Source organism: Prosthecobacter sp. Pr1 (assembly GCF_057652315.1).
In genome coordinates this window covers 173,015-229,810 of sequence record NZ_JBYFBS010000009.1, presented here as the reverse complement: position 1 = coordinate 229,810, position 56,796 = coordinate 173,015, and the positions used below count along the sequence as shown (strand labels likewise).

The 56,796-nt window shown below is 59.1% G+C and carries 54 protein-coding genes and 2 pseudogenes (2 of these 56 only partly in view); 21 read left to right on the top strand and 35 right to left on the bottom strand.

Annotation, left to right across the window (positions count from 1 at the left end):
* From AC24GY_RS16535 to AC24GY_RS16495, 9 genes are all read right to left on the bottom strand, one after another.
* Nucleotides 1-416: the 5' portion of a response regulator gene (locus tag AC24GY_RS16535; RefSeq protein ID WP_422316047.1), read on the bottom strand. Its footprint begins 31 nt before the window's first position; the window shows 416 of its 447 coding nt (coding positions 1-416); its start codon is at nt 414-416; its stop codon lies off the left edge, out of view.
* A gap of 328 nt (nt 417-744) precedes the next feature.
* Entirely contained in the window at nt 745-1,821 is a 1,077-nt protein-coding gene (locus AC24GY_RS16530; protein ID WP_487685260.1) for a fatty acid desaturase, read from the bottom strand.
* A gap of 33 nt (nt 1,822-1,854) precedes the next feature.
* Nucleotides 1,855-2,940, bottom strand: coding sequence for a sensor histidine kinase (locus AC24GY_RS16525; protein WP_487685257.1), 1,086 nt, complete (start codon nt 2,938-2,940; stop codon nt 1,855-1,857).
* Nucleotides 2,941-2,947: 7 nt separating this feature from the next.
* Nucleotides 2,948-3,394 (bottom strand): response regulator, encoded by a 447-nt coding sequence (locus AC24GY_RS16520; protein WP_422316053.1) that lies wholly within the window; start codon nt 3,392-3,394, stop codon nt 2,948-2,950.
* Between the two features lie 2 nt (nt 3,395-3,396).
* Nucleotides 3,397-4,656, bottom strand: a complete 1,260-nt coding sequence (locus AC24GY_RS16515) for an ATP-binding protein (RefSeq protein WP_487685253.1) — start codon at nt 4,654-4,656, stop codon at nt 3,397-3,399.
* Between the two features lie 67 nt (nt 4,657-4,723).
* Nucleotides 4,724-5,260 (bottom strand): flavin reductase family protein, encoded by a 537-nt coding sequence (locus AC24GY_RS16510; RefSeq protein WP_487685250.1) that lies wholly within the window; start codon nt 5,258-5,260, stop codon nt 4,724-4,726.
* Between the two features lie 7 nt (nt 5,261-5,267).
* Entirely contained in the window at nt 5,268-5,684 is a 417-nt protein-coding gene (locus AC24GY_RS16505) for a c-type cytochrome domain-containing protein (protein ID WP_422316058.1), read from the bottom strand.
* A 22-nt stretch (nt 5,685-5,706) separates the two neighbouring features.
* A complete protein-coding gene (locus AC24GY_RS16500) occupies nt 5,707-5,991 on the bottom strand; it encodes a hypothetical protein (RefSeq protein ID WP_422316060.1) in 285 nt (94 codons plus the stop codon).
* Nucleotides 5,992-6,104: 113 nt separating this feature from the next.
* Nucleotides 6,105-7,028, bottom strand: coding sequence for a universal stress protein (locus AC24GY_RS16495; RefSeq protein ID WP_487685246.1), 924 nt, complete (start codon nt 7,026-7,028; stop codon nt 6,105-6,107).
* Nucleotides 7,029-7,251: 223 nt separating this feature from the next.
* Here AC24GY_RS16495 and AC24GY_RS16490 point away from each other — a divergent pair, with 223 nt between their 5' ends.
* The 6 genes and pseudogenes from AC24GY_RS16490 to thrS all read left to right on the top strand — a co-directional run bounded on the left by AC24GY_RS16490 (nt 7,252) and on the right by thrS (nt 12,146).
* Entirely contained in the window at nt 7,252-7,878 is a 627-nt protein-coding gene (locus AC24GY_RS16490) for a hypothetical protein (protein WP_487685243.1), read from the top strand.
* A 68-nt stretch (nt 7,879-7,946) separates the two neighbouring features.
* The gene (locus AC24GY_RS16485) at nt 7,947-8,156 is read left to right on the top strand and encodes a hypothetical protein (protein ID WP_487685240.1); all 210 of its coding nucleotides are present in this window, start codon (nt 7,947-7,949) and stop codon (nt 8,154-8,156) included.
* A 22-nt stretch (nt 8,157-8,178) separates the two neighbouring features.
* Nucleotides 8,179-8,286, top strand: a pseudogene (locus tag AC24GY_RS16480) (alcohol dehydrogenase); the annotation flags it as partial.
* Nucleotides 8,287-8,359: 73 nt separating this feature from the next.
* Complete coding sequence (locus tag AC24GY_RS16475) at nt 8,360-9,202, top strand: transglutaminase-like domain-containing protein (protein WP_487685237.1); 843 nt, start codon at nt 8,360-8,362, stop codon at nt 9,200-9,202.
* Nucleotides 9,199-10,071 carry a transglutaminase family protein gene (locus tag AC24GY_RS16470; protein ID WP_487685234.1) on the top strand — a complete coding sequence of 291 codons (873 nt, stop codon included), beginning with the start codon at nt 9,199-9,201 and terminating at the stop codon, nt 10,069-10,071. The genes AC24GY_RS16475 and AC24GY_RS16470 overlap by 4 nt, the downstream gene beginning before the upstream one ends.
* A gap of 113 nt (nt 10,072-10,184) precedes the next feature.
* Entirely contained in the window at nt 10,185-12,146 is a 1,962-nt protein-coding gene (thrS, locus tag AC24GY_RS16465; protein ID WP_294401065.1) for a threonine--tRNA ligase, read from the top strand.
* A 93-nt stretch (nt 12,147-12,239) separates the two neighbouring features.
* On the opposite strand, the gene AC24GY_RS16460 is transcribed toward thrS, so the two are convergent.
* The 8 genes and pseudogenes from AC24GY_RS16460 to AC24GY_RS16425 all read right to left on the bottom strand — a co-directional run bounded on the left by AC24GY_RS16460 (nt 12,240) and on the right by AC24GY_RS16425 (nt 19,102).
* Nucleotides 12,240-12,845: a DUF4276 family protein gene (locus tag AC24GY_RS16460; protein WP_487685231.1), complete on the bottom strand. Its 606-nt coding sequence runs from the start codon at nt 12,843-12,845 to the stop codon at nt 12,240-12,242.
* Nucleotides 12,842-13,756: an AAA family ATPase gene (locus AC24GY_RS16455; RefSeq protein ID WP_487685293.1), complete on the bottom strand. Its 915-nt coding sequence runs from the start codon at nt 13,754-13,756 to the stop codon at nt 12,842-12,844. Before AC24GY_RS16455 ends, AC24GY_RS16460 begins: the two co-directional genes overlap by 4 nt.
* A 96-nt stretch (nt 13,757-13,852) precedes the next feature.
* A pseudogene (locus AC24GY_RS16450) lies at nt 13,853-13,960 on the bottom strand (AAA family ATPase); the annotation flags it as partial.
* Nucleotides 13,961-14,164: 204 nt separating this feature from the next.
* Nucleotides 14,165-15,016 (bottom strand): MYG1 family protein, encoded by an 852-nt coding sequence (locus AC24GY_RS16445; protein WP_487685228.1) that lies wholly within the window; start codon nt 15,014-15,016, stop codon nt 14,165-14,167.
* A gap of 96 nt (nt 15,017-15,112) precedes the next feature.
* Nucleotides 15,113-15,667, bottom strand: a complete 555-nt coding sequence (locus AC24GY_RS16440; RefSeq protein ID WP_487685225.1) for a hypothetical protein — start codon at nt 15,665-15,667, stop codon at nt 15,113-15,115.
* A 116-nt stretch (nt 15,668-15,783) separates the two neighbouring features.
* Complete coding sequence (locus AC24GY_RS16435; RefSeq protein ID WP_487685222.1) at nt 15,784-16,992, bottom strand: saccharopine dehydrogenase family protein; 1,209 nt, start codon at nt 16,990-16,992, stop codon at nt 15,784-15,786.
* A gap of 149 nt (nt 16,993-17,141) precedes the next feature.
* Nucleotides 17,142-18,077 carry an SPFH domain-containing protein gene (locus AC24GY_RS16430; protein WP_487685219.1) on the bottom strand — a complete coding sequence of 312 codons (936 nt, stop codon included), beginning with the start codon at nt 18,075-18,077 and terminating at the stop codon, nt 17,142-17,144.
* A gap of 38 nt (nt 18,078-18,115) precedes the next feature.
* Nucleotides 18,116-19,102 (bottom strand): SPFH domain-containing protein, encoded by a 987-nt coding sequence (locus tag AC24GY_RS16425; RefSeq protein WP_487685216.1) that lies wholly within the window; start codon nt 19,100-19,102, stop codon nt 18,116-18,118.
* A gap of 188 nt (nt 19,103-19,290) precedes the next feature.
* Here AC24GY_RS16425 and AC24GY_RS16420 point away from each other — a divergent pair, with 188 nt between their 5' ends.
* Nucleotides 19,291-19,830, top strand: coding sequence for a hypothetical protein (locus tag AC24GY_RS16420; protein ID WP_487685213.1), 540 nt, complete (start codon nt 19,291-19,293; stop codon nt 19,828-19,830).
* 405 nt (nt 19,831-20,235) lie between these two features.
* On the opposite strand, the gene atpC is transcribed toward AC24GY_RS16420, so the two are convergent.
* The 8 genes from atpC to atpB form a co-directional block, all read right to left on the bottom strand.
* Entirely contained in the window at nt 20,236-20,652 is a 417-nt protein-coding gene (gene atpC, locus AC24GY_RS16415; protein ID WP_422320032.1) for an ATP synthase F1 subunit epsilon, read from the bottom strand.
* Nucleotides 20,653-20,723: 71 nt separating this feature from the next.
* Entirely contained in the window at nt 20,724-22,181 is a 1,458-nt protein-coding gene (gene atpD / locus AC24GY_RS16410; protein ID WP_422320033.1) for a F0F1 ATP synthase subunit beta, read from the bottom strand.
* Nucleotides 22,182-22,220: 39 nt separating this feature from the next.
* Nucleotides 22,221-23,099, bottom strand: coding sequence for an ATP synthase F1 subunit gamma (atpG, locus tag AC24GY_RS16405; RefSeq protein ID WP_422320034.1), 879 nt, complete (start codon nt 23,097-23,099; stop codon nt 22,221-22,223).
* A gap of 43 nt (nt 23,100-23,142) precedes the next feature.
* A complete protein-coding gene (gene atpA, locus AC24GY_RS16400) occupies nt 23,143-24,672 on the bottom strand; it encodes a F0F1 ATP synthase subunit alpha (protein ID WP_397381613.1) in 1,530 nt (509 codons plus the stop codon).
* 48 nt (nt 24,673-24,720) lie between these two features.
* Complete coding sequence (gene atpH, locus AC24GY_RS16395; protein ID WP_487685208.1) at nt 24,721-25,119, bottom strand: ATP synthase F1 subunit delta; 399 nt, start codon at nt 25,117-25,119, stop codon at nt 24,721-24,723.
* Between the two features lie 21 nt (nt 25,120-25,140).
* Entirely contained in the window at nt 25,141-25,662 is a 522-nt protein-coding gene (locus tag AC24GY_RS16390) for a F0F1 ATP synthase subunit B (protein ID WP_395732436.1), read from the bottom strand.
* A gap of 73 nt (nt 25,663-25,735) precedes the next feature.
* Complete coding sequence (locus AC24GY_RS16385; protein WP_487685205.1) at nt 25,736-25,987, bottom strand: ATP synthase F0 subunit C; 252 nt, start codon at nt 25,985-25,987, stop codon at nt 25,736-25,738.
* A gap of 83 nt (nt 25,988-26,070) precedes the next feature.
* The gene (gene atpB / locus AC24GY_RS16380) at nt 26,071-26,934 is read right to left on the bottom strand and encodes a F0F1 ATP synthase subunit A (protein WP_487685202.1); all 864 of its coding nucleotides are present in this window, start codon (nt 26,932-26,934) and stop codon (nt 26,071-26,073) included.
* A gap of 456 nt (nt 26,935-27,390) precedes the next feature.
* Between atpB and AC24GY_RS16375 the strand changes: the two genes are divergently transcribed.
* Nucleotides 27,391-29,421: a sulfatase gene (locus AC24GY_RS16375; RefSeq protein WP_487685199.1), complete on the top strand. Its 2,031-nt coding sequence runs from the start codon at nt 27,391-27,393 to the stop codon at nt 29,419-29,421.
* Between the two features lie 102 nt (nt 29,422-29,523).
* Entirely contained in the window at nt 29,524-29,889 is a 366-nt protein-coding gene (gene queD, locus AC24GY_RS16370; RefSeq protein WP_395732432.1) for a 6-carboxytetrahydropterin synthase QueD, read from the top strand.
* A 4-nt stretch (nt 29,890-29,893) separates the two neighbouring features.
* Here queD and AC24GY_RS16365 read toward each other — a convergent pair whose 3' ends face one another.
* A complete protein-coding gene (locus tag AC24GY_RS16365) occupies nt 29,894-32,017 on the bottom strand; it encodes a beta strand repeat-containing protein (RefSeq protein ID WP_487685195.1) in 2,124 nt (707 codons plus the stop codon).
* A 190-nt stretch (nt 32,018-32,207) separates the two neighbouring features.
* Between AC24GY_RS16365 and AC24GY_RS16360 the strand changes: the two genes are divergently transcribed.
* The 8 genes from AC24GY_RS16360 to AC24GY_RS16325 all read left to right on the top strand — a co-directional run bounded on the left by AC24GY_RS16360 (nt 32,208) and on the right by AC24GY_RS16325 (nt 43,012).
* A complete protein-coding gene (locus AC24GY_RS16360) occupies nt 32,208-33,986 on the top strand; it encodes a GMC family oxidoreductase (protein WP_487685192.1) in 1,779 nt (592 codons plus the stop codon).
* 46 nt (nt 33,987-34,032) lie between these two features.
* Nucleotides 34,033-34,296 carry a hypothetical protein gene (locus AC24GY_RS16355; RefSeq protein ID WP_487685189.1) on the top strand — a complete coding sequence of 88 codons (264 nt, stop codon included), beginning with the start codon at nt 34,033-34,035 and terminating at the stop codon, nt 34,294-34,296.
* On the top strand, nt 34,293-34,745 hold the full coding sequence (locus tag AC24GY_RS16350) for a TA system VapC family ribonuclease toxin (protein WP_487685186.1): 453 nt from the start codon (nt 34,293-34,295) through the stop codon (nt 34,743-34,745). Before AC24GY_RS16355 ends, AC24GY_RS16350 begins: the two co-directional genes overlap by 4 nt.
* A gap of 4 nt (nt 34,746-34,749) precedes the next feature.
* Nucleotides 34,750-35,403, top strand: a complete 654-nt coding sequence (locus AC24GY_RS16345) for a gluconate 2-dehydrogenase subunit 3 family protein (RefSeq protein ID WP_487685183.1) — start codon at nt 34,750-34,752, stop codon at nt 35,401-35,403.
* A 154-nt stretch (nt 35,404-35,557) separates the two neighbouring features.
* Entirely contained in the window at nt 35,558-38,119 is a 2,562-nt protein-coding gene (locus AC24GY_RS16340) for a DNA gyrase subunit B (protein ID WP_422320489.1), read from the top strand.
* A 48-nt stretch (nt 38,120-38,167) separates the two neighbouring features.
* Nucleotides 38,168-38,626: a four helix bundle protein gene (locus AC24GY_RS16335; protein ID WP_422320490.1), complete on the top strand. Its 459-nt coding sequence runs from the start codon at nt 38,168-38,170 to the stop codon at nt 38,624-38,626.
* Nucleotides 38,627-38,670: 44 nt separating this feature from the next.
* Nucleotides 38,671-41,301, top strand: coding sequence for a DNA gyrase subunit A (gene gyrA, locus AC24GY_RS16330; RefSeq protein ID WP_487685179.1), 2,631 nt, complete (start codon nt 38,671-38,673; stop codon nt 41,299-41,301).
* A gap of 112 nt (nt 41,302-41,413) precedes the next feature.
* Complete coding sequence (locus AC24GY_RS16325; protein WP_487685176.1) at nt 41,414-43,012, top strand: arylsulfatase; 1,599 nt, start codon at nt 41,414-41,416, stop codon at nt 43,010-43,012.
* 15 nt (nt 43,013-43,027) lie between these two features.
* On the opposite strand, the gene AC24GY_RS16320 is transcribed toward AC24GY_RS16325, so the two are convergent.
* Nucleotides 43,028-44,422: a phenylacetate--CoA ligase family protein gene (locus AC24GY_RS16320; RefSeq protein WP_487685173.1), complete on the bottom strand. Its 1,395-nt coding sequence runs from the start codon at nt 44,420-44,422 to the stop codon at nt 43,028-43,030.
* A gap of 198 nt (nt 44,423-44,620) precedes the next feature.
* On the opposite strand from AC24GY_RS16320, the gene AC24GY_RS16315 reads away from it, so the two are divergent.
* Nucleotides 44,621-45,151, top strand: a complete 531-nt coding sequence (locus AC24GY_RS16315) for a GNAT family N-acyltransferase (RefSeq protein ID WP_487685170.1) — start codon at nt 44,621-44,623, stop codon at nt 45,149-45,151.
* A gap of 169 nt (nt 45,152-45,320) precedes the next feature.
* On the opposite strand, the gene AC24GY_RS16310 is transcribed toward AC24GY_RS16315, so the two are convergent.
* Genes AC24GY_RS16310 through AC24GY_RS16300 form a run of 3 tightly spaced genes read right to left on the bottom strand, consistent with a single transcriptional unit; the run spans nt 45,321 to nt 47,982 of the window.
* Nucleotides 45,321-45,866, bottom strand: coding sequence for a redoxin family protein (locus AC24GY_RS16310; protein WP_487685167.1), 546 nt, complete (start codon nt 45,864-45,866; stop codon nt 45,321-45,323).
* 4 nt (nt 45,867-45,870) lie between these two features.
* A complete protein-coding gene (gene fabD / locus AC24GY_RS16305) occupies nt 45,871-46,794 on the bottom strand; it encodes an ACP S-malonyltransferase (RefSeq protein ID WP_487685164.1) in 924 nt (307 codons plus the stop codon).
* 48 nt (nt 46,795-46,842) lie between these two features.
* A complete protein-coding gene (locus AC24GY_RS16300) occupies nt 46,843-47,982 on the bottom strand; it encodes a glycerate kinase (RefSeq protein WP_487685161.1) in 1,140 nt (379 codons plus the stop codon).
* Nucleotides 47,983-48,326: 344 nt separating this feature from the next.
* Between AC24GY_RS16300 and AC24GY_RS16295 the strand changes: the two genes are divergently transcribed.
* Both AC24GY_RS16295 and AC24GY_RS16290 read left to right on the top strand, forming a co-directional pair.
* A complete protein-coding gene (locus AC24GY_RS16295; protein WP_422320498.1) occupies nt 48,327-49,682 on the top strand; it encodes a sensor histidine kinase in 1,356 nt (451 codons plus the stop codon).
* Between the two features lie 5 nt (nt 49,683-49,687).
* The gene (locus AC24GY_RS16290) at nt 49,688-50,944 is read left to right on the top strand and encodes a response regulator (RefSeq protein WP_487685156.1); all 1,257 of its coding nucleotides are present in this window, start codon (nt 49,688-49,690) and stop codon (nt 50,942-50,944) included.
* A gap of 62 nt (nt 50,945-51,006) precedes the next feature.
* Here the strand turns inward: AC24GY_RS16290 and AC24GY_RS16285 are convergent, their stop codons facing one another.
* The 5 genes from AC24GY_RS16285 to AC24GY_RS16265 form a co-directional block, all read right to left on the bottom strand.
* Entirely contained in the window at nt 51,007-52,443 is a 1,437-nt protein-coding gene (locus AC24GY_RS16285; RefSeq protein WP_487685153.1) for a Gfo/Idh/MocA family protein, read from the bottom strand.
* An 82-nt stretch (nt 52,444-52,525) separates the two neighbouring features.
* Nucleotides 52,526-54,187, bottom strand: coding sequence for a sulfatase (locus AC24GY_RS16280; protein WP_487685151.1), 1,662 nt, complete (start codon nt 54,185-54,187; stop codon nt 52,526-52,528).
* Between the two features lie 194 nt (nt 54,188-54,381).
* Nucleotides 54,382-54,711, bottom strand: a complete 330-nt coding sequence (locus tag AC24GY_RS16275) for a DUF5615 family PIN-like protein (protein ID WP_487685148.1) — start codon at nt 54,709-54,711, stop codon at nt 54,382-54,384.
* Complete coding sequence (locus tag AC24GY_RS16270) at nt 54,708-54,953, bottom strand: DUF433 domain-containing protein (RefSeq protein WP_487685145.1); 246 nt, start codon at nt 54,951-54,953, stop codon at nt 54,708-54,710. The genes AC24GY_RS16275 and AC24GY_RS16270 overlap by 4 nt, the downstream gene beginning before the upstream one ends.
* A gap of 63 nt (nt 54,954-55,016) precedes the next feature.
* The gene (locus tag AC24GY_RS16265) at nt 55,017-56,489 is read right to left on the bottom strand and encodes a sulfatase family protein (protein ID WP_487685142.1); all 1,473 of its coding nucleotides are present in this window, start codon (nt 56,487-56,489) and stop codon (nt 55,017-55,019) included.
* Nucleotides 56,490-56,572: 83 nt separating this feature from the next.
* Between AC24GY_RS16265 and AC24GY_RS16260 the strand changes: the two genes are divergently transcribed.
* Nucleotides 56,573-56,796, top strand: the start of a protein-coding gene (locus AC24GY_RS16260; RefSeq protein ID WP_487685139.1) for a Gfo/Idh/MocA family protein. The gene runs 1,306 nt beyond the window's last position; the window shows 224 of its 1,530 coding nt (coding positions 1-224); the start codon lies at nt 56,573-56,575; its stop codon lies off the right edge, out of view.

Below are 56,796 nucleotides of genomic sequence, written 5' to 3'. Positions count from 1 at the left end.
ACGAGGGAGACGAAGAGGCCGAGCTTGGCGATGGCCTCGGCGAACCTGTCGTAGTCCACGGGTTTGACGATGTAGCTGTTGCAGCCCAGCAGATGGCAGCGCTCGATCTCGCGCGGATCATCCGTGGTGGTGAGCATGATGACCGGCAGCTTGCGCAGGAAGACGTCTTCCTTGATCTGGCGCAGAGCCTCCACGCCGTCCACCTTGGGCATGCGGATGTCCAGCAGCAGCAGGTAGGGCGTGTCCGTCCTGCGATGCGGGCCGGGTCCCCGACGGAAGAGGAAATCCAGCACCTCCTGGCCGTTTTCGCAGCGCAGGATGGGGTTGTGAAGTCCCACGCGGTTGAGACTTTTTTCAATCAGCCGTGCGTGTCCGGCGTCGTCTTCCGCGATGATGATCACCAATTCCTGCATCATGGTCATGGATTCCTCGAGGTGGGGTCCAGGGGCTGCAGAAGGACTTCAGTTTTCATGTTCAATACGCATTGAAAATGAACCGCTCAGGTGGAGCCAACAACGAGGCAGAGGAAGTTCACGTCTCATCCAATGACTGAGAGGGGCTGCGAGTTTTCTCTGAGACGACTTTGGCGCGGCGGAGCGTTCGGAAGGATGATGTGGGACAGGCATGGCACGGGGCAGGATGAATTCCATCCTGCCACAGGGCTGGCCTGCAGGCTCAGCCGCCGCTGTCATCTTGATGCCCAATTTTAACCATCCTGAGGGGCACCAGAAAGACGGTGGGCGCTTATGAGCGAGGAGCGTGGCCCGAGGCGGCGGCGCGTTCTTTGCGCACCTTTCTCATGTGGCGGTAGCCGACCAGCCTGCCGAGCTTTTCATCCCACAGACGGAGTGACAGGGACTTCAGGCTGGAGAAGAGGGTGATGGGCTTGACCTCATGGAACATGGGGTCGGCTTTGTGGCAGCGCTCCAGATTGTAGTTGGGGATGCGGGGGCTGAGGTGGTGGATGTGGTGGAAGCCGATGTTGCCGGAGAACCACTGGAGCACTTTGGGGAGCTTGTAGAAGGAGCTGCCCTGAAGGGCGGCTGCGGTGTAATCCCAGTTTTCATCGCGCTCCCAGTACACGTCTTCAAACTGGTGCTGCACATAGAACATCCAGATGCCGATGCCGCCGCCGACCATCTCGATGGTCATGTGAATCAGGAGGTAAGGGATGATCCCGAACGCCCAGCTCAGCAGCACGGCGATGCTGAGAACGGCCAGATTCATCCAATGCACGGATGCGCGCTCGCGCGGGCTGGCCGTGGAGGATGGAAAGCGCTGTGAGATGACGAAGAGGTAAAGAGGCGCGATGCCAAAGAGTACGAAGGGATTGCGAGCGAGGCGGTAGGCAAAGCGCTTCCAACGTGAGGCCTTGAGGTATTCCTCCACGGTCATGGTCCATACGTCGCCGGTGCCGCGCCGGTCCAGCGCGCCTGCCGTGGCATGGTGGATGGAGTGCTCCCAGCGCCAGTGGTAGTAGGGGGTGAGCGTCAGTACGCCGGTGATGAATCCAACGATATCATTGGCCAGGCGTGACTTGAAGAACGAACCGTGCCCGCAGTCATGAAAGATGATGAAAATGCGGATGAGAAACAGGCCCGCCAGCGCCGCGAGGGCAAAGGTGAGCCAGTAGGAGTAGGAGAGGCTGAGGTACATCAAGTACCAGAGTGCCGCATAGGGGACGAGGGTGTCGACCAGCTGCCAGATGGCGCGCCCGAGGGAGGGCTGCTGATATTTCAGAACAATCGCCTTCCAGGCGGCTGTGTCGCGCCTGGGGATCCGGCTTTCTTGAGTCGGCACCGGTTGGAGGGTGGTGCTCATAAAAATACCCTACCACACCTGCGGCACAATGCACTACGGGTCTTGCGAATTCGTTGCCCCGTTTTGTTCCCTGGGCAGGCTGCAGGTGACGCGGGTGCCGCCGCCGCGCTGCTTCTCAATGGTGAGTCTGGCGCCGATCATGCCGGCACGGTAATGCATGATGCGCAGGCCCATGCCCTGCCGCTGCGGATCGGGCGTGCCGATGCCAATGCCATCATCTTTGATGGTGAGAGTGAGGGTTTCCAAATCTGAGGAGAGCCCGATGAGCACATGCTTGGCATGACCATGCTTGACGCCATTGCTCACGGATTCCTGGGCGATGCGATAGAGGTGGGTGGCCGCCGTGTTGTCATTCATCTGAACCGAGCCGGAGCATTCAAACTGGCAGTCGATATGGAACAAGCTGGTCATGCGTGCGGCAAGGTCATGCAAGGCGGACATGAGGCCGTCTGGCTCTGCGGCCACGGGGTGGAGTCCGCGGGCCAGGCTGCGGGTCATGGCCACAGTCTTTTTCAGGATCTCGGTGATCTTGGCGGCCTCGGGCACTTCGGGCGCGGCACGGCTGGCGAGGCTGCGGCTGAGCATGGTGGCCATGATGCTGAGGCCGGCGAGCTGCTGGCCGAGATCATCATGCAGATCCCGCCCGATGCGCTGCTGCTCCAGCTCGCTTATCTGCAGGATTTCCTGCTCCAGCCGGTGGCGGTCGGCCTCGGCGGCGGCAAGGCGCTGCTCCTTGTCCAACTGCGAGAGCGCACGGCGGACCACGGTGGGGACGAACTCGATGAAATTCACGTCCTTGACGAGGTAGTCGAGTGCGCCACGCTTCATCATGTCCACGGCCACGCGCTCGTCCCCCTGACCGGTGATGATGATGAAGGGCACGGAGCGGCCCATGGTCACCATGGACTCAATGAGCGCGGGGCCTTCCATGTCCGGCAGTTTGAGGTCGAGGAGCAGCAGCTCTGCGCGGTGGTGTTTCAACCACTCCGTGGCCTCCAGGCCTGAACCGACTGCGGTGGTCTGATAACCCTCCCGCTGCAGTGCGCGGCCGATCAGGCGGGTCAGCCCCGGATCATCATCCACCACAAGGATCGTGACTGGCGGCGGAGTGGCGGACATGACGGAGTCAGGGCTGGCCATTGATCTCAGGCACCTGCACGAGGGAGACGAACATGCCGAGCTGCTTGATGGCCTCGGCAAACTTATCGTAGTCCACAGGTTTGACGATGTAGCTGTTGCAGCCGAGGAGGTGGCAGCGCTCGATCTCGCGCGGATCATCCGTGGTGGTGAGCATGATCACGGGCAGCTTGCGCAGGGAGGGGTCTTCCTTGATCTGGCGCAGGGCTTCGACGCCATCCACCTTGGGCATGCGGATGTCCAGCATCAGCAGATACGCGGTGTCACTTTTGCGGTGCGGTCCGGGACCGCGGCGAAAGAGAAAGTCGAGCACATCCTGGCCGTTTTCAAAAAACTGAACAGGATTGTGCAGGCCCACGCGGCCCAGATTTTTTTGAATCAACCGTGCGTGGCCGGCGTCATCTTCGGCGATGATAATGACTACCTCTTCTGTCATGATCAACGCTTAGACTTGGTGGGCAAGGCTGGCAAGCTGACAAAAAAGATGCTGCCATGATCCGGGCTGGACTCGACCCAGATTTTTCCATCCAGGCGCTCCAGAATGCGCTGGGCGATGGTGAGGCCGAGACCTTCTCCCTGGCTGTGCGAGGGGTTCAGCCGGTGAAAAATTTCGAATGCCTTCTGCTGGTGAGCGGGGGCGATGCCGATGCCGTTGTCCTTGACCTCGTAGGTCACGTGGGTGCCCTCCGTCCGGCCGCTGATGCTGATGAGTCCGGGGCGCGTGGGATCGAGGTACTTGATGGCGTTGTCGAGGAGGTTGGAGAAGACCTGGTTGATCTGCGTGGCGTCACCGAGGCAGTCGGGAAGAGGGCTGATATCCAGCCGGGCACCGGCCTGCTGGAGCTGAAACTCCATGGAGTGGGCGATCTGCTGGATCATCTCCTGCATGGACAAGGGCTCGACCGTGAGGGCCGCACGGCCCAGACGCGAGAAGCGCAGCAGGCCTTTGAGCAGGGAGTCGATTTTGGAGACGCCGGCCTGGATGAAGCCCAGGGATTCAGGGATGTCTTCCTCGATGGCCGGCCGCAGATCGGCCTTGGGCACGGTGGTGTCTGGTGTGGCGGCGAGGGTTTTGTGCAGGGCTTCGCAGGTGCGTGCAAGCTCGCGGCTGAAGCCCTGAATGTTCACCAAGGGGGAGCGCAGATCGTGCGATGCCACGTAGACGATGGCCTCCAGCTCCTTGTTCTTTTCGGCGAGGGTCTGGGCGAGTTCGGCGAGCTTTTCTTCATCGCGCTTGCGCTGGGTGATGTCGGTGCGGATGGCGATGTACTGCTGGGGCTTGCCGGCGGCGTCCACGAAGGGGAAGATCGTGGTGTGCACCCAGTAGATGCTGCCGTCCTTGGCGCGGTTGCGGATCTCCCCTTTCCATGTTTTGCCATGGCCGATGGTGCTCCAGAGGTCGTGGAAGAACTCCTTGGAATGATGACCGGAATTGATGATGCGGTGGTCCTGGCCTAGGAGCTCGCTGCGGCTGTATTTGGAGATCTCGCAGAACTTGTCATTCACATAGGTGATGATGCCGCGTGCGTCTGTGGTGGCGACGATGGAGTGGGCGTCCAGCGCCGCCTTGAGGTCGATCAACTCCTTGACCAGAATGTGCTGCCCGTCGGGCGGTTTGGCCCCGGGCAGGTGGTCTGCCTCGAGGAGTTTGAGCCGTTCAATGAGCTCAGCTTTGGTCATGCCGGAGTAGTCAGTCATTCGTGCTTAATTGTGGCGAGGTTCCATGCCAAAGCACAATGAAAAAAACGAGCAGGTGCAGATCCTGTTACTTCATCTTCGATTTCAGTTTGATCGTTTCACCGGCCACCATGAAGCTGCCGTAGCCGCGGTGATGGAGGGTGCGGGGATTTTTCACGGCGGGATCCATCCATGCCTGAACGACTTCGAGAACGAATAGCGAGTATTGGGACACCATCCGCGTGTCCACCACCCGGCACTCCAGGCTGGCATGGCACTCGGCGATGAGTGGTGCGCCGACCTTTTTGGCGGGCATCGGCGTGAGGTTGAAGCGTTTGAATTTGTCGATCTTGGCACCCGAGGTATTGCCGCAGCCCACCACCTTTTCTGCCAGCTCCAGGGTGGGGATGTTGATGACGCATTCCTTGCTGGCTTTGAGCAGGCTGAAGGAATGGTTGCGGTCACTCATGACGATGGCCACCAGCGGGGGCTCAAACTCAAGCATCATGTGCCATGACAGCGTCATGACGTCGCGGCAGTCCTTGTGGGCTGTCGTCACGAGGACAACCGGGCCGGGCTCCAGCAGGCCGTAAACCTTGGACAAAGGGCAGGATCTGCGGGCCATGGCTTGATCAGCTGTGTTTTTTCTTCCATTCCTGCGGCGGCACCAGACGCGTGTTCTCCGGCCAGGTGGCGCCTTGTTGAATCCAGTCATGCAGAAGCTGCGCGCCTTCCTGCTCCATGCCTTCCGGTGTGGGTGGCATGGCCACGGGGCTTTCGTGCCCCAGCAGCAGCACTTTGTAGAGAAGGCTCTGGTGCGGCGAGCCGGGGATGATCACCGCACCGCTGCGGCCGCCCTTCATGGCCAGTTTTTTCGTCTCCAGATTCAGCCCTGCGCAGACGTAGTGGTGCTGGTGGCACTCCAGGCAGCGTGTTTCGAGCAGAGGTTTCACTTCGGTCACAAAGTCCACCTGATGAGGGGGCTCCATCTGCATGCAGGAGGCGAATCCCAGCAGTGCCGTCATGGCGGAGAAGAACTTGAGTTTCATGGGGGCGGAGCGTGGCAGTGAATCAGGCGGCGAAGCCGAAGCGATGCTTCACCTGCACCGAGTCCAGATCGAGAGACCTGCCCAGCAGGCGCGAGGCCAGGCGCTCTGCGGCCACGCGCAGCATGCGGTCTGCCTGCCCCGCTTCGAGTTCGGCACCCTCATGCTTGATCGCACTGATGCGTGCGCCGACGATGAGCAGGTTCATGAGGAAGTCCTCTGCTTCAACGGGATCGTCCGTGCGGTGGGTGTCCACGCGGTGGTTGTGCTGGGGATGGATGACGTATTCGATTTCAAATTTGGCAATCATGGTGGTGGGGTGGTTGGTTGGTTGAAGATGACACGCGGCATGACGGCCTGCTCAGCCTGAGGTGGCGTGTTTGGTTCCGTTCTTGTGCAGTCAAGGAGCGGGGACAAAACGGCTCAGGCTGCGACGGGCGGCCTGACCACGAGCACCGAGCATGGCAGCCGGGTGAGCAAACGCTCCGCCGTGGATCCCATGAGGACGTAGCGCAGATTGGTGCGGCCTTTGCCGCCGAGGATGATCAAGTCGGCCTTTGCCTCCTCGGCATGGGCCACGATGCCGTTGCCGTAGTTCAATGATTCCAGCAGCACTTCTCTGGACTGGATGCCTTCGGCGGCCTCCTTGACGAACTCGTGCAGCTCCCGGCGCAGGCCCTCGATGAGCGTCTGCCGCTCCGCAGGCGTGAATACCACGGTGGGGTGGCCTATGCCGATCAATGCATCTGCTGAACCGCCATAGGGTGAAGAGATCAGCGGCTCCTGCCACACATGCAGGAAATCCACGCTGGCCGAGTCTTTGATGGCGATACGGCGCGCCGCAGCCACCACTTCTTTGGCGGTGTCTGAGAAGTCAATGCAGGCCACGACCTTCTTAAAGGCATGCGGGTGAGTGGAGCGCACCAGCAGCACGCGGGACGGAGACTTGCGGGCGAGTCTGCCGGAGACGGATCCCGCTCCTGCGAGTGTCTGGCCGGTGCCTGCGATCCCGGCCACAAGCAGGTCCGCCTTCAAGCTGCGCACGTGCTCAAGGATTTCATGCAGCGGGGTGCCCATGGCAATGGTGACCTCGGCATCGGCGGGCACCTCAGACTGTGCCAGCCAGGCATGGAGCGCGGTCCGGGCACCCTCAGTCGCCGTGGTGGCCTGGCTTTCATAGGCGGATTCACGGCTGGCGGCCAGGGTGGCCACGGCTGAGGAATCCACGACATGCAGCACGTGGAGTTTGGCACTCTGCAGCCGGGCAATCCGGGAAGCCTGTTCAAGCGCGGCGCGAGATCCGGTGGAGAAATCAACGGCAACGAGGATGGTGTTGAGCGTGTTCATGGTGTGGATGGGATGAATTCGTCACTCATTTAAACGTAATCCCGCAGGCTGATAAAAGGGCTCTTCGTGTCATATCATTGCGAATCCTGTGCGGATATTGATCCTAAGCTTTAGCTCCCAGGCGCACCCATGGAGGCATGGAAGACAACCCGCGCTGCATGATAAGAATCGCCATGAGCCGCTTCGGGCCTCAGCTTCGGTCGATGATTTAAATCTTCAGCTTATGAACGAAAAACTCGACACCCTGTTGGAAAAGATGCACGCGCTGGAAAAGGAAATTCTGCGCGAGCTGCAGAAGAAGGAGCTGGAGTTCTTCTACGAGGTGCGCCAGGGCAAGGTGCGCTTCACCGAGGAAGCACACGCACGGCACAAGCTGCTGGTGAAGAGATTTGCCAGCTACATCCGTGACTCGCGTTTCATGATCCTGCTCACCACGCCGGTGATCTGGGCGTGCTTCATCCCCATCGCACTGCTGGATGTGGCCATGATCGTGTACCAGGCCATCTGCTTTCCTGTCTACGGCATTCCGAAGGTGAAGCGCAGCGACTACATCCGGCTGGACCGGCGGCATCTGGCCTACCTGAACTGGGCGGAGAAATTCAACTGCGAGTACTGCGGCTATGCCAACGGCGTGCTGGCCTGCGCCACGGAGATCGCCGCGCGCACGGAGCAGTACTGGTGCCCCATCAAGCATGCGCTGCGCATGAAATCCATGCACAGCCGCTACCGGCACTTCTTCGACTACGGCGACGCCGAGCATTACCGGCAGCAGATTGAAACGGTGCGGCGTTCGTTTGAGGACGTTGAGAAGAATGACGCACCCGCAGCGAAGCCTCCCGTCAGCGCATGATCCGCCCGGCAATGACCAAACCACGAGCAGCCGCAGATGCGTGCCCATGACAAGATCACATCACCGCCATGAAAACGAAAACCACAGCCACGAACGCCACCCCTGAAACCCCAGCGAAGCCTCTTCCACGCAAGCTGGGGGCCAACCACAGCGAGACCGCCAGCCGGCCCCGCAAGCATGACAACAACTTCAAGCAGTCCAAAGACCTGCGTGAGGACCGAGGGGTTCGCCAGTTGAAAGCGAGTCCGAAATCCCAGTCCGCGCGTGGTGGGCGCTGAATGACTTTCGGCCTGCCGCTGCAGTGATCGCGAAAGCCTGTGCGATGAGGCCAAGTTCACCGGCTCTACCCTCGACGGCGGCTATGCCGAGCATACGGTGGCGGATGCGCGTTCCTGTTTCCCGCCGCCCTGCGCTGAGAGTGATCTGAGATACCGGCGATTGGTCCGTTGCTTGTTTCTTCTTCAGGGCGATGCTCCCAGACATGGCTTTTCAAATCAACACTGAACTTCAATATGACGTGCTGATGAGAAGCACGATGCTGCTGAGCATCCATGCGCTTGCCACGCAGAATCAAAAGCTGCGGCTGGAAGCCTTCTCTGTGACGCCTGGTGTGGTGTGGGAAGAACTGCCGGCAGGTGCGAGCGGGAACCGCTACATCCGATTGGAAACAGGCGATGCCACAAAGCTGGAGGTGAGCTACGCGGTGGTGGCCGAGACGCGGCACAAGTTGGTCGATCATGAAGAGATTCAGGGCATCCCGATCTCGGAGATCCATCGTTCGGCCATTTCGTATCTGTTCCCGAGCCGCTACTGCCAGTCTGACCGGATGGGACGGCTGGCGATGAAGATGTTTGGCAGCATCGAGCATCCCTATCATCAGACGGTGGCCATCGCGGACTGGATCTTTGAAAACATCGACTACCTCAGCGGCACGACGAATGAGGAGACCTCCGCCTATGACACGGTGACGCAGCGCGCGGGTGTGTGCCGTGATTTTGCCCACCTCGGAATCGCTTTCTGCCGGGCGCTTTCTATTCCGGCCCGTTATTTTGCGGGATATGCCTGCGGCATGCAGCCGCCAGATTTTCACGCCTGTTTTGAGGCCTGCATCGGAAACCGGTGGTTCATTTTTGATCCCACGCAACGGGCTGCGCTCAACGGGTTGGTCCGCATCGCCACCGGGCGCGATGCTGCAGACGCCGCCGTGGCCACGATTTTTGGCCAGATGCAGATGACCGGCATGTCGGTGTCCTGTGTGTCGGATGAATTTCAACCGCTCAGCGCCGCCGATCTGGCGGGCAGGGCCGTACTGATCGAGCCATGAGCGACAGCCATCTGCTGAGGATCATTCACCGCACGCACTACCAATATGCGGAGCCGGTGACCTTCGACATGCATCGTCTGGTGATCCGCCCGCGAGAGGGGCACGACTTGCGGGTGGAGCAGCTGAGTCTCTCCATCACGCCCGCGGCGGATGTGACGTGGGCATGGGATGTTTTCGGGAACTCAATCGCCTATGCGCATTTTCGTGAGCCGGGCAAGGAGTTGAAATTTGATGTGGATGTGGTGGTGAGGCGCTTTTTTTCGCCGGACACACCACCCCAAAAGCCGCACAGCCCGAATCCCTATCCGCTGGAGTATGATCTGCTGGAGCAGGCCATCCTGAAGGGGTATATGACACCGGTCTTCGCCGAGGAAACGGCCACCATGCAGGTTTGGATCGACACACTGCCCAACCCCAGGGAGTTTCCAAGTGCCGAGGCTTTCGTGCTGCAAGCGGCGGAAGCCATCCACCAAAAAATTCGCTACATGCGCCGCGAGCAGAAGGGGGTGCAGACGCCGGGAACCACCTTGTCTCTGGGCAGCGGATCGTGCCGCGACGTGGCGACGCTGATGATGGAAACGCTGCGGCATCTGGGCATCGCCGCGCGCTTTGCCAGCGGATATCTGGACTGCCAGGCGACGCGTGCGGCACGTGGCTCGACCCATGCGTGGGCCGAGGTGTATTTTCCCCAGCTTGGCTGGCGTGGCTTTGACCCGACGACGGGAAAACGGTGCGAGCACCGGCACATCGTCACCGGGACGAGTCACCACCCGCGCGGCGTGATGCCGGTGACGGGACGGTATTTCGGGCCGTCAGGTGCGTTCCTGAGCATGGACGTCGGTGTGGAGTTTTCGACGCCGGAGCTGTAGGGCCTCATTTGATGGGGGGCTGGAGGCGGAGAATGCCCTCGGCTGCTTTCCCTGTCGTTATCATCTTGAATCTCGTCGCGTCCTGCGGCATGGACACGGCCCCACTTACAACCATGTCCGAAGCCCGCAAGACCCTCGAAGAACGCGCTCAGATGTCTGACATCGATCGCCTGCGCCACTCCTGTGCCCACGTGATGGCCACCGCCATCCTGCGCCTGTGGCCGAACGCCCAGTTTGCCTACGGCCCGCCGGTGGAAAACGGCTTCTACTACGACTTTGATCTGCCGGATCACCGCATCACGCCGGATGACTTCGAGAAGATCGAGGCGGAGATGAAGAAGATCTCGAAGGAGAACCAGAAATTTGAATGGAAGGGCGTCAGCCGTGACGAGGCCATCGCGCTGGCGAAATCGGGCCGTCTGGGTGGTCTGACGGAGCGTCCGGGGAATCCGAGCACGTTCAAACTGGACCTGCTGGAAAAGATTCCTGAAGGCGAGCAGATCTCCACCTTCCAGAACGGGGACTTCATTGACCTCTGTGCAGGTCCGCACGTGGGCTACAGCGGCAAGTGCAAGCACGTCAAAATTATGTCCGTGGCGAGCGCTTTCTACATGGGCGACGACACGAAGCCGCAGCTGCAGCGCTTGTATGGCACGGCTTTCCCGACGAGCGAAGAACTCGCGAAGCATCTGGAACAGCTCGAAGAGGCGAAGAAGCGTGACCACCGCAAGCTGGGCAAGGAATTGAAGCTCTTCCACATCGACGAAGAAGTGGGGCAGGGGCTCATCCTTTGGACGCCGAATGGCGCGATCCTGCGTCAGGAACTGCAGAACTTCATCAGCGAAGAGCTGCGCAAGCAGGGCTACAGCCAGGTCTTCACGCCGCACATCGGCAAGGTGGGTCTCTACAAGACCAGCGGACATTTCCCGTATTACAAGGACAGCCAGTTCGCGCCCGTCATTGAAAACGATGACCTCGCGAAGGTGATCAAGGAAGGCTGCGGCTGCTGTGAAGTCATGGAGCGCCTCGGTGCTGTGTCTGCGCGCATGCGCCAGCAGCTCAATGAGCGTGCCGGCAAGGAAGTCATCACGGAAGACCGTGTGCTGCCAGATGACAAGCTGCTCGACGGTTTCCTGCTGAAGCCGATGAACTGCCCGCATCACATCAAGATTTACGACAGCCAGCCGCGCAGTTATCGCGACCTGCCGGTGCGCCTTGCCGAGTTCGGCACGGTGTATCGCTGGGAGCAGAGCGGTGAGTTGAACGGCATGACGCGTGTGCGTGGTTTCACGCAGGATGACGCGCATCTGTTCTGCACCGAAGACCAGGTGGCCAAGGAAGTGCTCGGCTGCCTCAGTCTGGTGAAGATCGTGCTGAATACGCTGGGCATGCATGACTATCGCGTGCGTGTGGGTCTGCGTGATCCGGACAGCAGCAAGTTCACGGGCAATCCGGAGCAGTGGGACAAGGCCGAAGCCGCCTGCCGCGAAGCCGCTGCCACGCTGGGCGTGCCTTTTACGGAGGAGCCCGGCGAAGCTGCGTTCTACGGACCGAAGATCGATTTCGTGATCAAAGACGTCATTGGCCGCGAATGGCAGCTGGGCACCGTGCAGGTGGACTACGTCCTGCCTGTGCGCTTTGACCTGACTTACAACGGCGCTGACAACCGTCCTCATCGCCCGGTGATGATCCATCGTGCGCCGTTCGGCAGCATGGAGCGTTTCTGCGGCGTGCTCATCGAGCACTTCGCCGGTCATTTCCCGACTTGGCTTGCGCCTGAGCAGGTGCGCATTTTGACCATCAGCGAGAAGGTGGACGCCTTTGCGGATGAGATCTATGCGCAGCTTAAGGATGCTGGTCTGCGTGTCTCATTGAACAATGATGCGGATAAGATTGGGGCGAAGATTCGTTTGGCCCAGCTTGATCGGATTCCTTACATGCTCGTTCTTGGCGAGAAGGAAGCGGCTGCGCAGTGCGTCGCCGTCCGTCACAGCAAGAAGGGCGATCTTGGCGTGAAGCCGATCGCTGAGTTCCTTGCGGAGATTGCGGCGGAGGTGAAGGAGCGGAGGCTGTAGGGCGGGAGGCAAATGGTCCAGGAGTGGTCAACGGGGTCAAGGCGCGATGCTTGACCACCTTGACCCTGCTTGACGGCTTTGGCCTCATCTGGCTCAAATACCACGCAAGCGCTCCAAGAGCGCCTGGGCCGCAGGGCAGGCTTTTTCGACCTCAGCCGGTTCGATGCATTGCAAGACCTCAAACGACACGCTGCCCTTCGAATACTTGCGTGCGCCGCATGCAGCCGTGGCTTGATCCAATGCACGAAAGACTTTCGTCTTTTCCACGGCTTCAAGCTGGGGCCACTTGGGCAGAGACGGATCTCGCCAGCAGCCGTGAAAGAATTGCTTCAGTGACGTTCGGTCTGCCAAGAACCAGGTCTCCATGCAGGTGATCATCAAGAATGCATCGTGATTGCCTGCGCCCGCAGGCTTGCTCCAGCCATCGCGCACTTTCAGGTGTTTCCACGCACTGGGGCCGGTGGTCACCAGATCTTCGCTGTCCACCAGCAGCAGCGGCAGTTCATCCTGCCTGCGGTTTTTCACGGCGGTGCAGTAGGCATCAAAAGTTTGTGCGCGACCACCGCCACGAAACGTCGCGGGCATCTTGCGCAAGGTCCTTAGGCCCGCTTTCTCGAAGAACGCCGCCCAGGCCGCACGAAACTCCGTGTCTTGCAAATGGGAGTCGCCGCCCCCTTCGATGTAGAGTTTGACCTTCACCAGCGGTTGCCCCCCAGTTCGCCTTTGCTCCACAGATCGCCCAGAGAGTATTTTTCCAGCCAGTCCTTCAATCGTTTGGCATCCAGCCGTTCAAAGACCGATTCGCCATCGTGCTTCTCGCAGACAATAACTGATTCGGGATCATCGCCCAGGGTATCGATAAGCATGCGCGAGTGAGTGGTGACGACCAGTTGCGTGCGTTCAGAAGCTTCTTTGAGCAGCCGTGCCACCTGGGGAATCACATCGGGGTGCAGACCTATTTCCGGTTCTTCGATGGCGATGAGTGGCGGCGGGCTGGAATCCAGCAAGATGATCAGCAGAGACAGGTAGCGCAGGGTTCCGTCTGAAAGACGGCTCGCGGGGATCTCCACTTCATTCGCTTCTTCGAGATAAAGTTGCAGGCTTCCACCGGCAACTGGGCGAACATGAATGTCTTGGATGTCGGCATAGAGCACCTGCATGGCCTTGATCACTTGCTTCTTCACTTTCCCGCTCATAGCCGCCGCCACCACGGCGAGGTTTTGACCGGAGCGGCCCAGTGCATCGCTGCGGTCATCTGTTTTTCCCGGCTTCCGCAGAGAGGCGTGCGGCCCAAAGCTCCAGTCCCTATACATCTGGATTTTGGAATAGTTGTCCTGAAGGTATTGCAGAATCTTGTAGCGGCCAGGGTCGCGCACCTGCGCCAGAATCGAGGCTTTTGGATTGATCTCATCGACCTCGAGTTTGCGAGCGCGTTTTCCTGGGCCTGATGAAAGCAATCCACCAAAGGGCGTCATGATATAAACTGGCTCTGGCTCTGCCTTTCCGGGTTTTGTTATTGTGATTTGCTCGGACCCCATGCTGAGCGATTGGCCCACAGCATCGAAGGACAGCTCATGCTGGTAAAACTCGTTTTTCTTGGTGGCGGTCATGGTGCAGGAGATTTCAGCACGCATGGGTTCACCATCCCCCTTTGCTCCTTCCTTCCAAAGCCATTCCGAGATGCCGCCGTCTTCAAGGATGGGGCCCGCGATGGAATGCAGCGGGGAAGGTGCTTCGCGAAAGAGGTTGATCACTTCCAGCAGGTTGCTCTTCCCTGATCCGTTCGGGCCGATCAACACATTCAGCTTCCTCATGGGCAGGTCGATCCCCTTGAGCCCGAAAGACAGCAGGCCAGAGACTTTGAGACGGTGGATCAGCATGAGATGAGACTAAACGCTCGCAAAGGAAATGGCAAGGGGACCGAAACCAAGGCCGAGGAGTCAAGAAATTGTCAAGAGTGTCAAGGCTCGACACTTGACCACCTTGACAACACCTGCCCCTGCTTGACGGCTTGGCCACTACACTTTTGCCAATCCCAACAATTCCTTCACTCTCCCAATCTCAGCTGCTGACGTCTTCGCCACAAAGCCACGGGCGTGGGCGAAGTGGACGTCGGGTTGTTTTTCGATGCGGGTGAAGTCGTAGAGAGGGTTGTCGTTGTGGCGGGAGAGGCCGTAGCCGTAGCCGCGGCGGTCGGGGTAGATGAGGGCGGCGACGGTGGTGGCTTTGCCGATGGTGGCGAGGTAACGATCTATGCCGGCGGAGGGCTCGTCGGGCATGGGATCGGTGCGGGGGAGGAAGAGGATTTCGTGCTCGTCCACGGTCCAGATTTGCGCCTGCTGGGCGATGTAGTCGAGGCGGGTGCGGAGTTCGCGCAGGTACTCGAGGAGATCGGCACCGATGTAGCTGAGGATTTCCCAGAGGGGCTCGCCGGGCTCCAGGCGCTTGGCTTTGGCGAAGCGACGCAGCACGGTGATGTCGATGGGGGAGTTGAGCTTGTTCATGGTGTTGCGGTCCACACCAAGCCACTTGGCGGTGACGTTGGGGCCGCGGGTGTCGAACCATTCGGCGGGCTCCAGCCAGTCGCAGAACTGGCGGGCGTCTTCATAGACGCCGAGATGCTGCAGCACGAGGCTCAGGGCGCAGACGGGAGGATGGTCGGCAGGGAATTGATGGTGGTCGAAGTTGTTGCGCTCCGGGGCATGCTCGCCGCCGACATCGACGACGGCAATCGTGGGATCGGCGAGATCCTCCGGGGTGGGTTCGCGGCGCACGATGGGCACGCGGTGCACGGCGGCGAGGAGGCTGCAGGCGAGGAGTTCGTCTTTATGGGAGCCGCCGGGGTGGGTGAGGATGAGGGTCAGAGACATGGGGGAGTGGAGCGGAGCGCAAGCCGTCAAGAGGTCAAGGAATAGTCCAAACAGCACGGTGCGCAGTCTGGCCCAGTTTGACTGCTTCAACTCCGTCTATCGCTGTGTTGCGGCGCGTTGAATCACCGGCTTTACATAACCTTCGATCTTGTAGCTCCTGCGGGTCTCTTTGCCCTTGAGGGTGGTGATCTCTTCAAACTCCACCGTCAGCCAGCCGAGCAAACGGGTGCCGGGTTTGAGCTGATCGCTTTTCATGCGAAACGCTTTCTTGGTGATGCGCCACTGAAGCTTTTCGCCTGGAATGGTCATGGGGTAGGTGGCTTCGAAGGCGCAGGTGATCTGCTTCTTTTCGTCGAGCTTGACCGTCAACATGCTTGCATAGGCGGGCATGCCACCGGTGATGACCAGATCCACTCCTTGTCCGCGTAGGGTCGCATCACAGAAGGACATGAGGTGCTCTCCTTGGTGGGTGGAGATGCAGCTGGCGGTGTGCTCGATCTTGCTGACTGTTTTGCGGTTTGCCGGGCCTCCGGCAATGGTGTCTTCCAAGTGGCCGTCATCATGCTCGATGATGTGCCAGGGATAGGACGCTTGCTTGGATCTGAAAAAATCAGAATCGAGGCTGGTATCGATCACGGCAGAGACACTCAAGACATCGGCACAGCGATCCTCAGTAGTCTGTGCTTTCCCAACCATCCAGAACCCGACGCAGCAGGTGAAGCACGCTGCTGCGAATCGGGTTCTCATATGAGCGGGGTGGGAGTGGATTACTCTCCTGGCAGAGGCTCCGTGGGCCACGTCTCCAGCCATGGCAGGCCGTAGGCGTTCAGGTCAGCCATGAAGGGATCTGGATTGAGCTGCTCGATGTTCCAGACGCCGGGCTGGCGGTACTCGGCGGGATTGGTGAGGAGCTGACGCGCGGCGATCATGGCGGGCACACCCGTGGTGTAGCTGACGCCCTGGGAGTTGGTTTCAACGTAGCACTCCTGATGGTCGCAGATGTTGTACACGTAGTAGCGCAGCGGCTTGCCGTTTTTGTCGAGGCCTTCGATCCAGTTGCCGATGCAGGTCTTGCCCTTCGTATCTGCACCGAGGGTGCCGGGTTCGGGGAGAAGGGTCTTGAGGAATTCGATGGGGATGATATCCACGCCCTTGTGCTTCACGGGATGGATGCCGGTCATGCCCACGTTCACCAGCACTTCCATGTGCTTGATGTAGGCGTCGCCAAAGGTCATCCAGAAACGTGCGCGGCGGATGTCGAAGTGTTTGGTGAGCGACTCCAGCTCCTCGTGGTAGAGGCAGTAGATGTTCTTCGCGCCGATGCCGGCGGGGAAGGGGAAGCTGCGTTTGATTTCGAGGGGCTTGGTTTCCACCCACTTGCCATCCTGCCAGTAGCGGCCGTTGGCGGTGACTTCGCGCAGGTTGATCTCAGGATTGAAGTTCGTGGCGAAAGCCTTGCCGTGGTCGCCGGCGTTGCAGTCGAGGATGTCGAGTGTGTCGATCTTCGAGAAGTGGTGCTTCATCGCGTAGGCGGTGTACACATTCGTCACGCCCGGGTCAAAGCCGCAGCCGAGCAGGGCGGTGAGGCCCGCTTTCTTGAACTTGTCCTGGTAGGCCCACTGCCAGTGGTACTCAAACTTGGCCACGTCACGCGGCTCGTAGTTGGCGGTGTCGATGTAATGCACGCCGGCTTCGAGGCAGGCGTCCATGATGGTGAGATCCTGATAGGGCAGCGCGACATTGATGACGACTTCGGGCTTGTAGCTTTTCAGCAGCTTGACCAGCTCCGGCACGTTGTCCGCATCCACGGCGGCGGTTTGAATCGGGCGCTTCAGTTCTGCGGCGATGCTGTCGCACTTGGACTTGGTGCGGCTGGCCAGCATGATCTCGCCGAATACATCGGGAAGCTGGGCGCATTTATGAACGACAACGCGGCCAACGCCGCCGGCTCCGATGATGAGGACTCTGTGAGACATGAAGGAAAGAAATGACGAATGACGAAATTATAGAATGACGAATGCCAGATTGGCGGGAGAGCGAGTGTAGCAGACGGAGGGGGAATGCAAGCGACGGAAATGGCGGGAGGAAAGGTCCCGATAAGCCAATTAGCGTGTGACCAGACTTATCACGCCTTGACCGGCGGCGGACCACCGTTTCCTCGCGCAGGCTGTGCAGCGAGCAAATCGGTGAGCAGACCACTGGATGATGCGGGCATGAGGGTGACGGTGGCTTTGCCGTTGATGATTTTTTGGGCTTCGAGGACATCGAAGACGGCCTGGGCGACGTCGGGGTCATTGGAGATGTCGCGGAGGGCGTTGCCGACGATTTCTGGGCGGACGGCTGCGGCTTTGGCGAGCTCGATGGCGGCGGTTTTTTCGGCGGTGCTGGTGATGACGCTGACCTGATTGACGCCGTCCTGCTTGATGGCGGAGGTGACCTGACGGAGACGGTTGACGACCTTGCTTTCGATCTGCTTGATCATCATGGCATCGCGGAAGTGGACCTTGCGGATGTAGACGCTGCCGAGTTTGTAGCCCCATTCATGGGACTTGGGCGTGACTTCGTTGCGCACGGTGTCGCTCATGACGTGACGGTTCACGAGCATCTTGGCGAGCGGCAGATTGCTGAGGCAGCGCACGGTGGAGTTGCTGACGTTGGCGGAGAGAGAGCCGCGTGGATCGGTGTTTTTGAAGAGGAAGGAGACGGGGTCGCTGACAAACATCTCATACCAGATGCCGATGCCCATGGGGGCGCCTTCTTCGGAATTGACCGGCTGGCTGCGCAGGTACATCTGGTCCAATCGCAGATCGACGATGTGGCATTTGCCGAGCCAGTTGACCAGGAATGCAGCGGGGCCGAGTTTCGCGGGCAGGAAGTGCAGGCCGGGTTCGTCGAGGGTGCCGACGACCTTGCCAAAGAGCAGGTACACCTGGCTGCGGCGCTCCTGCACGACGGCATAGAGTCCGATGATGCGACCGATGGTGAGGATGAGCGGCACTGCGATGCTGCAGCCGATGAAGGTGACTGCGGCGGCGAGAAGGAAATGGGAGAAAGCGTCCATGGAAGTGTGTTGTTGGTTCCTGGTTCTTTGTGCTGGGTTTAATCTCTGCGGGTTTCGACGAAGACCTGGCTGGCCTTGTCGAAGAGGGCGAGGCGGACATTGCGCACGTAGGAGCGCAGGGCGGCGGTGCCACGGGTTTTCAAATCGAGGAGCTGGGAGGCGAGGCACTTGAGGGGCTCGACTTCGGCCTGGGCTTTGAGCGTTTCGATTTCGACGGCACGCTGGGACTGCACGATTTTTTGATCGGCGCTGGCCTGGGCGAGGCTGATGTCTGAGGAAACCTGATTGTAGGCGGTGTTGATGGCGGCGAGCGCGGACTCGACTTCATGCGGCGGGTCGATGCCGGTGATCAGGGAGGCGTCCAACACGATGCCGTAACGAGCGGAGGAGCTCTGGCATTCGTGGTCCATGTGCTCGTTGAGATCGCGCATGTTTTTGCGGATGTCGTTGATCGAGATGCCGATGGTGGAGGCGGCGGAGTGCTCCGGATCGGCAGCGGGATCAGGCGGTGCCTCAAAGGTGGCGATGCGCTCGCGCAGGACGCTGACGAAGTAGCCCATGACGTGGGCGTAGGCGTTCTTCACGCCGAAGACGAAGGCGTAGAGATTGCGCTCCGAAACGCGGAAGCGGATCTGGCCATTGAGCCCGACGTTGAGCTGATCCTTGGTGACGGCATCAAGAATGCTGCCGGAGTTGTTGGCGGTGGGATCATCGGGATCCCAGGCCATGTTCACGGTGCTGGTGGCGATGTCGACCTTGTACACCTTTTCCCAGGGCCATTTGAAATAGGGGCCGCCCGGCTGGATGACGCGCACCTGTGGGTAGTCGTAGCGCAATTTCTGATCAGCGGTGAGATGCTCGGCGACGGGGTCATTGATCGTGCGGAGATTGCCGACGCGTTGAGCACGGCCGAAGCTGGTTTTTACCGCGCGTTCGTTTTGGTTCACCGTATAAAATCCGGCAATCAGGTAACGCATCAGGAACCAGACGAGGAATCCAACAAAACAGCCAAAGGCAGTGGACATAGGTAGGAGAGGTTGCTGGCCGGAGACTCCGGGGAAAAGCCGCATATGCCAACTACAAAGGTGCGGTCGCGTTGGAATTCACCTCCTCAAGAATTTGGGGGCTGGAGCTGATGAGCGGCTCGGGGCAGGCAACTGGCCACTTTGCCGCTTGACCCGGGCGGGGTACGAGGCAACTGCGGGGACCTACCATGAAGAAAATTTCCCTGTTCATCCTGCTCACGAGCGCCCTGTCATTGATGAGCTGCGCCACGGCCTCCAAGCCCCAACGCCAGCCTGTGGCGGGTGGTGAGATGGTCTCCTTTCCCAGCCAGCACATCTCGTTCTTTTTGCCAGACGGCTGGAAGGTGATGCCTAAAACGAAGGGGGAGGGGCGGCTGCTGGGCGCGGCGCATGATAACGGCGACCAACCCGGGGGCATCGTGTTTGCTCTGATCACGGCGCCTGATACCAGCCACAAGGGAGTCAAAGACCCTTATTTCATCAAGGATTACCAGCGCGCCTGGAGTGCGAAGGGCTTCACGAAGTTCAGCAAGCCGCAACTGGTGACGGTAGGCGGACGTGAAGCGATGCGCTGCGAAGCGCGCAAGCCGGAGACCAATCAATCCTTCTTGAACTACACGTTCATTGATAAAGGCCGGATGGTCGGTCTGCTGTTTGCCTATTATGGCATGCCGATCTCGCGTGGTCCTGCGGTGCAGCGGATTGTGGATTCGTTCTCGATACGCTGAAGCGAGAATGGGAGCAGGTCGGGACTTGGCAAGTCCCGCTCCTTGGGGGGGCGCGGCGCGCTGATAGATGTGTGCGAATTGCGGCAAGGAAGGTGGGCGCATAACACGCCGGAACCGGCTAAAGCCGGGACTACAAAACATGGTCTGTGTCCTTCCTACGCTGAAGCGAGAATGGGAGCAGGCCGGGACTTGGCAAGTCCCGCTCCTTGGGGGGAGCTAGATGTGTGCGAATTGCGGCAAGGAAGGTGGGCGCATAACACGCCGGAACCGGCTAAAGCCGGGACTACAAAACATGGTCTGCGGCCTTCGTTCCTCGCCGAGCAAGCGCAGTCCAAAAAAAGACCATGAGATGGAAGTCTCATGGTCTGCTGTGCTCCGGGGTGGAGCGAATCTAGGTGCTCCAACTCAAATGGTCTTGCGCTTGCGCTTGATGTTGAGGTGGATGGTGGCGCGCTGGATGGCTGCCATGGCGGCGGCGACTTCTTCCTGATGTTCGCCTGGCTTGAGGTTTTCGAGGGCCATTTTCGCGCGGGCGATGGCTTCCTCAGCGGCTTTTTCGTCGATCTTGTCGGCGTCCACAGCGGCATCGGTGAGGATGCGGGTGACGGAACCGGTGACTTCGACCAAGCCTTCGCCGACGGCGAGTTCGATGGTTTTGCCACCCTTGGTGATGCGCAGCTCTCCGGGGACCAGGGTGGTCACGAGATTGCTGTGCGCAGGCAGGACGCCCATTTCACCCTCATACCCCGGAAGCACGACGGTATCGACCTCATCGGAGTAGATGCGGGCTTCAGGGGTGACGATTTCCAGTTTAAGAGGCATGAGATGGAGAAATGACGAATGACGAAATCAGAATGACGAATGAATACGCCGTTGGTTGGCAGCGCAGTGGATTAGTCCTTCTTAACGGAGTCGATGCCGCCCTTCATGTAGAAGTTGGCTTCAGGGACGCTGTCGTGCTTGCCGTCGAGAATTTCGGCGAAACCCTTGATGGTGTCGGCGACCTTGACGTATTCGCCTTTGGTGCCGGTGAAGATTTCAGCGACGTGGAAGGGCTGGGAAAGGAAGCGCTGGAGCTTACGAGCACGGAAGACGGTGAGTTTGTCTTCTTCGCTGAGTTCGTCCATGCCGAGAATGGCGATGATGTCCTGAAGGTCTTTGTAGCGCTGAAGGACGCGCTGCACGCCACGGGCCACGCGGTAATGCTCTTCGCCGACGATTTCAGGCGCGAGGGCCTTGGACACGGAGGCGAGAGGATCCACAGCAGGGTAGATGCCCAGCTCGGCGAGGGAACGCTCAAGCACGACGGTGGAGTCAAGATGGGCGAAGGTGTTGGCCGGGGCAGGGTCGGTCAAGTCATCCGCAGGGACGTAAACGGCCTGGAAGGACGTGATGGAACCGGTCTTGGTGGAGGTGATTCGTTCCTGCATCATGCCCATTTCTGCGGCAAGAGTCGGCTGGTAACCCACGGCGGAAGGCGTACGTCCAAGGAGAGCGGACACTTCGGAACCGGCCTGGGAGAAACGGAAGACGTTGTCCACGAAGAAGAGCACGTCCTGATTCTTTTCATCGCGGAAGTACTCGGCCATGGAGAGGGCGGAGAGGGCGACGCGGAGACGGGCACCTGGAGGCTCGTTCATCTGGCCATACACAAGGGCCACCTTGGATCCGGGCTCGCTGATGTAACCGCCCTGGTCGTTCTTCACGATGTCGTGGCCGTTCTTCTTCACCTTGATAACGTCGGACTCGATCATTTCATGGTAAAGGTCGTTCCCTTCACGGGTACGCTCACCCACACCGGCGAACACGGAGTAACCACCGTGGCCTTTGGCGATGTTGTTGATGAGCTCCATGATGACGACGGTCTTGCCGACGCCAGCACCACCGAAGGCGCCGACTTTACCACCCTTGGTGAAAGGGCAGATGAGGTCGATGACCTTGATGCCGGTTTCGAGGATCTGAGCGGAAGGATTCTGATCAACGAGAGCAGGAGCGGCGCGGTGAATGGCGTAGCGCTTCTGGGTCACAGGAGCGGCCTGGTCATCGCAAGCGTCACCAGTGACGTTGAAGATACGACCCAGGACTTCTTCACCCACAGGAACGGTGATCGGGCCGCCGGTGTCGAGGACGTCCATGCCGCGCTTGAGGCCTTCCGTGGAAATCATGGCGATGGAGCGGACCCAGCCGTCACCCATGTGGCTCTGAACTTCGCAAGTGAGGCGGACCTGCTTGCCAGCCTGGTTGAAGTTGATTTCGAGGGCGTTGTAGATGCCGGGCAGCTTGCCAGTGGCGGAGAAATCCACGTCCACCACGGGACCGATGACTTGAACGATTTTGCCGATGTTGCTCATAAAAGAAGGGAAAAGTGAAAAGGGAGAAGTGAAGGGGGCTTATTCAAGAGCCATCTTGGCGGTGGTGATTTCGAGGAGTTCGTTGGTGATCGCGGCCTGACGGAGCTTGTTGTACTCAAGGCTGAGGTCCTTGATCATCTGCTTGGCGTTGTCGGTGGCGTTCTTCATGGCCACCATTCGGCTGGAGTGCTCGGAGGCGCGGGATTCGAGCACCATCTGATAAACGGTGTCGTTCACGTACTGAGGCAGGACGGTTTCAAAGACGACCTGAGCGCTGGGTTCAAATTTGTACTCCAGAGAATCCGCAGCAGTCGGGGTGATTTCGTGGCCAAAGTCACGTTTGCCACCCAGAGTCACCGGATTCACGGGCAGCAGCTGCTCGACCGATGGAAGGACGGTGACGGTGTTGATGAAGTTGTTGAAGATCACGAGCACCTTCTTGTATTCGCCAGTGCGATACTTTTCCTGGATGAAGCGGCTGACGGCGCGCACTTCAGCGAACTTGGCAGGGTCCTTGATCGGGAAATCAGCGACCAGAGTGCGGCGCAGACGATTGATGGCCTGCACGGCTTTGCGGCCGATGGTGACGTATTCGACTTCACCTTCGATCTGCGAGGTGATGAGCTTCTTGAACAGGTTGGTGTTCAAGGCGCCGCAGAGACCTTTGTCGGATGCGATGAGGAGGACGAGGGTCTTGTCTCCCTTGCCTTCGGCGAAGAAGGGGTGGATGCCTTCTTCGGCGTGCGCCTTCAGGTTCACGAGAACCTTGTTGAGCATTTCGGCGTAGGCACGGCCATGGCTGGCCTGGTCCTGCGCTTTTTTCATCTTCGCAGCCGCGACGAGCTGCATGGCCTTGGTGATCTGGGCCGTGTTTTTGACCGATTTGATTCGGCGTCGGATGTCGCGGGTGGAGGGCATGTGAGCGGGGAGCTAGGAGCGTGTAGCAGAAAACCGGGGGGCGTTACTTCCAGGAGGCTTTGAAGTCGTCGAGGGCGGACTTGAGGCCGGCTTCGACATTGTCGAGGGTCTTTTCGTTGGCGAGCTGATCCATGAGCTCGCTCTTGCGGGTGCTGAGGTAGTCTTCCAGTTTGGCCTGGAATTCCTTCACGCGATCCACAGAAACGGAATCGAAGTAGCCCTTCTGCATCGCGTAAAGCGTGCTGACCATGATCGGCAGGCTCTTCGGCTGATACTGCTGCTGTTTGAAGAGTTCCACGATGCGGGCACCGCGGTCGAGCTTGGCTTTCGTGCCAGCGTCGAGGTCGGAGCCGAACTGGGCGAAAGCGGCAAGTTCGCGGAACTGGGCGAGATCGAGCTTGGTGGTGCCGGAAACCTTCTTGATGGCCTTCGTCTGAGCGGCGGAACCCACGCGGGACACGGACAGACCCACGGAGATGGCAGGGCGGATGCCTTGATAGAACAAGTCGGTCTCAAGGAAGATCTGGCCGTCGGTGATGGAGATCACGTTCGTCGGGATGTAAGCGGACACGTCGCCAGCCTGGGTCTCGATGATCGGCAGAGCGGTCATGGAACCACCGCCGTAGTTTTCGCTGACGCGGCAGGAACGCTCAAGGAGACGGGAGTGGAGATAGAACACGTCGCCCGGATACGCTTCACGACCGGAAGGACGCTTCAGGATGAGGGAAACCTGACGATAGGCAACAGCCTGCTTGGAAAGGTCATCGAACACGATGAGGACATCCTGGCCCTGATCCATGAACCACTCACCGATGGCGCAACCGGAATACGGAGCGAGATACTGGTTCACCGCAGAGTCAGAAGCGGAAGCGCTGACGATGGTGGTGTATTCCATGGCACCGGCGTCTTCGAGAGTCTTGACGACACGGGCGATGTTCGACTGCTTCTGGCCGATGGCGACGTAGATGCAGTAGAGAGGCTTGTGGCCCTTGAGCTTGCCCTGTTCGGCGGCCTTGTTCTGCTGCGCCTGGGAAATGATGGTGTCGACCGCGATGGTGGTCTTGCCGGTGGAACGGTCACCGATGATCAGCTCGCGCTGGCCACGGCCGATCGGGATCATGGCGTCGATGCTCATGATGCCGGTCTGCACGGGGACGGAGACGGACTTACGGGCGATGATGCCAGGAGCGAGCTTTTCGACAGGGTACTGGGTTTCACCCTTGATGTCGCCTTTGCCGTCGATGGCCTGACCGAGGGCGTTCACGACGCGACCGAGGAGGCTCTTGCCGACTGGCACGGAGAGGAGGCGGCCGGTGGTCTTGACTTCATCACCTGCACGGACGTTTTCGCCGGAGCCGAGAAGCACGCAACCGACTTCGGTTTCTTCGAGGTTCAGAGCGAGGCCGTAGACACCGCCCGGGAACTCGATCATTTCGTTGAGCATGACATCGCTCAAGCCTTCAATCTTGGCTGCGCCGTCACCGATTTCACGTACGATGCCCACATTGGACTTCGTGACGGCGGTCTTGAGGCCGGCGATTTGGGATTCGATCTCCTGGAGGATGTTGCTCATGGTATTGCGGGTTTAAAAAACTGAGAGAGGGGCTGAGGGCGGAAGAAATTAAGCGGAAAGGGAGTCTGACAGGGCTTTGAGACGGGCTTTGACACTGCCATCCCAAACGTCGGAACCGACTTTCACGCGGATGCCGCCAAGCAGCTCTGGATTGACACTGAATTCGAGGGTGAGCGGGCGGCCGTACTTCTTGGAGAGGCTGGCCTGGAGCTCGGACTGTGTGGCTGGAGCCAGCGCGGTGGCGCTTTCCACGGCGGCACGCTGACGATCCACTTCATTGCCCACAAGGCGGGCGAAGGCATCGAGGATGCCGATGAAACCACGGGGCTTGCTTTGGGCCACGCTGTTGACCACGGTGCGCACGCGGGAGTCATCCAGTTTCCCGTCTGCGATACAGGCGCGGAAAAGCTGGCGGGAGGTGCGGCGGGCTTCTTTGGTGATCTTCATGGTGGCGAAGCGGCGGAAAAATTAAGCGGAGACCTGGGCGGAGGTTTCCTGATTGATGCGGGACTGGTCTTCGGAGTTGAGGACCTTGCCGGTGACGCGGCTGGTGGCGTCGGAGACCATGCGGCCGAACTCACGCTTGAGCTGGGACATGAGCTGCTCCTGCTCAAGCTGGGCGGCTTCACGGGCCTTGGCGATGATGGTGTTGGCGGAGGAGACGGCCTCCTGCTGGCGGCGCTCCTGGATAAGCTTTGCGGCGTCGTCAGCTTCCTTCACAAGGCGGGCTGCATCAGCCTCTGCTTTGTCGAGGATGGCCTGGGAATTCTTCGCGGCCTCGGCGGCGTCGCGGGTGATTTTTTCGAGCTTGGCTTCGCCATCGGCGATGCGCTGGCGGCGCTGCTCAAGCATGCCCATGATCGGACCGAAGGCGTACTTCTTGAGGACGGTATAGACCAGAATGAAAATAATGACTTGGGCAAAGAACTTGCCCCAAGCGAGTCCGAAGTCGCCTGCGATCTGATATGCGATGCCTTTAATCTGGTCCATGACAGTGTAAAAAAAGAGAGAAGAGAGAGTTAACTGCGGCGGGCTGCCTTCAGCCCGCCGCGAAATTCAGGGCTTACTTGCCAAGAATGAAGGACAGAATGCCCAGACCTTCTGCAAGGGCCATGGCGATAATGCCGAGGGTCAGGATGTTGCCGAAAGCGCCAGGATTGCGGCCGACGGCTTCCACAGCCTTGGAGCCGATGAGGCCCACGCCGATGGCGGCGCTGCCTGCACCGATACCGGTGGCGATGCTGCCGGTGACGCCAGCTGCTGCTGCGGCTGGAGCGTGGGCGGCGGCTTCTTGTGCCAGAGAGAGGAGTTCCATTGTCATAATATGTGTCGAGTTTGTGGTTTGTTGTGTCACCGGCGTCCACGCGTTGCGCATGGTCCCACAGGCAAAGTCAGAGATTAGTGATGCGCGTCCTCGTGACCGTGGTCGTCATGAGAAGTGGAAAGCTGGATGTAAACCGCGCTGAGCAGAGTGAACACGATGGCCTGCAGCAGGCCGACTAGAAGTTCCATGAAGTAGAAGGGGAAGGGGGCAAGAACGCTGCCGATGAAACCACCCATGCCGCTCATGGTATGCAGCACGTTTTCACCGGCGAGCACGTTGCCAAACAGTCGGAAGGAAAGCGTGACGGGACGGAAAACGATGGAGAAGACTTCGATGACGCCGACGAACAGGAAGACCAGTGCAACCATGGCGCCCATGAGGCCCTTCAGGCCGCCCTTGGCGCCGAAGGTGTGAACAATGAAGCCCCAAACGCCCACTTCTTTGATGGTGATGTAGAGCCAGACCAAGAACATGGAGACCGAAAGACCGAAAGTCATGTTCAGGTCAGCCGTTGGCGCGCGGAGCAGCGGGTCATGCACTTCCTTGACGCTCATGAAGCCAGTGCCTTCGCCCCAGCCGATGGTCCCGACGCCCGGAAGAAGGCCGAACCAGTTGGAGACAAGGATGTAAATGAAGATGGTCGCGAGAAGGGGGAAGACGCGGGGGGCAATCTTGGCACCGACGATGGATTCCACCTGTCCATAAAGGAACTCGACCACCAGTTCGAAGAAGTTCTGCGCCTTGTGCGGGATCAGCGTCATGTTCTTCGTTGCCTTGGTGGCGAACCAAAGAATCAGGCCGACCACAACCGCAGCGACGAGCAGGGAATTGGTCAAAAAGCCAAGATTGCTGCTCTCTTTGAGAAACTCCGACGCATAGCTGTGCACGTTCGCGAGCAGCGGCGAGAAGGAGGTTGGTTGGAGAAAATTAAGCAACATGGGGGTAGGGGCTACCGGGGAGGGCCAGTGTAGGGTCTGGCCGGGATGGTGGGCCGTTTTTTTAGCCACATGAAAGGGGGGTAGCAAGATCTATTTGTGAAAAATTTCACAAAGTCGCCGTTTGGCGGTTTTTGTGAAGGCGTATTTACCCCCTTGGAGGGCTTGAGTGCGGGTTATTTGGGGGTGAAAAGAGGTGCTTTTGGGCCGCTTTCGAATGATTTAGAGGGGCAGGTGCGTTGGTGACAGCTCCATTTATGCAGCCGTACCCCTGTAGCGTTTCCTGAACTGGTGTCTTTCTTAATTTCCTATGGTTAACTGGACTGCTCGTGGTGTGGAGATGATTGTTACGATTTGGATCCGATGCAGCGGGCATCTGGAATCTGCCATGTACTGCTTCGGACTTGAATCAGTGAGGCCATTGTCTCGACATCCCATCCGCCTCGTGCGAGTTTTTCCATGATGTCATTCCACTCCTGTATCGTCCTTTTCGCCCTCTCTTTGCTGGCTGCGACGGCTGATGCCGCAGTGAAATCGAAGGCGAAGGTGGTTTACGCGGACGGAAAGCCGAATGTGCTGTTCATCATCGCGGATGATCTGCGTGATTACGCAGGCTGGATGGGCGGGCATCCGCAGTCGGTGACGCCGAACATGGACCGTCTGGCGAAAATGGGCATGCGGTTCAGCAATGCGCACTGCAACTATGCGTTGTGCAATCCTTCGCGAACCTCGCTGCTCACGGGCATGCTGCCTTCATCGAGCGGTGTGTTTGGCAATGAGCAGGACTGGCGGCGCAGCGTGCAAATCGCAGGCAAACCGACGCTGCCGGAGCACTTCAAGGCCCAAGGCTACACGACGGCTGCGGCAGGGAAAATCTTCCACGCCAATCACGGCGGGCCTGAAGGTCGCCTTGCCGGATGGCATGGTGGCAGGCGTGGTTTTGAACTGGATTCGGCCTGGGACCTGCGCTTTCCGCAGGCGGGTGTGCAGATTCCGGATCTGCCGGTGCACACAGGGCAGAACTTCAACGGGCTCAACATCTGGCACTGGGACTGGGGTGGCATTCCCGTCGCCGAAGAAAAGACCGACGACGGCCAGATCGCGACGTTTGCCACTGAGTTTCTGACGCAAAAGCAGAAGAAGCCGTTCTTCCTCGCGCTGGGGCTCTACCGCCCGCATTCACCCTGGTATGTGCCGCAGAAGTACTTCGATGCGCTGCCGCTTGATTCGATCAAGCTGCCGGAAGTGAAGGTGGATGACCTAGGTGATGTACCCGCAATTGCGAAAACTCATCTTAAGGATGGATTGCATAAACAGATCCTCGAAAAGAACCTCTGGAAGGACGCTGTGCGGGCCTACCTGGCCAACGTGGCATTTTGCGATGCCATGCTGGGACGCATTCTGGAAGCTGTGGAAAAGGGGCCGAACGCGAAGAACACGATCATTGTCTTCACCTCCGATCACGGCTGGTATCTCGGGGAAAAGCAGATGTGGCACAAAGGCGAGCTCTGGGAGCCGACGACACGCGTGCCGCTCTCGATCTACGTTCCGGGTGTCACCCAGCCTGACAGCCTCTCGGCGCAGCCAGTGGCCCTCATTGATCTGTATCCCACGCTGTGCGATCTTACTCAGTTGCCGCTGCCTGAGCATCTGGACGGCAGCAGTTTGAAGCCGCTGCTGCGGGACCCGATGACCAAGCGTGACCAGCCTGCCATCACCTGCATGAACGGTGGCCAAAGCGCCGGGTATGCCGCGCGCGATGAACGCTGGCGCTACATCCGCTATGCGGATGGCACTGAGGAGCTCTACGATCATCAAGCCGATCCGAACGAGTGGACCAACCTCGCAGCGAAGCCGGAGCACGCGGCGCTGAAGGCCACGCTGGCTGGTTTTTTCCCGAAGGAATTCAAGAGCGCCGTGCGCCCAGTGGCTGAAATCATCGGTGCCGCCAGCCCGGCGGGTTCGGTCGATCTGGTGCTGAACATGGGCGATGTCCTCAGCACTGCGGACGCGCCCAAGCTGCAGGGCAGGGGTGTTTTTGTGGATGCTTCCTTTGAGTTCGATCCGCTGGTGGATCAGGACAGCACGCTGCTGGCGCAGGGGGACGAGCAGTCCGGCTATGCGCTGCATCTGGTGGCTTCCCAGCCCACGTTGACCGTTTTTACCAACGGCAAGAGCACGACAATCAGTGGCGCGGCGCTGGAGAAAGGCCGTGTGAACATGCGTGCGCAAATTGACACAGGCGGTGTCATCACGCTCGCTGTGCCAGGACACAGCGAGGTGCTGGGCGTGGCTCCGTTTGAACAAGGATTTCCCCAGGAACCCAAGGCTGGCATCGCCGCGGGACAAAGCTTCGGCATTTTAAAGCTCGCCCAGCATCCCAACAGCACGCCGTTTGACGGTGTGGTTTATCGTTTGAAACTCACGATCCTCCCACCCCACAAGGTGCCAGTACAGTCAGCCGCCCCACCGCCAGAGAAGGTTCCGTAGCAAACACTCAGGCGCTCTGAATCCTCAATTATCAAATTTCGCACATCAATTGTGCTGGTGAGTGGATATTCGTGGGTTAAAGACTCCTCCCATCCAAAAAACATGCGCGCACGCATCATCAAAGACTTCCGTTTCGAGGCCGCCCAGACGCTGCCCAATCTTCCTGGCGACCACAAGTGCACCAAGATGCACGGTCATTCCTTCAAACTGGAGATTGCCATTGAGGGCGAGGTGGATCCGAAGATCGGCTGGGTCTATGACCACGCGGAAATTTCCCGGGCGATGAAGCCAATCATGGACCAGCTGGATCACTCCTACCTCAATGAGATTGAAGGCCTGGAGAATCCCACCATTGAATACATGGCCGCCTGGCTTTGGAAAAAGCTGGCCCCGCAGCTGCCCGGTCTCTGTGAGATCGTGATCCACGAAACACCCAACGCCCGTTGCGTGTTTCGTGGCGAGTTTTGAGCAATCAAGCCTTGGCCAAATGGCGCGCTTTGCGCCGATGGCGGAGGGTCAGGACGGCCAGGCCCAGACCTCCCAGTACTGCACGGGAGGGCTCAGGCACGGCGTCCACATGCAGCGTGAGTGAGCTGGCTCCGATGGTGAACTGACCGGCAAAGCCAGCTGGTGTGGAACCGAAGGCGAGATTTGAAAGCGTCAGACCAGAGACGGAGCTGTAGTTCATCAATGTGTAGTCTGAACCACTGATCAGACCATTGTTAAGGATGTCAAAAAGTGCGGTGCCTCCGCCGGTGAAGTTCAGGGCTCCGCCGATGTTCAGCAGATCCGATGTGGTGCCGAGTTCGAAGGCAAAGTGAGATCCGTCCACGATGCTGAGATTTCCATCAACGTTCAGGGTGCCCGGGCTGAGACCGGGGGCGATGGTGCCGCCGCTGGCGACAGAGATATTTCCTGCGATGTCGCCCGTGCCTTTCAAGGTTCCGGTGGAGTTGACGATGACATTACCCGAGCCTGTGGCGCTGCCCGTGGTGTTGGTGATGCTGAGCGTGCCGCTGACGGTGGTGTTGCCGCTGTAGGTGCTGGCACCGGACAAGATGACGTTGCCGCTGGAGAAGTCCACGCTGCTGAAATTGGAGATCGCCCCGGCATAGCTGAAAGTGTTGCCTGTGCCTGGATTGAATGTGGCCGTGTTTGTGCCAGTGCCGCCGTCGATGTCGCCAGTGATGGAACCTCCGGTGACGGTGAGCGTGTCATTGCCGCCCTGCATGGCGATGGCTTTGCCGTTGTCTCCCGTGATGGTCCCAGCGTTGCTGAGGTTGTCGTTGCCATTGCCGGTTTGGATGGCGGCTCCGACCGTCAAAGCATCGCCTGCGCCGCGAATGATCCCGCCTGCGTTGTTGGTGACAGTGTTGTTAAAGGTGCTGACCATCTGAATCGCGTAGCCTGTGGTGCCTCGGATGAGACCGCTGTTGGTGATGCTGGTGGCAGCGAAGGCGCTTCCAGTGCTGGAGTTGTCAACCAGGATGCCATGCCCCTCGATGCCGGTGCCGTCCAAGGCTCCGCCAGTAATTTCCGCGCCGGAGTAGTTGATGATCGTGCCGCCGCCAATCGAGACGCCTTCGGGGTGATTGGTCAAAGTATCGGAGCCCACGCCATTGGCACCGAGACCCCGGATGATGCCATGGTTGTAAAGAGTGGTGATGCCATCCACATCGACACCATCGCCATCGCCGACGTCGTAGTGGGCGCTGTCATAGTTGCCGGTGATGGTGCCGTAGTTGGTGACAGTGGCGGAGGAGGAGGCTGCGGAGGAACTGAAGTTGTCAATGTTGACGCCGGAGCCGTTCACGCCCGTGATGGTGCCGCCGATGTTGTTCGTGACGGTCATCGTGAAGGAGTTGACGGTGTCAGTGGCGGCGCCACCGGTGATACCATGACGGCCGGAGATGGTGCCTCCGTTGTTGTTGGTGACCTGAACCCCGGTGTTGGTCTGGGCATCGATGCCATCGCTGCTCGTGGCTGCAACTTGCGTTGTGACAGCGGAATCAACGATGGGCACCGCGAGGATGGAGCCGTTGTTGACGATGGTGCCGTTCACGCCCGGACGCACGGCATCCGCCGCCGTGGCTTTGAGCAGCCCGGTGGAGTAGTTGGTAATGGTGGTCGTCCCGGAAGTGACGGCGGCAAGATCCAGCGCCTGTGCGCCTCCGGCGGAGGCATTGAGGGATATGATGCTGCCGTAGTTGTCCACCGTGACATTGTCGGATGCCTTGTTGGCGCGGACGGTGTCAGCATCAGCGGACTGGATCAAAGCACCGGCATTGTTGGTGATGGCCATGGTGATGCTGGCCGTATTGAGATCAATGGCCCTTCCGGAGCCTGTCTGGCTGATGGTCCCATTGTTCGTGATGCTGGCGTTGTTGCCAGTGACAGTGACGGCCACTGTGCTGCCGCCCACGGTGAGTGAGACGCCGCTGTTGACTGTGCCGGTTTGGCCGGAGCCGCTGCCCAGTGTCTGGGCGGTGGTGGAGTTGGAGCTGATGACAAAAGTTGCCGCTTGAAGCGAGGCAACCGAGAGGAGGCTGGCAAGCGCCAAGACGGCTGCGGAGATGTTGCGATGCTGGGTTTTCATTTAAGGGGAGGGGGCGAAAGCGCGCGCCTATGCCTGCTGCGTTCCGCGTTGTCGAAAGGCGCGGCGTGACGATTTCGCCTTGTGGCAAAACCGGCACATTGAGGCTGAAAAAGTCCAGGCTCTCACCGGCTCCAATATGGAAAAATCGTAACATGACTTGTCGCTTTCATCTCATGGCTATAGTCGCGCCATGCCTGTCCTCACCGAACGCAAAACGCAGCCGCAGTATGATGTCATTGTCGTGGGCTCTGGAGCCGGCGGCGGCATGGCGGCGATGATCCTGGCCTTGAACGGCGTGAAGGTGCTCATGATCGAGGCCGGGCGGAATTACGAGCCGGTGAAGGAGACGCCGATGTTCAACACGCCGGAGATGGCGCCGCTCCGTGGGACAGCCACGCCGGACCGACCCTTCGGCTTTTATGATTCGAATATCGGCGGCTGGCAGGTGCCGGGAGAGCCGTACACCAACAAGAAGGGCACGGAGGGTGATTTCTGGTGGTGGCGTGCGCGCATGCTCGGTGGGCGCACGAATCACTGGGGCCGTATCTCGCTGCGCTTTGGTGAGTTTGATTTCAAGCCGAAATCCCGTGACGGCCTCGGAGTTGACTGGCCGATGAACTACTCTGACATGGCTCCGTGGTATGATCGCGTGGAGCAGTTGATCGGTGTTTATGGTGAGAACGACGGCATCGCGAATGCGCCGAATTCATCTCCGGGCGTGCTGATGCCGCCGCCGAAGCCGAGGGTGGGGGAGCTGCTCGCGAAGAAGGCGGGGAGGAAACTCGGTGTGCCTGTCGTCGCCGCGCATCGTGCGGTGCTCAGTCAGCCGATGGACTGGAAAAATCTGCCGAAGGTGCTGTTTCCCAACAACCCCAAAGCGCAGGAGATTCTCGGCAAGGACATGATGTCACGCGCCGCCTGCTTCTGGGCCACCAACTGCATTCGCGGCTGCAGCATCCGGGCAAACTTTCAGAGCACGACGGTGCTGCTGCCACCTGCGCTGGCCACGGGAAATCTGGACATCATCACGGATGCGATGGTGCGTGAAGTGGTGCTGGATGACAGCGGCAAGGCCACGGGCGTGCATTACATCGACAAGGTCACCCGCCGGGATGCGATTGCGAAAGCGCGCGTGGTCATTCTCGCCGCGAGCACCTGCGAAACCTCGCGCATCCTGCTGAATTCAAAGTCCCGCGACAAGGCCGGCCTCGCCAACTCTTCCGGGCAGGTGGGGCGGAATCTGATGGACAGCGTCGGCACGCGCCTCGGTGCACACATTCCCGCCATGGAAGACCTGCCGCCGATGAATGAGGATGGCGCGGGAGGGCTGCACACCTATGTGCCTTGGTGGCTGGTGAATGAACACTCCAAGCTCGGCTTTGCCCGAGGCTACCACATCGAGATGGGCGGCGGCCGGCAGATGCCCGAGGCGAAGAGCTTTGGCTATCTGGACTCGACTTCGCCGGGTGTCTATGGCCGCAAACTTAAGGAGGAAGCACGCCGTTACTACGGCGCGCAGTTCGGTTTCTCCGGTCGCGGTGAGATGCTGCCGAACAAGAACTGCTACAGCGAGCTTGATCCCAATGTCGTGGATCAGTGGGGCATCCCGGTGCTGCGTTTCCACTGGAAATGGAGCGATCATGAGATCAAGCAGGCGGAACACATGCAGCAGACCTTTGCGGCCATGATCGAAGGCATGGGCGGCAAGGCAAAGCCGCTCAGCGGAGCGGATGCCATCCAAAGGCCAGGCGAGATCATCCACGAGGTCGGCACCGCTCGCATGGGAGATAAAGCTGCTGAGAGCGTCACCAATCAATACTGCCAGACCTGGGACGTGAAGAACCTTTTCCTCATGGACGGTTCGGTCCTGCCCAGCAACCCCGACAAAAACCCCACGCTCACCATCCTTGCCCTCGCCTGGCGTTCCAGCGAATGGCTGATGGAGGAGATGAAACGGGGGAACGTGTGAGTTTTGGAAGGTTGAAACGTTCCGAAATGAAAGCTATTTTAGCAACATGAAAACGACCGTCACCCTCGACGCAGACGTGGCCGCTCAGCTTCGGCTGGTCATGCAAATCAACGGGGCGAGCTTTAAGGAGACGCTCAACAATGCCATTCGCGCCGGACTGACCTCGAAACCGAAAACGCGTCAAAAAGCCCAGCAGCCTTATGTTCTGAAACCACGCGATCTCGGCATGCGGGCGGACGTATTGCCCAGCCACTTGCTGGCGGCCATGGATGATGAAGCCGATTTCGCCAAACTTCGCGTCAGCCAATGAGCGTACTGCCTGACGTGAACGTGCTCGTTTATGCCGTGGACCGCAGTTCATCGCGACATGGTTCATGCATCCAATGGCTGCAAAAGCAATTTAGCGGTTCTGAGCCTGTGCTGTTTGCCTGGAACGTGTTGATTGGTTTCGTGCGAATCACCACCAACTCCAAAGCGATGGCGAACCCGCTCTCGATTGACGAGGCCTTCGACTATGTCGACGAATGGCTGGCCCAGCCAGTGAGCCGCATTGCGGTGCCTGCCATCTCGCATTCAGAGGATTTTCGTCAAAGCTGTCTGCAAGCTGGAATCGGGGGCAATCTCATCAGCGATGCTCATCTCGCGGCCTTGGCGATCCAATCTCAGGCTGAACTATGTTCATGTGATGGTGATTTTAACAAGTTTTCCGGCCTGACTTGGCACAATCCCGTTGCTGGAATAACTAAAATTAATCCGTAGCATTATGTCCGTGAACTCAGTCTCCCGCCGCCACGCCCTCAAAGGCCTCCTGACCGGTGCTGCTGGTGCAGCAGCCGTTCCGGCGCTTGCCGCGCCAAACCAAACAGAGCCGGCGCATCCGGCTCATCCATCGCGGTTTGTGTTTCACGACCCCGACTTCATGCAGCCGCTGAAGTTTCCATGGGAAAAGCTGCTTTCTGCTGAGGAACTGGCCACCACGCAGGCCCTGGCGGATTTGATCCTGCCGAAGGATGAAACCTCTCCCGCCGCCTCGGAAGTGGGCGTTCCAGATTTTATCAACGAGTGGGTCAGCGCCGATTATCCCGCGCATCAGGAGGACCGTGAGACCCTGCGCGGGGGCCTCGGCTGGCTCAATACGGAGAGTTTTAAGCGCTTTTCGAAGCGTTTTGAGGAGCTGGGCGTCGATCAGCAGTCCCAGATCGCCGATGACATCTGCGATGCGGCCAAGGCCAAGCCGGCGCACCGTGTCGGGGCGGTCTTTTTCAAGCGCTTTCGCCAGCTCTGTGTCGGTGGTTATTACAGCCATAGTCAGACCTGGAAAAGCCTCGGCTACGTGGGCAATATCAGCATCGGCGGCCCCTATCCCGGGGTTTTGCCGGAGGTCATCGAGAAGCTGGGGCTGCAGGACGTGGTTTGAGGGCTGATTTGGGGGCCAAAAAAGACTTCGTTTGGGAGCAAAAAATCCCTTTGCTCGCCTCTTCATCTTGCTAGTCTAAAACGGTCATCATCGAGCACGTTTCCGGTAGCGGTTTCAAGGACGGATTCAGTCGATGGGCAGCCCTTCAAATCTTATGTCCGAACAGTCCTCTGAGCAGAACACTGCTTTCAATACCGGTGTGGCCGAAAACCAGGCCTACGGTGCCGATCAAATCCAGAAACTCGAAGGTCTCGAAGCCGTCCGGCTTCGACCCGGAATGTACATCGGCGACCCCGATGAGCGCGGCCTGCACCACTGCGTGTTTGAAGTGGTGGACAACTCCATCGACGAACATCTCGCCGGTCACTGCAAAAACGTCTGGATCACGATCCACACGGACGGCTCCATCACCATTCAGGACGATGGCCGCGGCATTCCCGTGGAAATGCACAAGGTGGCGAAGATTCCCACTGTCGAGCTCGTGCTCACCAGCCTTCATGCTGGCGGTAAATTTGGCGACGGTGCCTATGAATTCTCCGGCGGTCTGCACGGCGTGGGAGCCAAGTGTACCAATGCTCTGTCCGACTGGTTCAAGTGCGAGGTCTTCCGCGACGGCAAGATCCACGCCATCGGCTTTGAACGTGGCAAAACCACGGAGCCGCTGACAGTCCTTGGCGATCTCGATGATCCAAAGACCACCGGCACCAAGATTTCCTTCTTCCCGGACGCCTCGATCTTCACCGTCACCACGACGTATAATTTTGACCGCCTGCTCGTCCGTCTGCGCGAGCTTGCCTTCCTCAATCCCGGCATCCACATCACACTCACTGACGAGCGCACGGAGCCGCAGCGTCAGGATATTCTTTTCTACCAGGAAGGTGTGAAGCAGTTCGTGCGGGAGATGGGTGCGGACAAGGACAAGATCCACCCTGAGCCCGTCGCGCTCGCAGGTCGTCGTGAAGTGCCCATCGACGACAAGAAGAAATTCATCCTCGTCGATTGTGTGCTGCAATGGAACAAGGGGCTCAATGAGCAGACGCTTTGCTTTGCCAATGCCATTCCGAATCCGGACGGCGGCACGCACTACAGCGGTCTCAAGACGGCGCTGACCAAGGCGGTGAAGCAATACATCAATGCCAACCCGAAGAGCTTCAAAGAAAAGCTGCCCGACATCGAAGGCGACGACTGCCGCGAAGGCATGATCTGCGTGCTGAGCGTCAAGCTCACCAATCCGCGCTTCAATTCGCAGACGAAGGTGAAGCTGGTGAACGGCGAAGTCGAAGGCGTGGTGAACTCCATCGTCTATGAAGGACTGCTGCGCTTCTTTGATGAGAATCCCGACACGGCCATCGAGATCATCAAGAACATCATCATCGCGGCGAAATCCCGTGAGGCTGCGCGCAAGGCTCGTGAAGCGATCCGCAAGGACGCCATGAGCAGCGGCGGTCTGCCGGGCAAGCTGGCCGACTGTTCCGAACGCGATCCCGCAAAGACCGAGCTGTTCATTGTCGAAGGTGACTCCGCCGGTGGCTCCGCGAAGATGGGCCGCAACCGCCACAATCAGGCGATCCTCCCGCTGCGTGGAAAGCTCATCAACACGGAGAAGGCTCGCCTTGAGAAGGTGCTGCAAAACAAGGAAGTCCAGACGATGATCACTGCCATCGGCACCGGAATCGGTGGTGATAGCGAAGTGGAAGGCTCCTTCAACATCGACAAACTCCGCTACCACAAGATCGTCATCATGACCGATGCTGACGTTGATGGCAGCCACATCCGCACTCTGCTGCTGACCTTCTTCTTCCGCCAGATGCCGGAGCTCGTGAAGCGCGGCCACATCTACGTCGCGCAGCCGCCGCTGTATCAGGTGACGCGTAAAAAGCGCGAGGAGTACGTGCAGAGCGACGCCGAAATGGACGCCATCTTGCTCGAACTCGGTTCTGGTGAAATCAGCCTCCGCAACATCGCCGATGGCAGCAAGCTGGCCGCCGACCGACTCAAGGCGATCCTCGATCTGCTCGTGCCCGTGGCCAAATTTGCCGACATCATCCGCCGCCATGGCGCTGACTTCGAGCACTACCTCCAGGCGCGCGATGAAGCCACCGGCAACCTGCCGCATCACCTCGTGGTGATCCGTGAGGGCAACGAGGTCAAGATTCACTACTTTCACAGCAACGAGCAGATTGCCGCCTTCTCCCGTGACAACAGTGACCTGCATCTCTTTGGCAACCCGGCAGCCGTCGAGGCCAATGGCAACGGAGCCGTCGTACTGCCAAAGTCACACCGTCGCGCCCGTCTCATTGAGATCCACGAAGCCCATGGCATGAAGAAGCGCTTCCAGCAGCTCGATGAACTCGGCCTGCACGTGGACCACTTCAGCAGCCAGGACAAGCCGCTCTTCGAAGTCATCGAAGGCGATGGCGACAACGCCAAGGTGCATCCCGTCTTCAGCATCCCGGGCATCCTCGACAAAGTCATGGAGATCGGCAAGCGCGGCATGGAGATCAAACGATTCAAAGGTCTGGGTGAAATGAACGCCAAGCAGCTCTTCGAGACCACCATGGACCCGAACAAGCGCACGCTTCTCCAGATCAAGCTCGATGAAACCAACGCCCACGAAGCCGAACGCATGTTCACCATTCTGATGGGCGACGTGGTCGAGCCAAGAAAGCATTTCATTGAAGAGAACGCCCTCAACGTTCGCAACCTCGACGTGTAGGAGCGCATCAGAGAGCAAGCAGTTGTCAGGAATCGCCAAGAAGCTGGAATGGGCACGGTCGATCTACATGAACTTAAAGTCTATCAACTCGCGATGCGGGTTGGGGAGGACGTATGGTCTGTGACTGCCGGCTGGGATTTGTTCTCGAAGCAGACGGTCGGATTGCAGTGGATGCGCGCTGCCGATTCCATCGCTGCCTACATTTCCGAAGGAGCCGGACGCAGTTCCGCCCAGGAGATTGTCCAATTTTGCCACTATGCTCTGGGGGCTCTCCGTCAGACGCAAACGTGGCTGGAAAAGGCTGCGGCTCGAAGGCTTGTCATCGATTCCGTGGCCAGAGAACTCTTGCTGAAACTCGAAACCCTCCGTCGTCAGCTCGACAACTACATCGCAACTTTCGAGCCCACTCCCTCCAACTCCGCTCGCGACACCTCCCAAGACGGCTCCATCCACCTTCTGCCCCTGGAGGAGTTCTTTCACCCACGCACTTCCGCCTGGCATAATTGACCTTTTGACGGCGCCTCGTCGCCAGCCCTGACCTTTCCCATCTCATGCAAGACCCCAACATTCGCCCCATCTCTGTCGCTGAAGAAGTGAAGAACTCCTTCCTCGACTACTCGATGTCCGTCATCATCGCCCGTGCGCTGCCGGATGTCCGTGATGGTCTGAAGCCCTCCCAGCGCCGCATCCTTTATGCGATGCATGAGCTGTCACTCTATCCGCCGAAGAAGCACATGAAGTGTGCGAAGATCTGCGGTGACACCTCCGGTAACTACCATCCGCACGGTGAGGCCGTTATTTACCCGACGCTCGTCCACATGGGGCAGCCCTGGGCCATTCGCGAGCCGTTGATCGATCCACAGGGGAACTTCGGTTCCGTGGAAGGCGATCCCCCGGCAGCCATGCGTTATACGGAAGCCCGCATGACTCACCTGGGCGGCACCCTGATGTCGGACATGGAGAAGGAGACCGTCGATTTCGTTCCAAACTACGATGAACGTCTCACCGAGCCCACCGTGTTCCCGGCGGCGTTCCCCAATCTCATCGTCAATGGCGGCACCGGCATCGCCGTGGGCATGGCCACCAACATGCCGCCGCACAATCTCGGCGAAGTCGTCGATGCGGTGTGTGCGCAGATCGACAATCCAGCGATCACCTGCACGGAGCTGCAGGCGCACATCAAAGGCCCGGACTTCCCGACGGGCTGCGTCATCCTCGGTACCAACGGCATCCGCGAATACATGGAAACGGGCCATGGCAGCGTGCGCACTCGTGGACAGGCGGAGATCGTCGAAAACGGCAATCGCGAGCAGATCATCATCACCGAGATTCCGTTCAACGTGAACCGTGCTGAACTGGTGAAACGCATCGCCGAATTGGCGAATGAAAAGGTCATCGCCGAAATCAGCGGCGTGCGGGATGAGTCGGATGAAAACACCCGCGTCGTCATCGACCTCAAGCGCGATGCCCGCGGCCAGATCGTTCTTAACAATCTGTACAAGCACACAGCGCTGGAGTCGAGCTTCTCGATCCACATGCTGGCCATCGACGGTGGCAAGCCGCGTGTCTTGAGCATGAAGGACGCGATCGCATGCTACATCGAGCATCGCCGTGAGGTCATCATCCGCCGCACGCGCTTCCTGCTGAAGCAGGCCGAGTTCAAGGCTGAAAAGCTGGAGGCCCAGCTCCTCGCGCTCGGCCATTTAGATGACTTCATCAAGATCATCCGCGACAGCAAGAACCGCGATGAAGCCCGTGAGCGTCTCAAGGCCTACAATTTCTCAATCACCACCGCCGAGCAGCTCGGCATCATGATTCGTGCGCAGGCCAGCATCGTGGGGGACAAGTACATCTTCACCGACAAGCAGGTCGAAGACATTCTGGAACTCCGCCTCTATCAGCTCGTCGGACTGGAGCGCGACAAGATCAAAGCCGATTACGACGACGTGCTCGTCAGCATCCGCGATTTCATGGACATCCTGGCCCGTGAAGCCCGCGTGCTCCAGATCATCAAGGACGAGCTTCAGGTCATCCGCTTGAAGCACGCCACCCCGCGCCTCACCCGCATCGAAGCCGCCGAGGGCGAGATCGAAAACATCGACCTCATCCCGAACGACCCGACCGTCGTCACCATGACGCACATGGGCAGCATCAAGCGCACCGCCACCGCCGAATACCGCGTGCAGGGTCGAGGTGGCAAGGGCCTCAAAGGCATGGAAACCCGCGATGCGCAGGGCGAGGACGAAGCCAGCGACTTCGTGGAGCATCTCTTCAGCGCGCATTTGCACGACTTCCTGCTCTTCTTCACGAACACCGGCCGCATGTATGTGGAGCGTGTGTATCAGATCCCGGAAGCTTCCCGCACCGGCAAGGGCCGCAGCATCAAAAACATGCTCAACCTGCGCGCCGAAGAGAAGATCGCCAGCGTACTGATCCTCAAGGCCCAGGGCGCCGAAGACGAAGCCATGTGGGCGGCGGACAAGTATGTCCTCTTCGCAACGAAGGACGGCACCGTGAAGAAGACCGCCCTCGAAGAATTCAAAAACTACCGCAAGGACGGCATCATCGCCATCAAGCTGGATGAAGGCAACGACCTCGTCGATGTCGTGCTCACTGACGGCAACAAGGAGGTCTGCCTCGTCACTCATGAGGGAATGTGCGCCCGCTTCCATGAAACAGGGGATGATCCCGAATCCCCAAATCTACGTGCGATCGGTCGCAACACCGCCGGCGTTCGTGGCATTACTCTGGACGATGGCGACTTCATCGTCAGTTGCATCACCAACGAGCCGGACACCATGGTGCTCGTTGTGTCTGAAAACGGTCTCGGCAAGCGCACTGCTTTTGATGAGTACCGCCTCCTCACCAATCGTGGTGGCAAAGGTGTGACCACGATGAATGTCACGGAAAAAACCGGCAAGGTCGTCGCCGCCAAGGCGGTGCATGACAAAGATGAACTCATGCTAATGACCACCAAGGGCCAGAGCGTGCGCATCCGCGTTTGTGACATCCGCGAAACCGGCCGCAATGCCCAGGGCGTCAAGCTCATGGGTCTCAAGGAAGGCGAAACCATCCAGGACGTGGCCACCGTGGTTGCGGAAGAAGCTGAGGTTGTGGTGGAAGCTGCTCCTGTGGAACCGACTCCGGAATCGCCAGCGGAAGACACGCCTGCGGCGGAATAAGCCGACCCCACAAATCCAAAGAGGCGCAGGCAACTGCGCCTCTTTTTTGTGATCATGTCTTACCGGCGGAAATAGGCGTAGAAAGAGGGGCGGGGGATCGTTTGGATGCAGAATGATTCGCCTGACCGTTTTCTTCCTGCTGTTCGTCTGCGCCACGCTTCATGCCGCGTCTGCAAAACCCAATTTTGTCATCATCCTCGCGGATGACCTGGGCTACTCGGACCTTGGCTGTTACGGCGGTGAGATCGCGACGCCGAATCTGGACAAACTGGCGGCGGGCGGGCTGCGGTTCACGCAGTTTTACAACACCGCACGGTGCTGGCCCACACGCAGTGTGCTCATGACGGGGCACTATGCACAGCAGATTGGCATGGACCCTCAGTATGGCAAATTCCCGGCATGGGTGCGCACACTGCCGCAGCGCCTCGCACCATTGGGGTATCGCAGCTATCACTCGGGCAAGTGGCATGTGGGAAACACTCCGCGCGTCGTGGCAGACGCAGGCTTTGACCACTCCTACCATGTGGCGAAGCAGGACAATCATTTCCATCCGCAAAGGCATGAGCTGGATGACAAGCCGCTGCCAGAGCCGGAAGGGCAGTGGTATTCAAGCATCGCGATTGCGGATCATGCGATCGACTTCCTCAAGGAGCACGCACAGCAGCATGCGGGCACGCCGTTCTTCAGCTACGTGGCCTTCACGGCACCGCACTTTCCGATTCAGGCTCTGCCGGAGGACATAGCGAAATACAAAGGCACCTACACACAAGGCTGGCCGAAGACACGGGCGGCACGCTTTGAACGACAGAAACAGTTGGGGCTTGTCTCAACCACTTTGTCTGATCCTGAGCCTCAGATCACCGCGCCAAGCGGCAAGGAGAGCGATCTGGAAATCCTCGGCCCCGGTGAGACTCGGCATGCAGTGCCGTGGGAGAGTCTGACCTCTGAGCAGCAGCAGTTCCAAGTCACGAAAGAGGCGATCCATGCGGCGATGATCGACCGACTGGATCAGGAAGTGGGCCGCGTGCTGGCCCAGTTGAAGGCGATGAATGCTTACGAAGACACGCTCATCCTGTTTCTCTCTGACAACGGCGCGAGCGCGGAGATCATGGTGCGCGGACTCGGACACGACAAAGCCGCCCCCATGGGCGCTGCCGCATCCTATCTCTGCCTCGGGCCCGGAGGGTCCACGGTTTCAAATACCCCCTTCCGTCGTCACAAGATCTGGGTGCATGAAGGCGGCATCAGCACGCCGTTCATTGCGCACTGGCCGCAGGGAATCAGTGCGAAGGGAGAGCTGCGCCAGACACCGGGCCATGTCATCGACATCGTGCCGACGCTGCTAGCTCTGGCTGGTGACACGGAGCCTGTGATACCGGAGAACGCGCCACCGTTTCCGGGACGCAGCTTGGTGCCTGCGTTTGCGAAGGATGAGACAATCAGCCGCGATTTTCTGTTCTGGCACCACTCCGGCAATCGCGCCTTGCGTGAAGGGAACTGGAAAATCGTCAGCGCAGCCGACAACGGCGATGTGTGGGAGCTTTACGAGCTAACGACAGATCGTGCAGAGTCCACCAACCTCGCTTCCAAGGATCCACAACGTGTGAAGGCAATGGCGGAACGCTGGGAAAAACTGGAGCAGGAATACGTCGCCCAAGCAGGGCCAAAACCGAAAGGCAAGGCCAAGAAGGGGAAGGGTGCGCAGGATTAGAAAGCCGGGCGCCGGCTATTCTTTGAGTGGAACGTTTTGCTCCACTTTGCCCGTTCGTGGATCAGGTTCCAGATGGTGAACTGGGATCGCCCTGGATTTGACATTGGCGCAGCCTCCTTCGACCAGGCATCTGCGAATGGAAGCTTCCAGTCGAGATTGGATTTCGTTCTTATCAGAACCTGGCTGGACGACGAAGAGGCACTCAATGGCGTCTGCGCTGGATTGACGAAACTGATAGGAGGTCACTTCGGGCTGATGCTCCAGAACGGTGAGAAATTTGGTCCCGACAAAAATCAATTTTTCAGGGGTCCTGAAAGTGTAAGTCATGGCGCTGCGCCCGCTCAGTTCCTGAATGACTCTGAAGGGCCAGCCTGCTGGTGGTGGCCCCAAACGAACTCTATCATCAAGACGGTAGCGCAGCAGCGGCAGTGCTGTATTGAACAGCGGGGTGACGAGAGCATGATCTGAAAGAACTCCTGGCGGAGACTCCTGCTCGTTTTGATCCACCGCTTCAAAGACTGCAAGGTCTTCAAAAACGACCAGCGAGTCCATGCCTGCCCACTGGCGGGCGATGCCAAGAGACTCGCCACACCCATAGCCATCGAGCGGCTCAATGTCCCAGGCCTGTTTGCACAATGAACGAATGCCAGGCGTCAGGCAGTCGCCTCCGGTGGAAATGGCACCGCCAGGAATGGGCAGCTCCAGTTTGAGAGTGCCATCAAGCTTGGCTTGTGCGAGGCGCCCTATCAGGGATGCATACCCGATGAGGATGGTGGGCTTCATCTCGTGCAGCCGATCAATGATCTCCTGCCATGGCGCGGTGACACTGATGGGTTGATAGTCACAGAACAAAGAACCAATCCATGGACGTGTTTGCAGCAGGGCTGCGGAAACGGATGGGGCCGCCGAGCAGACGAACGAGGCTGCCACGGGTCGCTTCCGGAACAGCGACGGCTTCGGTGTCGCAGACTTGGCTGCCGTGGGCGCACTGCGGATGGCATGGGCCGCGTGATTCCAGTCCACTGAGGTGATCTCATGCGGGATGGCCAGGGCAGCGCCGGAGGTGCCTGAGGTCATGCTCACCATCCAGCGATTGTTCAGCAGCTTGCCCCAGTTGTGAGGATCCTTGAGGTATCGCTCAAGCGCCTCCCGGTGAAGTTGTGGGTCTGGAACAATTTCGTCCCAGTTCTTGACCAAGGTTGCTTTGGTGAGCACGGGAATGTCTGTGAAGGCGCAGCGGTCAAGATCCAGACCAGCCAGCTGACGGCGGTAAAATGGACTGGTGGCAAAGGCCCGGTGGGCCAGCGCGCGCCAGCGTCGTTCCTGAAGCTGCATCAGCTCAACGCAGCTCAGGCTTTGAGCATGACGGATGGACTTGGAGGCACGGTAAAGATTGAACAGCCTTTTCATGGTTGTAAGATGCCGCAGCGATCATATCCTGCGATGGATGAAGCACGCTGTTCGGTACGCCTCTGTCGGCTGAATTGATGCGTGATTATCCTTCGGACAATTTTCTTCAAATCCCCCCCTAAAAAAAAATTGACTGCGGCTTCACCCAGCCGGGATGGGGTTGGAATACGATTTTAATAGAATCCTCAGCTTAACCCAATGGTCAGAGAAATTGAATTTAATGCCTATCGGAATACGATTGAATCATTCCGGCGGGCCTCCTATGGCGCGTCCATCACCCATGTTTTGGATGAGTTTGATGAGCAGGCTCATCATTTTGCTCTGTTTGACAGAAAGGACAACGTTCTGGGGGTCACACGAGTGCTGCGCAGTGACGAGGTCCAGCAGTTTGAAATGATGCATGAATCGCAGCTCAAGGATGTGGTGCTGCCTCCTGCAAAACTGAGCCTGGAACTTTCACGCGCTTGTACCGTGAAGGGGAGCGCGGGCATCCATCTTCTGAAGCTGTGCATGGGCATCAACGATTACGCGGTGAAAAATAAGGCCGAGTATCTGATCACGAAGACGGGCAAGCATCTGCTGCCCCTCTACCAGCATTTTGGTTTCACCACGTTTGGTCCGCCCTTCGTCTCGGATTTCTTCGAGGATAAGCGTCCGATTTATCCCATTATGTACCGCTGGACCGTCGTGCGAAAAGAAGAGCCGGAGGAAGATGTGCTGGTGTGGTGACCACGCCAGAGAAGCTTGAAGCAAGATTCATTGCAGTGTCTTTCGCTCACCCGAGGAGCGCGCTTGCCAAGTGCGTCGTGAAGGATTAGGCGCGGCAGGCCCGGCTTTTGACAAAGCACTCTCCGAAAGAGCGGTCGAAGGCAGGCGGACTCATCATGCCAGACATTCCTCACTTCATGCCGCCCATCTTGCAGCCCTGTGCCTCGTGTTGCGGAGAGGGAACAGGCTTCCCAGTGAGAACGGCATCGAGCGCATCCCTCAGATCTTTGGTGGTGGCGGCGCGCTGACGCTTGGTGGGGCCGAGGTAGAGGTCGTTAATGCGGCCTTTGTAAAGCGTCTCGCTCTTGGGTGAGAGCACGACAGCCTCCGGCGTGATCCTGGCGTGCACCTGCTTGGCAAGCGCCTGTTCCTTGTCGAGCAGCACGGTGGCCTTGACCTCGGAGAGGATGGCATGCTCCATCGCCACTTCATTCGTAATCTCTGGATCGGAATGCACGAGGTAGACCACAACCCGGTCGCTGTAATCGGCGGTGATCTGGTTGATCTCCTTCATGAACGACTTGGTGGTCGAGCAGAACGGCGAGACGAAGAAGAGCACGACCGCCTTCTTGTCACCCGCAGCGGCAGGATCGTAGCTCTTGCCGTCGGTGGCCGGGAGGTCGAGGGCGGAGGCGATGCTGGTGAGAAGCAGCATCGCACAAAGCAGGTGTTTCATGGTTTTATTGCAGTTGGGCCACCGCCGCATCCAGCGAAGCCGCATCCTTGATGCTGATGACCTTCACGGATTTGTCGATCTTGCCCATGAGCCCCCGCAGCGTTTCATCAGGCCCCAGTTCGATGAAGGTGGTGTGACCCGCGGCGATGAGGTGCTGCATGCTCTCCACCCAGCGGACGCTGCCGGTGACCTGGCTGGTGAGCGTAGCGCGAATTTCTTCGGGCGTGGAAACAGGGCGGGCTTCGAAATTGCAGACCACCGGAACCTTCGGGCTCTGAATGGATGCCGCAGCAAGAGCCACGGCGAGTTTGTCCTGAGCGGACTTCATCAGACGGCTGTGATAAGCTCCGGCGACGGGCAGGGGGATGGCGCGCTTGATGCCTTTGTCCTTGGATTTGGCAGCGGCATCGGCAATGCCTTCAGCGCTGCCGCTGAGCACGATCTGCCCTGGGGCGTTGAGATTGGCGACATCCACATCGCACTCCTTGGCGAGTTCGCGGATGGCGGACTCCTCACCACCGAGCAGGGCCAGCATGGCACCCTTGGTGTTTTCGCAGGCTTCTTCCATGAAGCTGCCACGTTGGAAGACGAGGTTGAGGCCGGTGGCAAAGTCGAAGGTGCCGGCAGCGGCGTGCGCAGTGAATTCACCGAGGGAGAGGCCTGCGGTGGCGGTGATGTTGAGCGCGGGCACCTTGCTCTTAAGCACTTCGAGGATAGCCAAGCCATGAGCGTAGAGGGCAGGCTGGCAGCGGGATGTCTTCGTCAGTTCCTCCATCGGGCCTTCAAACATGATGTTGGAAAGCGAGTAGCCGAGGGTGGCATCGGCCTGGTCAAAGAGGGCGCGGACGGTGGGATAGCTTTCGGCAAGATCTTTGCCCATGCCGACTTTTTGGGCGCCTTGACCGGCGAAGAGGAGGACTGCGTTCATTCTAGGATGCTGGATACGGGAGACTGGTTGTTAAATGAGGGGAGGGGATCACTGAGCACGGTCAGTGGGGCCGGTCAAGAGGTCGCGAATGGCCGGGCTCTGGGCGATAACCGCCTCCGTCAGGAGTTCGGGGCCCCGCTGCATGGCTTCGGCCAGGGGCATTTCCTTGGGTTTGATGGCGCAGAGCAGGTCGAAGCGGGTGCGAAGCTGGTCTTCGGCCTCGATGGCTCCAGCAAAGGCAGCGACGGGTTTGCCGAGCTCGCGGGCCATGTCGGCGACCCCCATGGGCCCTTTACCATGGAGCGTCTGGGCATCCAGCCGGCCTTCACCGGTGATGACGAGGTCGGCGGCGGCGATACGTTCGCGTAGATGAACAAGATCGGCGATCAAGTCGAAGCCGCTGGTGAGTTTGGCTCCGCAGAAAGTCATGAGGCCAAAGCCAAGGCCACCGGCAGCACCTGCACCGGGAACATCTCGGTGATCGACACCGAGATCTCGTTTCGCGATGTCAGCGAGGTGCAGCAGACGATTCTCAAAGAACTCGAAGTCCGTCACTCCCTTCTGCTTTCCGTAGACCCGCGTGCAGCCATGGGGGCCGAGCAGGGGATTGTTCACGTCACAGGCGACCAGGATCTCGGGAAACTCACCCTCTGGCGGCTCGATCCTGGCCAGCCGGTCCATGTTGGCGATGATGGGCTCCAATGCAGCCCCTGAACCATCCAGAAAGCGAAACCCCAGCGCTGCTGCCATGCCGACTCCGGCGTCATTCGTGGCACTGCCGCCGATTCCGATGACGACGCGCTGCACGCCACGTTCCATGGCATCCTGCAGCATCAAACCCGTGCCATGCGTGCTGGCCGTGACCGGATTCAGCGGAAGGTCACAGACCATGGCGAGGCCGGACGCAGCGCTCATTTCCATGATGGCTTCCAGCTGGTCTGCGGTGGGGACGAGACCATAGCGGGCGGTGACCGGCCGGTTTTGGGCGTCAAAAGTCGCGGTCTCACACCACTCGCCATTCAGTGCGGTCACCACCGCCTCAGCGGTGCCTTCCCCCCCGTCGGCTATCGGGCAGAGGTCGCAGACAGCCTCTGGCAAAGTCTGGTTCAGGGCCGAGGCGATGGCCTGAGCAGCCTCGGTGGCCGGGATGGAGCCTTTGAACTTGTCGATGGCGATGAGAATGCGCATGAGCCTCGTATGATGCCAAGCCCCGGCGGGCTGCCAAGCGATCAAGAAGAGAATGGCGCTGCATCTTCAAGCCGTCTCAGCGGTGCATGGTACGTGGGGAGGTTGCTCTGAATCCGCCACGCAGCAGGGCTCCTTGACCCGCTGACTTGTTGTGGTTGAGTCCATTCGGTCGCACCGTGCCTCTTGTCAGAGAATTGTAAAAAACCTTGAATTGGCCTTGATTTAACAACGTAATTATTATTAATTTTATAGTAATTATGTCAATCGCCGCCTTGGCAGAAATCAGCTCACCTCTGATCGCATCCAGCACAGACCGCCCCGTAAGGAAAGGTTTAGAAAAAATTGTGCCTCCACCCAACCGTTTCGAGAAGGAACAGATGGAGCTTAATCTGCGCAATGCGAGAATGGGGGCCTGGTTTGTGATGGTTCTCGTTCCCTTATGCAGCTTCCTCGACTGGATGGCCTATCCTGCTGATTACTGGCAGTTTCTGGTCCTGCGTCTGGCCTGTGCGGCCAGTTGCGTGCCTTTGCTGCTCGCGTTGAATGGATCACTCGGGCGGAAATACTGCCGTGCGTATCCGATCATCCTGCCACTGCTGCCAGCTTTGATGATCTGCTTCATGATCTACCTCAGCGGTGATCCCGGCTCGGGCTATTACGCGGGTCTTACGCTCTGCATCGTGGCCACGTCATTTGTCTTCCATTGGACGTTCCGTGAGATCGGCATCACGCTGGGCCTCGTCGTGCTGGCTTACTTTGCCGCCACCCTGCCCAATCTCAATTTCAGTGATTCTCATGCCCTGGGAATTTTCGTGAACAACACCGGCTTCATTCTTCTGAACTGTGTGGTCCTCTATTTCGGCAGCCGCCAGCATCACGCGATCCGTCTGCGGGAATTCGCCAACCGCTGCAAGGTGGAGGATCAGCGGGAAGAGCTGGCCGCACGCAATGAGGAGCTCACCGCAACACTGAAGCGCCTGCGCGAAACGGAAGCCCAGCTGGATCAAAGTGAAAAGCTGGCCTCCATCGGCCGGCTCAGCGCCGGGATCGTGCATGAGATCAACAACCCGCTGAACTACGTGAAGTCAGCGATTTATCTGCTCAAGAAAAAGGGCAAGGCGCTGCCGCCTGATATCGCCGAGACCTTCACCAGCATTGCCGAAGACATCGGTGAAGGCATTGATCGTGTGGCTGCCATCGTGTCGGATCTGCGCACCTTTGCGCACCCGGAAAATCGTGGTTCCAGACCGGTGAATCTGCAGGAAACTTCACGCAAGGCACTTCGCCTGCTGGCCAAGGAGATCGGTGACCGCGGAGTGACGCTGGTGGATGAGATCCCGGCGGACCTCATCGCGCAGGGAGACGAGAACTACCTCATTCAGATTTTGCTCAATCTGGTGCAAAACAGCCTGGATGCTCTGGCAGGCCGCCCCTCGCCCACCATCTGGCTCAAAGCCTGCGAGACCGCGAACGGTGTGGATTTCATCGTCAGGGACAACGGCCCGGGCATTCCCAAGGAAAACCTCTCAAAGATCTTTGATCCCTTCTTCACCACCAAGCAGGTGGGGCAGGGCATGGGCCTGGGCCTGAGCATCTGCTTCCGCATGATCCAGCAGATGGAAGGCGAAGTAAAAATCGACACTGCGGTGGGCAGCCACACGCAGTTCACCTTGAGCCTGAAAAAACCTGCGACTACCTGATACTGATGCCGAGCCCGCTGCTATCGCCATATCATATTCTCTACGTCGATGACGAGGAGAAGGCGTTGCATTACTTCAAGGAGATCTTTGGTGATGAGTACACGATCCACGTCGCCAACAACGCGATGGACGGCTACCGCATCCTGCAAAATTACGGCCCGCAGATCGGCCTGCTGCTCACGGATCAGCGCATGCCGGGGCCCAGCGGCATTGAGTTGATGGAGCATGCACGCAAGCTTAACCCCAACCTGGTGCGCATCCTCGTCACGGCCTACACGGACTATCAGGCGGCGGTGGACGCGGTGAACTCCGGGCGCTGCTTCCGCTATTTGCACAAGCCCTGGGATCCGGATGAACTGAGCGTGGTGATCAAGCACGGACTGGACTACTACCATGCGCTCATCGAGCGCGAGCGCCTGCTGGTGGAAAAGGCGGAAAGCGTGCGCAACATGCTCTCCGCAGACAAAGTTTCCGGCCTCGGCATTCTCGCGGAAGGTCTCAACCATCACCTGCGCAATGCGCTCACAGTCGTTCGCGCATTCATTGACCTGGCACCGATGAAACTGATGGAGGAGATCGGCGGCGCTCATCCGCGTGATCCCTCATTCTGGATCGATGTGCAGAATCAGGCGCAGTCGCAGCTCGAACGCATTCAGTCCATGCTGGCTCGTCTGGCCGAGGCCTCTCACTCCAAACGCCTGGAGCGCACGGATCAATGCCATCTCAGCAATGTCATCAACGAGATGCTCGACTTGTTTGCCGTGCAGATGAAGGAAAAGAACCTGAAAATCGAAGTCTCAATCGATCCAAGTCTGCCTCCAGTCCTGGTTCATGGTGCGCGCTTCCGCCAGATGTGGCGTTTGATTTTCATGGAGGAGCTCACGCACCTCAGCCCCGGCGACAGCATACACATCAGCGCGAAAGTTCGTCAGGATGCGAGAGGTCAGTCGCATCTGGTCATGTATGTGCGTGACACCGGTGTCTGGGAAGGCGGGGACAAGCCGGTGAATCTGTTTGATCCCTTCTACACCCGCAGCCGCAAGCCGGATGATTTTGGCGTGAACATGATGGCGTGCTACGTCACCATGCATCTGCATGGCGGCACTGCCGAGGCCCGCCATCTGGAACCGCGTGGCCTGGAGCTCGAATTCAGCCTGCCCGTCGAAACCAACCTGGAGCCCAAGAAGGAGGAAGATTTCTTCCGTACCCTGCTCAATCACGAGCAGCGCTGGAAGATGCGCGATGAGATGGTGGCGGCGTAAGGGGAGCCCCAAGGAGCGGCACTTGCCAAGTCCCGCTCCCTGCTAAACCAGCGAACTCGTGCTCACCCCAGCTTCCAGCCCTCACGAGGGACACGACTGAGGAAGCGATTCGCCGCCTCATTGTTCGTGATGCGCATGGCTTTGGAATCCCAGAGGATCTTGCCACCCGCGCGGTGAGCCACGTTGCCGAGGTGATTGGCCTCAGTGAGCGGACCGGCGTAGCTGAACGGGCTGCCGGTGGGCGTGCCATTGCGGATGGCGGCGAGGAACTCGGCGTGCTGTCCGGGCGAGTCGGCGATGAAGGGCTTGGGCGCCTGGAAGTCTTTGAACGTGGCTTCGGGGAGCAGGACATGCTTGCCGTAGTCGGAGAGCAGCATGCCTTTGTCGCCAATGAAGAGCACCCCGCTGCCCCACTTGCTGATGAAGGGATCGTTTTTCCACACGTCGGGTTTGTCCGCGCCCTGATGCCAGTGGATCTTGCACGCGGGCATGTCGCCACGCGGACCATATTCATACACGGCGTGCATGGAAGCCGGGGCGATCTCGGGATGCGGTGGTGGGCCAAAGGCTTCGATGCTCAGCGGGGCATCGAGTTTCAGCGCCCAGAAGGGGAGGTCGTTCCAATGGCTGCCGAGATCGGACATGGTGCCATTGCCGAAATCCCACCAGCGGTACCACTTGGGACCGGGGAAATAAACACTGTTGTAAGGACGCATCGGTGCGGGGCCGATCCACAGATCCCAGTCCAGATATGGCGGCGGTGTTTCACCCACAGTGGGGCGCTCCGTGACGTAAACGATGTCTCCGTTCTTCTTCGCGTCTTCCTCACTCTGCAGTCCCCAGGCCCGCGAGACACACACGTGGGCCTCGGTCACTTTGCCGATAGCGCCGCTTTGAATCAATTCGACCACGCGGCGGTAGTTTGGCATGCCGTGAATCTGCGTGCCCATCTGCGTGACGACTCCAGCTTTGGCCGCAGCCTCGGTAATGAAGCGTGCTTCCGCGACGTTGTGGGACAGCGGCTTCTCACAGTACACCGCCTTCTTCATCAGCAGTGCAGGCAGCGTGGCGTAGGCATGCGTGTGCTCGGTGGTGCTGATGATGACGGCGTCGATCTCGTCGGGTCTGATGGTGCTGTACAGTCTTCGGAAGTCGCTGAACTTCTGTGCTCGCGGAAACGCCACGCCTGCTCGATCAAGGTTCTCGCCATTCACATCGCAGATGGCGACGACGTTTTCACGAGGCTCGACGACTGGCGGTGGCGGAGGCGCGACCGCACCGGGCTTGGCATCCTTGCCACGCGGCGGCGTGTAGAGCGCGACGCCGGTGAGTTCCTTGATGTTGGACGCGCCGCGCCCGCCCACACCAATGAAGACGAGGTTCAGCTGCTCGTTCGGCGAACGTGAGCTGACAATGGCAGGAAATCCCAAAGCCGCAGCGGCGGTGGCGCTGCGGGTGAGGAACTGACGGCGGGACGAGACAGGTTGGCTGGCACTCATGGTTGTCTACTTACAACGCACGGTCACCGGCGGAGTTTCCGAGGAAACGTCAAGAAGCACAAAGTGCCCGCACTTCTCCAAATCACTGCGCTTTCTTCTTCCCCGCTCCGGGCTTCCTTGGCTCATTGATCGGCTTGTCGGGATCGTACTTCAGATTGTGTTCGGGAATCTGGGCACCGGTGTCTTTGAGCCATGCCATGAGTTTGTCGCGCAGTTGCAGGGCGCGCACGGAGTCAAACGGGGCGCGGTTGTCCACTTCGCCTGCGTCGAGTTTCAGGTTGTAGAATTCAACGTGGCTGTCCTCATGGAAGTAGATGAGCTTCCAGTCACCTTCGCGGATCGCGCTGTAAGGCGTGGCGCTGCCGGGATGGTAATGCGGGTAGTGCCAGTAGATGGCCTCGCGGGCGAGGGTGTCCGTGGCGCCGAGCAGCGGCAGCAGGGACTCGCCATCAACAACCTGATCCTTCGCGAGCGCAGTCTGCGTGGCGGCGAGCAAGGTGGGAACGTGGTCGTAGGTGATCACGGGCACGTCGCAGGTGCTGCCGGGTTTCACCAGTCCGGGCCAGGAGACAATGAGTGGGATGTGCACGCCGCCCTCATACGCGCTGCCTTTGCCAAGACGAGCGGGACTGTTGTCTGTGGGGCCGCGTGACCAGCCGTTTGCGTTGACGGTTCCGCTGAGGCCGCCGTTGTCACTGGTGAAGATGAAGATCGTGTTTTCGGCCAGCTTCAGTTCATTCAGTTTGGCTCGCAGCTTGCCCACGCTGTCGTCGATGCTCTCAACCAGCGCGGCGTACACAGGGTTGCTGTGACCACCGGCTGCCTTCTTGGCCTGATACTTCGCGATGACTTCCGGCTTGCCCATGATGGGTGTGTGGACGCCGTAATGCGGGAGATAGACGAAGAAGGGTTTCTCCTTGTTCTTGTCGATGAACTTCACGGCTTCATCGGTGAGGCGGTCGCTCAGGAATTCATCCTTGGGACCATCCGGCAGCGTGGCAATCTTGTAAGGCGAGAAGTAGCTGGGCGGTGAGCCGATATGCATGCCGCCGATGTTCACATCAAAGCCATGCTTGGTCGGATAAAACTCCTCCTCGCCGAGGTGCCATTTGCCGATGCTCGCCGTGGCGTAGCCCTTCGTCTTGAGACGCTCTGCGATGGTCTCCTCCTCCAGCGGCAATTTCATCGTCCAATTGGGGATGAGCAGACGTCCATTGCTCGGCACATGGCCGGCGATCCAGTCGGTGATGTGCAAGCGAGCAGGTGATTTGCCCGTCAGCATGGCCGCACGTGTGGGCGAGCACACGGTGCAGGCCGAATACGCTTGCGTGAAGCGCATGCCATCCTTCGCAAGCTGGTCAATGTGAGGCGTCTCGTAATACTTCGAGCCGTAGCATCCCAGATCCGTCCAGCCCATGTCATCAATGAGCATGACGATGATGTTCGGCGGCGGTCCCGCTGGCAGCGTCGGCACCACAGGCACCTTCACCGGCGGCGGCTGAATGGGGGGCAGGGGAGCAGGCGGGGGCGTTTCCGTGGCAGGGGCTGCGGCAGCGGGTGCTCCGGGTGTGGCCGGAGCAGGCGTGGCGGTTGGCGAGGGAGTTGCCGCTGCTGGAGGGGCTGGAGTCGCTGGTGCGGCCGGAGCAGCCGGAGTTTCTGGCACCGCAGGAGGTGGATTGACCGAGGGAGTTTGGGCAGTCAGAAGACCTGCCATGCAAAGGAAGGGTGCGAAAAAGCGGTGCATGAATTAACGGGCTGAGGAATGAATTGAGACGCTGTCTCATCTCCTGCTCCCTGACAAGAACTTATGTGGAACGGGAGCTGATTTCCGGGCGAAGATTAAGCGGATGGTATTTTGATCAAATGGAGCGGATGGCCTGTTGACCGTTTCACCCCACGCAGTGCATTTCAGCAGCGTATAATAGCTCGAATTCTGGCTCATCGCACTTCGACAATTCTCTGATCTGAAGACAATGCGGCTTCGATGGAAGGCCAGATTTGCTCAAGCTTGGAAAGCAAATGCTGGGTCCGGCAATTGCCAAGTCGTAGCCAGAGAAGTTGTCCCTGGTCTCCTGGACGTGTCGCCAAGATAAAAAAATCTTCGTCCTTGGAAACAACAATTCGATTTTCTGAGAGAGCCTCAGCCCAGATCTTGCGATCATCAGTCTGTCCTTGGCCACGATCCAAAACATGTACGGCATCATATCCTCTGGCACTCAGCCAGCGGGCGAGGGCTGCGGGCAGCTGATTGTCCACCAGGAATTTCACGCGGCGATGGCCAGAATCGTGTGATCTGTCTGTCGTGCCGCATAGGTGAGCGCAGCTTTAATGTCGTCGGCTTCTAAAAAGTCGTAGTCCTGCAGAATTTCCTCGTGACTGGCACCTGCGGCGATCAGTTCGAGAATGTCACTGACACGAATGCGATAGCCACGGATACAAGGACGACCGCCACATTTTCCGCTTTCGATGGTGATGCGATCCAGCAGGTTCATGAAGAGAAGATTGCTCATGCAGTCAAAAGAGTCAAGACGACGAAGTCTTGACTCCACAAAGCGCACCATGACCCGTTCGTATCACCGGATTTTCGCATCCGGCAGCGCACTCTTCACGCCTTCGTCGATGGGCATCTTGTCAGTCTTGGAGTCGAGGCCGGTGGCAAGCATGAGTTTGGCGAGTTCGGCCTTCAGCTCCTCGATCTTGCCAGCCATTTCCGGTTTGCCGATGAGGTTCTTCGTTTCACCGGGATCATTTTTCAGATCATACAGCTCGGCCATGTGCTTGTCGGCTGTGCCGTCGCCATGCGGGTAGTGAATGAATTTCCAGTCGTCGGTGCGAACGGCGCGGACATTCGGCGTGTAGGGAAACTGCTTCTCGTAGTTGTAGTGATAGAACCAGCTCTTGCGCCAGTCGGGATCGCCACTTTGCACGAGCTTGACGAAGGATTTGCCGTGGATGTTTTCCATGGGCGGCGCACCGCAGAGCGCGAGCAGGCTGGGGGCCACATCAACGGTGAGCACCTGCTGTGGGATGACTTTGGATTCTTTCGTGAGCTGCGGGCTGCGCACGATGAGCGGGATGCGCAGGCTGGCCTCATGCGCGGTGCGCTTGTCCACCATGCCATCTTCACCTTCGAGCAGGCCGTTGTCTCCCATGAAGACGATGATGGTGTTGTCGAGCTGCTTGGTCTCTTCCAGCCAGGCGCGCACGCGGGCTACGCTGTCGTCCACGCTCAAGACGGTGCCCCAGTAGCCGTGCACCATGTTTTCGAAATCTTTGACGGCGGGCGGGCTGTCATCGGGGAACTTTTTCCGCCACTCAAACAGCGGGCCGTAGATTCCATGCCAGGTGTAGAGGCGTTGTTTGATCCACTCGGGCTTGTCATCCAGCATGAAGGCCGTGGCCGGGTAGGGGACGCGCACATCATCAAAGCTGTGCTCATACTTCGGCTCCGGTGTGTAGAAGCTGTGCGGAGCCTTGTGGCCGATGCACGCGCACCAGGGTTTGTTTGCACTCTGCTTCTTCAGCCAGTCCATGGCGAGGTCCGTGACGACGTTGGTGTAGTAGCCTTTGATGACTTCACGCTTGCCGTTGAGGTTCCACTCGGTGTCATAGTATTTGCCCTGGCCTTTGTGCGTCACGAACGTGTCGTAACCCGGACGCGGATCATCATTCTCCTCGCCCATGTGGTATTTGCCAAAGTAGGCGGTGGCGTAGCCCGCATCATGCAGCACGGAGGGAAAACTGCGCAGCGTGGCTGGGTATTCGGTGAAGTTGTTCGTCACGCCATGCGCATGTGCATAGAGCCCGCTGAGAATGGACCCACGGCTCGGGGAGCACAGCGAGGTGGTGCAGAACGTGTTGGCAAAACGCACGCCCTCCTGCGCGAGCCGGTCGATGTTCGGCGTCTTCACATGCTTGGAGCCGTAGCAGCCGAGGGCATCCGGGCGCAGGTCATCGCAGAGGATGAAAAGGACATTCGGCTGTGCTGCGAAGGACGATTGCAGCAGGACAAAAGATGTAAAAAGCAGGGCAAGGATTCGGATCATGGTCGGACCCTGCCAACGAAGGAATGCCGGCGTCTCTGTCAAAAAGGAAAGGCTGCGCCGCGGGTGACGTTTTTCTTCGTGCCATGACCACCCGCCGCTCCTTCCTGAAACAGTCCGCCGCCGCTTCCACCGGCGTGTTCTACATCGCCAAAACCTCCTGGGCCCAGAAGAGTCCCGGGGACACCATCAACGTGGCCGTCATCGGCTTCGGCGGCCGTGGTGGCTCGCACATCAGCGGATACAACAAGCTCAACAAAGATGGCGCCGGAGTGCGCGTCGCCGCCCTGTGTGATGTGGACAGCAAGAC

Bases quoted from the DNA above. Each gene is read 5' to 3' on its own strand.
- AC24GY_RS16360 (WP_487685192.1), top strand. From the start codon at position 32,208: ATGCCTGTCCTCACCGAACGCAAAACGCAGCCGCAGTATGATGTCATT.
- atpB (WP_487685202.1), bottom strand. From the start codon at position 26,934: ATGTTGCTTAATTTTCTCCAACCAACCTCCTTCTCGCCGCTGCTCGCG.
- AC24GY_RS16340 (WP_422320489.1), top strand. From the start codon at position 35,558: ATGTCCGAACAGTCCTCTGAGCAGAACACTGCTTTCAATACCGGTGTG.
- AC24GY_RS16365 (WP_487685195.1), bottom strand. From the start codon at position 32,017: ATGAAAACCCAGCATCGCAACATCTCCGCAGCCGTCTTGGCGCTTGCC.
- atpH (WP_487685208.1), bottom strand. From the start codon at position 25,119: ATGAAGATCACCAAAGAAGCCCGCCGCACCTCCCGCCAGCTTTTCCGC.
- atpG (WP_422320034.1), bottom strand. From the start codon at position 23,099: ATGCCCTCCACCCGCGACATCCGACGCCGAATCAAATCGGTCAAAAAC.
- AC24GY_RS16455 (WP_487685293.1), bottom strand. From the start codon at position 13,756: ATGACCGCCACCAAGAAAAACGAGTTTTACCAGCATGAGCTGTCCTTC.
- AC24GY_RS16350 (WP_487685186.1), top strand. From the start codon at position 34,293: ATGAGCGTACTGCCTGACGTGAACGTGCTCGTTTATGCCGTGGACCGC.
- AC24GY_RS16430 (WP_487685219.1), bottom strand. From the start codon at position 18,077: ATGGACGCTTTCTCCCATTTCCTTCTCGCCGCCGCAGTCACCTTCATC.
- AC24GY_RS16315 (WP_487685170.1), top strand. From the start codon at position 44,621: ATGGTCAGAGAAATTGAATTTAATGCCTATCGGAATACGATTGAATCA.
- AC24GY_RS16525 (WP_487685257.1), bottom strand. From the start codon at position 2,940: ATGTCCGCCACTCCGCCGCCAGTCACGATCCTTGTGGTGGATGATGAT.
- atpA (WP_397381613.1), bottom strand. From the start codon at position 24,672: ATGAGCAACATCCTCCAGGAGATCGAATCCCAAATCGCCGGCCTCAAG.
- AC24GY_RS16300 (WP_487685161.1), bottom strand. From the start codon at position 47,982: ATGCGCATTCTCATCGCCATCGACAAGTTCAAAGGCTCCATCCCGGCC.
- AC24GY_RS16500 (WP_422316060.1), bottom strand. From the start codon at position 5,991: ATGATTGCCAAATTTGAAATCGAATACGTCATCCATCCCCAGCACAAC.
- AC24GY_RS16445 (WP_487685228.1), bottom strand. From the start codon at position 15,016: ATGTCTCTGACCCTCATCCTCACCCACCCCGGCGGCTCCCATAAAGAC.
- fabD (WP_487685164.1), bottom strand. From the start codon at position 46,794: ATGAACGCAGTCCTCCTCTTCGCCGGTCAAGGCGCCCAAAAAGTCGGC.
- AC24GY_RS16435 (WP_487685222.1), bottom strand. From the start codon at position 16,992: ATGTCTCACAGAGTCCTCATCATCGGAGCCGGCGGCGTTGGCCGCGTT.
- queD (WP_395732432.1), top strand. From the start codon at position 29,524: ATGCGCGCACGCATCATCAAAGACTTCCGTTTCGAGGCCGCCCAGACG.
- AC24GY_RS16520 (WP_422316053.1), bottom strand. From the start codon at position 3,394: ATGACAGAAGAGGTAGTCATTATCATCGCCGAAGATGACGCCGGCCAC.
- AC24GY_RS16420 (WP_487685213.1), top strand. From the start codon at position 19,291: ATGAAGAAAATTTCCCTGTTCATCCTGCTCACGAGCGCCCTGTCATTG.
- AC24GY_RS16515 (WP_487685253.1), bottom strand. From the start codon at position 4,656: ATGACTGACTACTCCGGCATGACCAAAGCTGAGCTCATTGAACGGCTC.
- AC24GY_RS16325 (WP_487685176.1), top strand. From the start codon at position 41,414: ATGATTCGCCTGACCGTTTTCTTCCTGCTGTTCGTCTGCGCCACGCTT.
- AC24GY_RS16530 (WP_487685260.1), bottom strand. From the start codon at position 1,821: ATGAGCACCACCCTCCAACCGGTGCCGACTCAAGAAAGCCGGATCCCC.
- AC24GY_RS16495 (WP_487685246.1), bottom strand. From the start codon at position 7,028: ATGAACACGCTCAACACCATCCTCGTTGCCGTTGATTTCTCCACCGGA.
- AC24GY_RS16270 (WP_487685145.1), bottom strand. From the start codon at position 54,953: ATGAGCAATCTTCTCTTCATGAACCTGCTGGATCGCATCACCATCGAA.
- AC24GY_RS16385 (WP_487685205.1), bottom strand. From the start codon at position 25,987: ATGGAACTCCTCTCTCTGGCACAAGAAGCCGCCGCCCACGCTCCAGCC.
- AC24GY_RS16425 (WP_487685216.1), bottom strand. From the start codon at position 19,102: ATGTCCACTGCCTTTGGCTGTTTTGTTGGATTCCTCGTCTGGTTCCTG.
- thrS (WP_294401065.1), top strand. From the start codon at position 10,185: ATGTCCGAAGCCCGCAAGACCCTCGAAGAACGCGCTCAGATGTCTGAC.
- AC24GY_RS16320 (WP_487685173.1), bottom strand. From the start codon at position 44,422: ATGAAAAGGCTGTTCAATCTTTACCGTGCCTCCAAGTCCATCCGTCAT.
- AC24GY_RS16285 (WP_487685153.1), bottom strand. From the start codon at position 52,443: ATGAGTGCCAGCCAACCTGTCTCGTCCCGCCGTCAGTTCCTCACCCGC.
- atpC (WP_422320032.1), bottom strand. From the start codon at position 20,652: ATGCCTCTTAAACTGGAAATCGTCACCCCTGAAGCCCGCATCTACTCC.
- AC24GY_RS16310 (WP_487685167.1), bottom strand. From the start codon at position 45,866: ATGAAACACCTGCTTTGTGCGATGCTGCTTCTCACCAGCATCGCCTCC.
- AC24GY_RS16280 (WP_487685151.1), bottom strand. From the start codon at position 54,187: ATGCACCGCTTTTTCGCACCCTTCCTTTGCATGGCAGGTCTTCTGACT.
- AC24GY_RS16475 (WP_487685237.1), top strand. From the start codon at position 8,360: ATGGCTTTTCAAATCAACACTGAACTTCAATATGACGTGCTGATGAGA.
- AC24GY_RS16290 (WP_487685156.1), top strand. From the start codon at position 49,688: ATGCCGAGCCCGCTGCTATCGCCATATCATATTCTCTACGTCGATGAC.
- AC24GY_RS16490 (WP_487685243.1), top strand. From the start codon at position 7,252: ATGAACGAAAAACTCGACACCCTGTTGGAAAAGATGCACGCGCTGGAA.
- gyrA (WP_487685179.1), top strand. From the start codon at position 38,671: ATGCAAGACCCCAACATTCGCCCCATCTCTGTCGCTGAAGAAGTGAAG.
- atpD (WP_422320033.1), bottom strand. From the start codon at position 22,181: ATGAGCAACATCGGCAAAATCGTTCAAGTCATCGGTCCCGTGGTGGAC.
- AC24GY_RS16375 (WP_487685199.1), top strand. From the start codon at position 27,391: ATGATGTCATTCCACTCCTGTATCGTCCTTTTCGCCCTCTCTTTGCTG.
- AC24GY_RS16505 (WP_422316058.1), bottom strand. From the start codon at position 5,684: ATGAAACTCAAGTTCTTCTCCGCCATGACGGCACTGCTGGGATTCGCC.
- AC24GY_RS16265 (WP_487685142.1), bottom strand. From the start codon at position 56,489: ATGATCCGAATCCTTGCCCTGCTTTTTACATCTTTTGTCCTGCTGCAA.
- AC24GY_RS16355 (WP_487685189.1), top strand. From the start codon at position 34,033: ATGAAAACGACCGTCACCCTCGACGCAGACGTGGCCGCTCAGCTTCGG.
- AC24GY_RS16345 (WP_487685183.1), top strand. From the start codon at position 34,750: ATGTCCGTGAACTCAGTCTCCCGCCGCCACGCCCTCAAAGGCCTCCTG.
- AC24GY_RS16510 (WP_487685250.1), bottom strand. From the start codon at position 5,260: ATGGCCCGCAGATCCTGCCCTTTGTCCAAGGTTTACGGCCTGCTGGAG.
- AC24GY_RS16335 (WP_422320490.1), top strand. From the start codon at position 38,168: ATGGGCACGGTCGATCTACATGAACTTAAAGTCTATCAACTCGCGATG.
- AC24GY_RS16485 (WP_487685240.1), top strand. From the start codon at position 7,947: ATGAAAACGAAAACCACAGCCACGAACGCCACCCCTGAAACCCCAGCG.
- AC24GY_RS16470 (WP_487685234.1), top strand. From the start codon at position 9,199: ATGAGCGACAGCCATCTGCTGAGGATCATTCACCGCACGCACTACCAA.
- AC24GY_RS16390 (WP_395732436.1), bottom strand. From the start codon at position 25,662: ATGGACCAGATTAAAGGCATCGCATATCAGATCGCAGGCGACTTCGGA.